This window comes from Halobacteriovorax sp. RZ-2 (genome assembly GCF_043196685.1).
In the GTDB taxonomy this organism is placed as follows: domain Bacteria; phylum Bdellovibrionota; class Bacteriovoracia; order Bacteriovoracales; family Bacteriovoracaceae; genus Halobacteriovorax_A.
On sequence record NZ_JBEBMR010000004.1, the window covers coordinates 172554 to 230224 of the forward strand.

Here is a 57671-nt window from a genome sequence, read left to right on the forward strand (position 1 = left end):
ACGTGGCTGGGACTTATGATCCACCACCGCTCAGCTATTTTTGAATCGTCTTCAATGTTTGGTCGAATCAAAGGTGGAAGTAATTATATAGGAGCCTATATTCAACAGGATCTATAGAATCCCCGAAGGTTTCAATTAAAAAAATTGAAAAACTCAATGATTTCAATAATCTCTATAGTGGAAAAATCTTCTTTCCTGACCTTTGTCATGAAAATTCCGCTCTAGAAACATGATATTCATCCGATAATGGGTGCATGAAAAATTTAAGCTATATATTCACTCCATTATTTTTATCGACCACTATCACAGGGCTTTGCATCTACTACAGTCAGATAAGTCTTACTCAAGGACTTGCTTTCTTTAGCGCACTAATTCCTGTTACATTTTTTGCTGTAAAGGAGAGAAGAAGCCATCGAGTTAATCTTCAATCTTTTGTACAAAAACTAGATTACCTTCAACGAAATATTGTTGGAACAAACGCTCAGTTTTTTGAATCTTGTGAACAACTCGATGAAAGCACCGAAGAGCAAGCAAGTGCTGTTATTCAAACAAGTGCCACGAGTGATGAAATTAGTGCCATGATTACTAAGACTACTGGATCGATTGACTCATTTGAAGCAAATATTAAAGAGATCAACGGGCTTATTAGTAGAAGTGACCACTCATTAGCAAAACTTGAAAAGAATATCCAATCGAGCTTAACAACAAGTCGTGATATCACTGAATCACTAAGTGATATTGTTGTTAACCTTAATGGTTTCTTATCGACATTTACTGATGTTGAATCCAAAGCAATGCTTATTAACGACATTGTTTTCCAAACGAAGCTTCTTTCTTTCAACGCTTCAGTTGAAGCAGCTCGTGCCGGAGAGCATGGAAAGGGATTCTCAGTTGTCGCTGAAGAAATTGGGAAACTAGCATCAACAAGTGGAGAGAGTGCAGAGGCCATCAATGCCACACTTCATGAAGCACAATTAAAACTAAATACTCTTATATCGAATATTCAAGAAAATAGTAAGAATCTAAACGAGAGACTAGACCACACTGCTGAGTCTTGTGATAGTACTCTTCAAGAATTTAGACATAGCTTTAATCAGACTAATGATGAAACAGTTAAGATGAACGAGCAGATTCAAGAAGTAACAGTTGCTGCCAAGGAACAAGAAAATGGTGTCATTGAGCTACGTGATGCAATTCATGCTATTAACAATTCCACGCAAAGAAGTACCCTAGTTGTTTCTCAAACGCTTAATCTAGCAAATACAATTAGTCAGTACCTAAGTGAGCTTTCTGGATCAATCAATCATACAAAAGAATCTCAGAATATTAGAATTAACGAAAATATTGAATTAATCCCATGGGAAGATAAGTACAATATTGGTATTTCAAAAGTAGATGGTGAACACCAAGAACTACTTCGTAAAATTAATGCTCTTATCAATGCAATGAATGTTGGAAAAGGAATGAAAGAGTCTTTCCAAGCACTAAAAGAATATACAGTGTTTCATTTTGATGAAGAAGAAGAGTATATGTTAAGCATTAACTATCCTTCTTATGAGTCACATAAGAGAGTTCACGAAAAGCTTTTATCTGCAGTTGCACGCTTTGAACAACAACTTCATAACGGAACACTTGAAAAAGATAAGCTAGCGAGCTTTTTAAAGAACTGGTTATTTACGCATATTATGGGAATTGACACTAAGTATGCAGATCATGCAAAGAAGCAGCGAACAACTAAGTTCGCTGCCTAATTGGAGTTAAAACTCAGGATAAAATACTTTTGCAAATCTTGAGTAATTTTCAAATTGAGGCATATGCCCTAAACCATCTAATTCAATTAGCTTAAGTTTAGGGTTTTTCTTTTTTAAGTCCTTACCTAAATTCTGATATTGACCTAACTTTCTTTTTACACCCTTTTTCTTCCAGCCACGTCCTGGTCCTGTTCGATCCCGAGTCCCTAAAATTAAAACTGTCTTGGCCTTAATCTTTGGGATCTTAACGACAATATTATCGTTAAAAATTGGGCCATAAGTTAAGGCCGCATTCCAAGCAACATCTTCGTAATCTGGGCCATTTAACCAGCCTTTAAAAGGCGTCAGAAGCTCCTCATATGAATCGGCCCATGCGCCATCATAGTAATTCTTTCTTTGATAATTTCTGGCACCATCAACCGTTTTGTTTTTTTCAATATTATAGAAAAACTCCGGATCTTTATATTCAGCATAGTCCAAGTACGCTTCTAGGCCAATTGGATTAACAAGTACGACTTTTTTAATGTCTCGGTACATGGCCCCCATATTAACAGCAAGCATTCCCCCCATTGAGTGACCGACAACAGTATACTTTTTAACGCCAATTGACTTCAAGAGATCGTGGGTATTCTTAGCTAGCTGAGGAAAACTATAACTATAATTTTTTGGCTTAGAACTTTTACCAAAGCCAATTTGGTCAGGAATAATAACTCGGTAACCTTTTTTCACAAGATCATTGGCCACTCGTTCCCAATAAAACCCTGCAAAGTTTTTACCGTGAAGAAGAACAGCTACCTTATGTTTTGATTGACCAATATCCATATAACGCATTTTTAACTTCTGTCTTTGTGAAGAAAGCTCATATGTTTTTACAGGAAAGGGATATTTAAATTGGGATAATTCAGCATCAAAGCTTAATTTACTTTCAGTACTTGTTGCACATGAAACGAGAAAGAGCGCTAGAAGTAGCGTTGTGATAATTTTCATTTTACATCCTTTGTTAGCATGTAAAATTTTAAAAATGACTAGTGCGGATGTAAACCCATCTAACAAAGAGTTAACAAATCAAATGTTTAAGTCGGATACTTAGATGCGAATTCCAAAGCCTAAAGATGACTGATACTCATGTTCATCATCAGTGAAGATAACATTCATTCCAGCATTTAACGTGAATACATTCATAAGATTAATTGCAAGACCTGTTCCCGCATATGGATTGACGTATGTAGCGGGCTCAACTGTAGTTGTTACCCCTGCTTCAGTTCTTTCATACTTACTATCACGTGCATGTGCTCCGGCCCTTAAATACCAATTTAGAGCTCGGCCAAGGTTAAATGAACTTCTAAGCCCAAGCATATAATTTGTTGAATCATCGCTAATATCAACACCAGTATCAAATGACTCGTCTTCCTTTGCCTGTGTCACCTCTGCCTCAAGTGATAAGTACTTTGGGCCATAGTTTGCTCTTAGGCCGTAAAAGAGACGACTAGACGTATGTGGAGTTGGAAGTATCTTTTGTACACGCTCATACCCTACGACAGGCTCAATTTCTAAATTACCGCTCTTAAAGCCACCAAAACTTCGGCCTTGAGCAAAAGTTGAAAGAGAAATAATAATTGTAAGTGCAGCTAGTAGTAGTTGAGTTTTCATAAAACTATTATCGCATGTCTATAGGGGCAATGTATTTGAGGGGTAAATATGGCCTAAGGTGAAATTTAGTTACAAAAAAAGACCGCATTTGCGATCTGACATTTAATTGGGAATTTTAAAATGGCGGAGACTGACCTGCGGCACGTGCGTGAGCACAGTGACGTTGAGTCTGCTTAATATGCATAAGAAAAAAACAAGCGTTAGCGCCAGTTTTTTTGTGATCAATTTGATGTTGGATTTAATAAAAGAATTATTTGATTCAAAATGGCGGAGAAGGCGAGATTTGAACTCGCGGTACCCGGAGGTACGACACCTTAGCAAGGTGCTGGATTCGGCCACTCTCCCACTTCTCCATTAAGAAAAAAAGTGGCGGAGGACACAGGATTCGAACCTGCGGAGCTCGCGCTCAACGGTTTTCAAAACCGCCGCTTTCGACCACTCAGCCAATCCTCCGCAAAATACAAATATTTTGCATTCGTGAGATATATTATTAAGATTCTTACACACATTTGTCAACGCTTTAATGCATTTATTAATGCAAGAATATTTTGACGGTCTCTTGCGGCTGGGCTGAGCGTCAAATATCTTTGAAATTTATCAATGGCAAGGTTAGGTTGACCAAGCTCTTTATACAGAAATCCCATCATCTTATTTAAGTCTGGATCGTTCGGATTAAGCCTGTTAGCGCGCTGAAAGAACTGTAGTGATGGTACAAACTCTCTTGTTTGAAACGTTAGTTTTCCCATTGAGAAAATAGCATCAAAATAGTTTTTATTAATCTGTATTGCCTTAGATAAATTCTTTTTGGCCTCTTGGACTTTTTTGCCTATTAAATAAATTTCCCCTAGCATATAGTATCCAAACTCTGAATTTGGATGCTTTTCAATTTCAACGAGGGCCGCTTTTTCAGCATCTCTGAATTTTCTTTGGCTAAAAAGAATCTTAGAACGATAGTAATTAATCCTAGGGTAAGTAGGTAATCTCTTTTCTAAGATGTCTATATGCTGATTAGCAAGGCCGTAGTTATTCATATGAATATAAGTGATGATTAGCTTTTCTCTTACGAGAAGGTTTCCTGGCTCGTATACAAGAAGTTTAATCGCGTTCTCTATTAACTCTTTATAATTTCTTTCAATCTCAGAAACTTCAACTAAGTAAGAGTATAGTGCACCGTCCTTTTTATTCAGACGATCCAGAACCTCTTTCATCTCACGATAGGCTTCGTAGTTCTGATCACGATAGTAGAAGACTGCAATTTGCCCATAAAGCTTAGGGTTATCTCTGTGCTCTAGGAGTTCTTGTCGAAGGTAACCAATAGCAGTTGTCACACCATCTGTTTCGTAAAGGACCTTACTGTTTAAGATTTTATAATCAATATTAGAAGGGTTTAATCCCATCGCCTCATTTAGAAAAATCTTTGTTTGTTTAAACTTTTTATTTTTAAAAGCAATCTTGGCCATTTCAAATTGAGCAATATCACTAAGAGGATTTACTCTTGCAGCGGCCTTAAATTTATCGAAGGCCATCTTATCATTTGCAATTAAATTATAATAAAGCCCTAAAAGCATATGAAATTCAAAAGTCTCTCTAAACTTCTCACTTGTCGATAAAGCCGATAGTAAACGCTTGGCCTCATCTTTCTTGTAAGACATAATATTAGCTTTAATAAGAGCATAATTAATTCGTGGATTAACTGGGTGAAGTGCTCGAAGCTTAGTTAGCGTTGTTATCGCAAAATCAAAATACCCTCTTTTGACTTGTAGCTCTGCTAAGTAAAGTTTTGCATCAATACTCGTCTCATCCAACGAAACAGCTCTTAAGGCCAATTCAAAGGCCCTATCCCAATTTAAAAGCGCAACTTCGTCTTTTGATTGCCTAATAAGAACTTTAATCTTACTTGTTGAAATAACTTTTTGAGTGAGATCACTTCCCGCTACATCTAAAGTTGCAAGAGTATCTCTTAGAGATTCATCATCATAGATCTTAAGTGATTGTTGGAATAACTTTGTCGCACCTTGAATGTCCTTATTATAGGCTTTAACAAAACCCATAAATTTTAAACCTTGGGCAAAGTTGTATGGTGATCCACCACCGTATTTTGCAATTAAGATCGAGGCAATCTTATTTAGTTCGCCCATTTTTTCTAATTCTAAGAGGAGGTCTCCATATATAATTAAGAATCGGTAATCACTTTGAAATTTTGTCTTATTCTCAGTTATAAGCTTAAGGGCCTCTGTACTATTCTCATTTAAGAGTAAGTAGTTAACCATTGCATCAATCGATTCAACTGTTCTTAGCTTTGCTTTAAATAGCTTGTCATAAACAATCTTGGCCTTATCGAGCTCACCTGCTTTTAAAAGATAATTCAAGTAAATTGAAAACATCTTAATGGAAGGCTTATTCGATTTTAAATAATTATATCTCTCGATAGCAAAAATCGCCGTTTCATACTTTTGAAAATAGGCATAGAATTGAGCGGCACCAATAACGACATCAATATCTGAGAGAAGCTTAGACTCTTCAATTCTAATAAGCTTAGACAGAACCTGACCTGCTTCAAATTTATTTTGTGTATCAATTAGTAAATCACTATAAGCGTGGATTAATTTGCTAATTGCAGGGTTTCCTGAAAACTTATAGCGAAGCGAGAGATTAAATTTGTTGGCCGCACTAATACGATTTACAAAGCCTTCTTGTTTAAACAAGGCCATACCTTCTTTATAGGCCAATTGTGCTTTTTGAGGTTGAGCAACTTCAGTTGCAACAGGAAATGAAATCTTTGGAACAACGACTGTTTCAATATCTTTCTTCTCTTCTGGCAATAGGAAGATGATTGTCACCACAAGAAATAATACAACAACGAGGTTTCTTTTCTTATTACTAGTAACTTCTTTCTTTTCGACTTTCTTTTGAACAATTTTTTTCTTCGGCTTCTTTTTAAGTCTACGCTCTTCCTGCATAATCTGAAGTTCAATATCACTATAATCTTCAGTCTTTGTTGGAAGCTCTTCTTTCTTTAATTCTGCAAGATTAAACATCTGAGTTGCAGCATCAGCATCCACAACTTCCTCAGGTTCCGGTTCTGGCTCCTTATCTTTCCCCTCACCTTCTTCACCTTCTTCACCTTCAGAATCTTCGTCATCGCTATCAAGATCAAACTCTTCTCTAAAATTATTTACAACGACAGTTTTAGCTACATCCTCGTCATCTTCTTGATTAGGACTTTGCTTTTTCAAACTAGAAACATTAACGAGAACTGTTTTATCAATTGGAGGAGGGCCTTCTTCTTCGACCTCATCCTTTGCTTCATCTTCTAATTCTTTCTTGGCCTTAAACTTCTCTTCGATCTCCTGATAGTCAATATCGATATCTTTGTCCTTAGAGAACTTAAATTCATTAAAGGCCGTCTTATCTTCACCAATTAGCGTGTGATGCTTTTGCTCACTATCTGTTTGAGCATATTTTACTTCTTTTTCTGTTTGTTCTTTAACAGGCGCTGGTTCTTCTATTTTAGAAAAGAGCTCACTTAGTTCTGGAATTGCATTTACAGGGGCCCAATCCCCAGTTGGAAACTTTTGAAATAGACATGAGTCATCGATTGCATCTTTATGACCCAACTCGATTAATTCTGAAAATACAAAGGGGCCCAAAACCTTATTCGATTTGGTTTTGACACGAAACTTTATCATGTCTTCATTATCCTAAGTATTTGAATTTAAATCAAATCTAGGCTGTGCGTGGATTATTTTTCACAATACCGAATATATTCTGTCTGTATGCTAGTGAAATAATCAAGAATATCGTCGAAAGTAATTGTAAATTCGTTAGATAATCCATGTGTAAATAAACAATATGTCCTATTAAAAATAAGTAGGCCACATGTACAATCCCCATTAGTTTTGAAACAAGCGGAGAATAATCAACCTTAATAGCAAATATTAATAAGTAGATGACTAAGAATAATTGATAAAAACTATCAATACCAAATGTTGGAAGATAGATAACTGCACTAGTCAAACATATCGACATAAGTTGAATGGCCTGATAACGAGTATCCACTTTTATAAACGAGAATATCACCTGCACACATAGGAATAGAAGGTAGAAATAAGGACTTAACTCTATATTCAAACTGATAAATCTTTCTAAGACAGATAAGCAGAAAATATATTGTAGGATTGATAGATATGGGCGCTTCTTTTCCTTAGGCATTAATAATGCTGTCGTAACAACAATTAAGATCTCATAAAAGAAATTCCCTAACTCAACACCTTGGAACTCTTTCACAAAGAAATAAACTACTGCGATGACAATCCAAGCGAGGATATAAAATAGGCTATGCTCACTCTTTTTGTCCGTATCAAAAAAACATAGTGCCCCTAAAAGCAGTACAATATCCGTAACACCAGTAAAATTCCAAATATTAAAAAGTGAAAACCATAAAAGTGTAAAACCTTTAAATAAAGATCTTAAGTCACCCTTACTATTAAAAAAGAAAAATGAAAAAGTAACTGCTGTTACAGCAAAATAACTTCTCTCTGTTGAAGAGAAAACAAAATCTTTAAATAGAAAATAAAACACACCTAAGAAAATAACTGAAAGAATCGATGTGCGTTGCTTTTCATTAATCCCAGAATATTTCTCTAAAATAGAGTTTAAAAAATATGTAACAGGATAGAATAATAATAGTGAATAAAAACTAGCTTGCATGGTTTAACTCCATACTCTTGTTACAGAAATCGACAAATATTGTAAGTAGAACCATCAAAGGTATCAGCTTTGCTAGACCTGAAACAAATGAAATCGATAAGATTATCGTCAGCATTGAAATATTAGCTGTCATAATAAATTGCATACGCTCCTTAGAACCTTTAATGAACTCAGATAATCCAAGTAAACTAAGGGACGTAAGTAATAGTGGTAATGTATGAACTTGAGTAAGTAGCAATAGAGATAGAGCAAGAATATTAATCGAATTAGTAACTCTTGATCTAAAATGAAGTCCTATTAAAAGAAGAACAATAAAAGGAACTATGATAATTGCGGAACTTGAAACATATTCTGCGTAATTGATAAGTGTTAGATATTTCAAAATGATAAGAGATAGTAAGACACTATCTTCTTTAGAAAAGAAAATGAATAATAAAGATGAAACGACTAGTGAATAGAAAAGATAGTAGAATTGATCTTTGAAGATTAATAGTCCTATTAAATTCACAAATAAATAAGCTAGAAATTTAAAATTATGTAATTTTGCAATCGAAAGTAGTGACATCGCTGCAAGGACAAAAGTTGCTAAGTTTGTAGCACCAAAGATAGCAAAAGCAAGAGGTGCCATTAATGACAAGCTTAGTGAATCAGACTTTCTTAAAAGATATAAGGTAAATAAGGCACCAACTGCTGGTAAGAAGCCAAATTCTATTCCCAAAGTTAATCCTGAGAATCCTGTTGCATACATAGTGCCACTAAATACAAAGCATAAAATAGCTGAAATAAGTATAGAAGCTATAAGAATAAGATGCTCTTTATTATAACTCATTTCATTACCACCTGGATAATTAGTACGAGAAAATACGATGCCATAAGAATCATACTTAATGCTCGTACACTTCGATAAGATAGAGCAAATACGCCAATATGTGATCGACTCATACTTATCTGAGAACTTGCTGTATCTTTAGATGCAAAAATTTCATCAAGAAATGCAAATCGTTTCATATTTCCTAAGTTAACTTTAGTCCCAATCATTGTTGTAAGTTCGGTTAACTTGATAGCAAGCCCAAAAACTAAAAGATTTAAAGTAAAATAAGAACCTACTGCATAGTAAATAGGGCCTCTGTTGATATCACCAATAAAGCCTTGGAAATAAATTAGCCCAAAAGAAATTAAGCTAATTGTGATTAAACAATAGAGAAATTCGAACCACTGAAGCTCTTGGCGATTCTTTAGTGTAGATTCAGTATTTAGTAGAAATACTATCGTCGCAACAAAGAAGGTTAAGACGAGAATCCCCGTATTTTCAATTGTAAAGGCCAAAGTAAATAGGCCCAATAACCAAACCTGATCAAATAATTCATATGAAAAGTACTTTTTTAGTACTTGTATCTCTTGCGCTAAAATATTCTTTGTAGCGATCAAGGACTTCCCTACATAAAAGAAAACTAGAATCGACATCAATAGCGACTCTAAATTCAATAAGACTGCAATAATTGAAGTTAGTAAGAATACGGCCTTAAAGATACTGGCCTTACTAATGACAGCTAAGAAAAGTAGAATCGATAAAGAGATAAGGAATATATTAAGAGTCGGTGAAATATGCTGGATATTTGATAATAACAAAAATGACATTATCACGCCGTCCGTAATAGCAAAGTTATCATCATTTGAATGTAAAAAGCTTAAAAATAAATATGCCGAAAATAGGTACTTGAATGAAGCGGACTTATCAACAAGTGTAAGAAAACAAATTATAGCTATTTTTAAGATTGCTAAAGATCGAAACTTAAAGTCCACCCTTGAGAAATTAAACAAGCTACATGTACTAAAACCTATAATCTTTAAATTAATATCAATTGGTAGAAGTAAGATACCAAATGGTAAAACTTCAAAAACCTTACGCTTAGACTGATCAATTACTAAGTAAGAAAAAACAAAAGGTATAATGGTATTAAAGAAATCAAATTCAACACCAGCAAAGTAATAAGTAAAATTTAAAAGTATAGGAAAAATGCTAATAAAGGCCTTAGCATAATTATTTAATCGACTACTAAAATGAAGGCCAATTAATGCTAGGATGAATAATGAGATATTAATATAAATCATTTTAAACCCTGCCTTACTTTAAACTCTTTGAAGATAGCATTGATAATAAGAAAGATAGGAGCTGAATAAATGAAAATCATGACTCCATCACCTAAACTAATAGACTCTTGTACCCTTAGATCAATTAACAGAAGAAAAATTGCTATGATTGTAAAAAGAGAGAAAAGTTTTTTTGTAAATCTCTTAGTGAAGAGATAAACACCAATATTAATAACAAATAGAGTTGATAATAGTGTAAATGGATCGATATTATGCATTCTTATCTCCATCTAAATTCACAATTGATAAAAATGCTATAAATACTAGCAGTACACTAAATTTTAATAATATTGTCCAATCAACATGTGTATCAACATTAAAGTTGTTAATTGAACCAATTAATCCACCGCTACTCTTAAGGTGATAGATATTAACTGAGAATACACCCAGTACGATTGTCGTAAATAGGAAGTAAGGCAGATACTCAAAACGCTTAAACCTAACTTCAGAAGTTGGAAAACAATATTCAACAACACTTAGAATTAGAATAAGCAGAGATAAGAAAATAAATAAGAAGTACAGTAGCACAGTTGATGATACACCTAGAAAATTTAAGAGAAGCATCGTTAGTGATACTGGATATAGAATCATCGTATATCTCTTCTTAGAAAATGCTGCCAACAAGAAGAATATAATGATTAAGATATTAAAATACATTGAATACCTTTGTAATACATAAAATCATAATAACGACTAAACTAAAGACGGCCCTACTGCGAGCGCTACTAAGTATAGTCGAATAGTCTTTGAGTGGTTGAAACTTTAAGTAAGTGTTACTCAAGATAATTAAAATGGTTTGATAAATTAAAACAAAAAGCGTTATGACAAAATAGTATAAAGCTACCGATTCAAACTTACTTTTAAACAGCAGTGACCAATCAGTATTAGTAAAAGTTAAATTAATAAAGAAGAGAGCAATAAAACTTTGGTATAAAAGCCTTACATATGAGCACTGTATACTAATATATTTCTTATCAGAGTAAATAGAACCAGCCTTTATAACTTCAATCTCAGTCGTATAAAAAAGAGCTAAGATCGGAAAAGCGAAAAATAATTTTATTAGGAAGCTATTAGACTGAATCAATGAGTAAATAATTAAAAGAGTACTCAGGACAATAAGCTGGCATATAACAATTTGAGTCTTTTCAATAATCTCAGAACGAATAAGAGATAGTCTAAATCTAAAAATACCAACGAATACAGTGACCGCAACCATTAGAGCATAGAATGGTAAGATATATCTAATCTCATTTGTGAGTAAGAAAAACGCAGATAATGTCTGTCCAAAAATGGCCAAAAACAAGATCACGATAAAAGAGTTAAAACTTAAAGCATCAATACTTTCAACACTGTGAGAAGCTGCTAAATATTTCTTCAGGCTCAAAGTTGGTAAGATTTCTTTTGAGTTAAGAAGAGAACCCATTAATTGAATAACGATTAGCCAAAGCGGCAAAGCAATAATTAGTTCCAAGAACTATCCTCTTTAATTTTAGATAATTACAAAATAAGTAGTATTAAAATTGTAGCAAGACCAATCAATATTGAATACGCTTCTTTGTAAAAATCTAGTGTTTGGGCACCAAGAATGACAACAGTAATCATGGCAATAACCTGAAATACAATAAGAAGCTTAAATGTCGTCTTAAATGAAGTTAAGTTTGATTTGGCCAGATGAGACTCACGATTAAGTTTCTTGAAAGGAGCCTGGGCCATTTTAGGTTTGAAAAACAAGGGGTAGCCTAAGACTACCCCAAGAATAATAAAGAAAATTAAAGATGTTAGTAGTACTAATTCCATACTACTTAATTAGGAGCAAGGCTCCGTTAGCAAGAGCGATAAGCTTTTGCCAGAAAATACCAAGAAGTACAACTGGAAGCGTATAAGCACCAATTACTAGTTGGTTGATAAATCCGAAACCACCGATTTGCTCATCAGACTCTGCATCTTTAAGAATCATTACACGAACAACTTTCATGTAGTAATAAAGAGAGATTACAGAGTTAAGAGCAGTAATAACCGCTAGTACATAGAATTTCTTATCAATAATTGCAGCAAGAATGTTGAACTTAGCTACGAATCCCGATAATGGAGGAAGACCAGCTAAAGAGAACATTGTAATCGCCATAGCAATTGCCATAACTGGATGCTTCTTAATAAGACCTGAGAAACGATCGATATGATCATTACCGTAGTGATCTTGAATGAATGAAGCAACATAGAATGCTACAAGAGTCATAAATAAGTAAGTTACAGAATAGAAAAGAATTGCTGTCCATCCTGATTTACCAAGTACAATCGCACCAAGCATCATTACACCAGCGTGTGAAATTGAAGAGAAAGCAAGCATTCTCTTAATTGAGCGCTGACCGATAGCTGAAACGTTACCAACTGTCATTGTAAGAGCTGCTACGATACTTAGAAGAACTAGCCAAGAGTCCTTAAGAACACCAACATCTCCACCAAAGAATACCTGAGTTAGACGAGCAAATGCTACGATCCCTGCAAACTTAGGAACTAATGAGAAGAATGCTGTAACTGGCAGAGGTGAACCTTCGTAAACATCTGGAGACCACATGTGGAAAGGCACACAAGAAATCTTATAACCAATACCTACAAAGAAAAGTAGGAATGAAGGAATAAGAATTGCTGTTTGCTCAGTTGATAGAGTTGATAGCATTGGCATAAGTTCAGAGAAGTTAATTGTCCCTAGAACACCAAAGATGTGACTCATACCAAATAACATCATACCAGCAGTTACACCACCGTATAGAACATACTTAAGACCAGCTTCAGTTGAACGTTCATCGTTCTTCTTAAGCGCGGCCATTGCATATGATAGTAGTGAAAGTGTTTCGATCCCTAAATAGAATAGAAGCATATTGTTTGCAGAAGCTAGAAGCATCCCACCAACTAAAACACCCATTGCTAAAATTGTGTATTCAGCTTTTGTTCCTTCGTAAAGATCCTTAGAGATCTTAGAAAGGTAAATAACACCAGCTGTACTTAGGATCATTACGATCTTTGCAAAACCTGAGAAGTGATCAATAACTAAAGACTTAGTAAAGATATGTGTCGGCTCAATACCAAGACCTTTAACTTGATAGATAAGCGCACATAGTAGTCCAAGCATTGAACCCCAGTAAAACATGTTTTTTGAGCTACCTTTTTCATCATTTCCGTAAGTAGCTTCGATGAGGATTAAGGCCCCCATCGTGAAGCACACTAAAAGCTCCGGAATATAATGTGAGATACTCGCTAAATAATTTAAAGCCATCACTTCACCTATTGACTATTAAAAAGTCGCTAATAATGAAACTAGTTTACCTACAGAAGCCTTCATCATATCTAGTAATGGAGATGGCCAAATACCAAATAGGATTACTGCAATACATAGTGGAACCATGTAGAAGATTTCTCTAGCATTCATATCTGTATAAGATTTGTTTTCTTCAATAACCTCACCAAAGAACATTCTCTTGAACATCCATAGTAGGTAAGCAGCACCAAGAAGAAGACCAACAACTGCAAGAACAGTGATTGTTGTAAATCTATTGTAGATCCCTAGGAAAATTAGAGCTTCAGAGATGAAACCTGAAAGTCCTGGAAGACCCATTGATGCGAACATCGCGATGATGAAAACAATTGAGAACTTTGGAAGTTGTGTATAAAGACCACCAAAACCTTTTGTTCCATCTGGTCTAACGATCCATCTGTGGTGTGATCTTTCATAAAGAATACCGATAAGAAGGAACATCATAGCTGTTGAAGTACCGTGGTTGAACATCTGAAGAACAGCACCGTTCATACCTTGAACTGTCATAGCAGCAAGACCTAGCATTACGAATCCCATGTGAGAAACTGAAGAGTATGCAACAAGTTTCTTAACATCTGTTTGTGCCATGGCACAGAATGCACCGTAAATAACGTTAATTAAACCTAGCCATGCAATTGCGTCTGCAAAGTAAACAGAAGCTGATGGGAAGATTGGGAATGCAATTCTTAGGAAACCATAAGTACCCATCTTAAGTAGTACACCGGCAAGGATAACTGAGATCGCTGTTGGTGCCTGAACGTGTGCGTGTGGTAGCCACGTGTGGAATGGGAAAACTGGAACTTTGATCGCGAAACCAATGAAAAGTGCTACAAAGAATACTTTTGCAAATGGAAGTGCCATACCAAAGATATTTACAGTTTCGTTTACAAATTTACCGCCTGAAAGCGCTAGAATATTGAATGAATCAACACCTTGTCCTGTTACGAAGTATAGAGCAACCATACCAACAAGCATTAGGATTGAACCAAAGAATGTATATAAGAAGAATTTAACAGCTGCGTACTCTCTATTCTCACCACCCCAAATTCCGATTAGGAAGAACATTGGGATTAGCATTACTTCCCAGTAAACATAAAACAGGAAGAAATCCATTGATAAGAATACACCGTAAACAGTTGATTGAAGCATTAGTAGTAATGCAAAGTAACCTTTAACTTGCTTTTTAACTGTCCATGAAGAAAGGATACAGATCGCAAAAAGAAGCGAAGTTAAAAGAACCATTGGTAATGAAATACCATCAATTCCTAGGTGATAAAAAATGTTAAACTGCGAAATCCAAGAATGTTTAATTGTAAACATCTCTTGCATACCTGGCACAGTATTGTCGAATTTCATGTATAGACAACCTGATAAAACAAGTGTGATCACAGTATTAATCAAAGACCATACTCTAATTGCCGTCTCTTTCGTCTTAGGTAATAAAAGTACCCCAAGAACACCGATCATAGGCATCCACAGAATCCAACTTAATAGATTAGAATGTGCGTTCACTGTAACTCCTTAATTCTCTTATAAAGCTAAAATATAACCAAATAGTACTAAAATAATCATTGCGATGTAGAACTGGATCTTTCCGTTTTGGATCGTTCTTAAGATAACGTTGAATAAACGTACACTTGCCCCAGTACCATCTACCATCATTGTGTCGACAAATAAGTTATCGAACCACGCTGAAACTCTCATTACAAAACGTGTAACCGTTGCCCAACCGTCAACTGCGTATCTGTCATAGACCCCCATGTCAAACTTAGCTAATAGGTTGTTAAACGGAAGAAGTCCCTTCTTGATGAAGCCACCAATATAAAGATCATCCATAAAATATTTGTTTTGTAGTGTTCTGTAATAACGGTTAAATGAGTTAACCCAGAAACCTGGATTCCATTTACCCCATAGGTACATCATCATCGCGATGAATACACCAGAGAAAGCAATCACAATCGACATACCAGCACCAATATAGTGAACCTGGTGGATGTGGTGTGCTTCTTCTTCAGATAGTCCGTAAGTTGAATCATACTTAGAAGTTGTAAATGTACCTTTTTCACGTACATCAATTGATCCAAGTTGCTCACGCTTATAGTTTTCGAACTGACCTTTCTTAGGCTTTTGAATTAAAGTTTGGAACCACTCATACTTACCGTTTGCTTTATCTGCAACTTTAACAAAACCTTGTCCTGTTAATGAACCAGAGAACCAAACACCTAGAGTAAATACAGCTAGGATAAGTAGAGGTACGTTTCTGTTCCAAGTAAGCTTTTCTTCATGACAGTGATCGTATACTTCTTTGTCTCTTGGCTTACCGTGGAAAGCTAGGAACATCATACGACACATATAGAAAGCTGTTAGTAGAGCACCCATGAAACCAAGAACTGCCGGAGCAACCATTACTGGTGAGTGAAGTGCTTCAATTAAAGCATCCCCTAGGATTCTATCTTTCGATACGAAACCAGAGAAGAATGGAATACCTGCGATTGCAAGAGTACAACACCACATTGCAAACCAAGTAAATTTCATTTTATGTCTTAGACCACCCATTCGTGGCATCTCTTGTACGTGAGCATGCGTGTGGTGATCGTGTAGAGAGTGAATAACAGAACCAGCAGCTAGGAATAGACATGCCTTGAAAACAGCGTGTGTAATCAGGTGCATGAATGCAGCATTATATGACCCAACACCAATACCTAGAACCATATATCCTAGTTGAGAGATTGTTGAGAAAGCTAGTACCGCTTTGAAGTCTGTTTGAACAAGAGCAATTGTTGCAGCACCGAAAGCAGTAATACCACCGATATAAGCAACAAAAGTTAAAAGTCCACCAGCATCAAGTAGCGGGTAAATTCTTAGTGATAGATAAACACCAGCAGCAACCATTGTCGCAGCGTGGATTAGCGCTGAACATGGAGTTGGACCGTTCATCGCATCTGGTAGCCAAACGTTTAAAGGGAATTGCGCTGACTTACCAATTGTTCCCATAAAGATACAGAAACCAGCAAATGTTGCTAGAGGGATACCAAGTACCGCCTGACCAGCTAATCCACCAGCATCGATCGCTTTATATAGGTCTACAAAACTTACTGAACCAACAACAGTCCAAAGAGCAACAATACCTAGTAGGAAGAAAACATCCCCTACTCTTGTTGTCATGAAGGCCTTAACGTTAGCAGCACCAGCAACTTCTTTCTCGTAGTAGTGACCGATTAGAGAGTATGAACAGAATCCCATAAGCTCCCAAAAGATAAATACTGAAAATAGGTTATCTGAAAGTGCAAGACCAAGCATTGCAGAAGTGAAGAGTGACATATAAGTGAAGAAACGTCCGTTTCTACCGTAGTTCATGTCATCTTTCATATACCAAGTTGAGAAAACGTGGATAAGTGTAGCAACGGCCGTAACCATCATAAGAAGAACAGCAGTCATGTTATCAATATAGATACCCATGTTTACTACGAACTCTTGCCCACCACCAGTTAGGTCAAACCAAGTGAATACTTTGTGGATATGATAATCAGCAGAGTACGTTCCGAAAACGAAGTCGCTAAAAATTCTCCACGCATAAATTGTCGAACCTGCGATTGCTGCACAACTGATCGCTACAGCAGTTCTCGTAAAGCGTGATGCAATAAATGCATTAATCACGAAAGCAAAGAACGGTAGTAGAACAATTGGAGCAATACTTGAAATCGTATAATCCATTTTTTTCCCTTATATCTCTAATTAACTTTTTAGTTCAGTTGCATCATCAATATGAATCGAATCTTTAACTTGGAAGAAACGAATCACGATTGCTAAACCAACGGCCGCTTCAGCAGCAGCAACAATAATAATGAATAGTGACATAATATTTCCGTCAATATTCTGGTTTGCGTATCTTGTGTAAGCTGCAAAGTTAAGAGCAGCCGCATTTAAAATTAACTCAACACCAAGAAGGATCGCGATAATATTCTTTCTCGCTACCATTACTGCAATACCTGCAAGGAATAAGAAGAAAGAAATTAGTAAGTAAGAAGATAAAGTCATCATTTTTTTAATCTCCTTGGTCTAGAAATTACTGCTGCACCAACAAGAGCTCCAAGAAGCAGGATTGAAGAAATTTCGAAAGCTAGTACGTGATCCGTAATTAGCTTAGTTCCGATCTCTTCAACTGTTGATTGCATATCTTCCAGTTGCACATGTTTTTGAATCTTTAAAACAGGTGCTAGGATTTTCATTAATACAAAACTGATTACAAGCATCATGATTGCTGCAATAGTGTACGTTTTAGTCGTCCCCATTGCTGCTACTTTCTTGATCCCTAGCTTATTGTAAGCTTGTTCAACCCCACCAGTTAACATGATGGCAAATAGCATGAGAATAACAACACCACCAGCATATACAACTAACTGAGTAGCAGCTAAGAAGTCAGCGCCTAGAGTTGCATAAAGACCAGCTACTCCAAAAAGAGTAAGTAGAAGGTAGATACATGCATGCATTAAATTTTTTGAAACGGCGACAAGGAATGCTCCTATAACTGTAGCCGCTGCTGAAATTAAAAACATTGTGTTAATAAACATTTCAAATATCCTTAAATATTAGTGTCCGCCCGCACCAGCAGATGCAGATGCGATTACTTTTCCAAGAATTGCCCACATAGACTTACCATTAAATAGGTAAAGCCATACAGCACAACCAATCATATTAAATAGTGCAATTGGAGTTAGATATTTCCAACAAAGTACCATTAGAGAGTCAACTCTCATTCTTGGTAGTGTCCATCTGATCCAAATTACAACGTAATAAAGAGCAAGTGTCTTAGTTACGAAAGATCCAAGTTGTAAAAAGTTTCCAATTTGCTTACCGATCATTGGGTGAGCTGAAGGAATTAATTTATTTACGAATTCACCTGAACCAAGGCCAAAAGGAACTTGATAACCACCTAGGAATAAAGCAGCACAAACACCACAAACAACGAAAACTTCGATGTATTCTGCAAGTGCAAAGAATGCAAACTTCATACCTGTAAATTCAGTGTGGTAACCAGAAACTAGTTCTGATTCCGCTTCAGGTAAGTCAAAAGGAGCTCTGTTTGTTTCTGCAAGTGCACCGATAAAAAGTACGAAGAACCCAATGAAAGTAAATGGGTTATGAAGAACAAACCATTGGTGAGGTAAACCACCTTGAGCTTCTGTAATTGTTTTAAATGATAGTGAACCAGTCATGATGACAATTGCTAGAATTGAAAGAGTTACTGGAACTTCGTAAGAGATGATTTGAGAAGCACCCCTCATACCACCAAGCATTGACCACTTTGAGTTAGATGCGTAACCACCAAGGAAGATACCAACACCAACCAGTGAAGAAACACCTAGTAAGTAGAAAACACCAACATTAAGGTGTGTAAGAGTAAATCCGCTTGAGAATGGTACAACAGCAAGTGACATGAATACACCAACTAAAGCTAGAAGTGGTGCAATGTTAAATAAGAACTTGTCCGCATCACGTGGAACAACGTCCTCTTTAAGAATCATCTTCACACCATCAGCTAAAAACTGAAGAATACCAAAAGGACCAACACGGTTAGGACCTTGTCTCATTTGAAGGTCGGCAGAAATCTTTCTTTCAGCGTAAGTACCAAGACCACCAATTGTTGCAAGTGCACCAACGATGATTAATGAGAAAACTAAGAATAGTAAAAAAGTTACGATTCCAGTTGCATCAGTTCCTAAAAGTTTTGATAGTGCATCCACGGCCATTGAATAGCCTGGTGCTTGTGATAAATACGATACAATCGTTGAATTCATTATTTATCCTTTCCATTAATATTTGCTTGGAATGACTTAACCCAATCAAGGTCACCTTTCTTCCAGCAATAAACTAAACCTAAACTTAAAATAACAATGAATAGAAGTAGTGATCCAAGAACTGCACCACCCTGCCCGATGTCGACAAAGTTTTTATAAACTGTTGCAACAGGGAACATTAAAGCACCTTCAACATCAAAGATTAAGAATACTAGAGCGATAACATAGAAACGAACGTTAAAGTTAGACCAAGCAGTACCAGTTGGTTCCTCACCACATTCGTATGGCGTAAGTTTCAATTCTGTTGGATTATTTGGCCTTACAAGACGACCGACAAGTAATGTTCCAAAGAAAGCGACTACTGCTACAGCGGCTAAAATTAACACCGGCATATAGACGTCAAAGTTTTGCGACATCGATTTATCTCCATGTATAAGTAAAGTAAGTTCCCAAATATTACACGATTACTAGCACTTTGGAAATAAATTGGCCCCTCTTTTTTTGAGTAATATCTTCTATTTAGTAACGCATGGGCCAATGCATAAATTCTTTGTTCTCACTATATTTTATGTTAAAAAACGACATGGATTTATTTTCACCACTACGCACAAAACTAGAAACATGGTTAGACACTAGGCAACACGACCTTACCATCGACGGTATTAATAGGGAGCACTGGGCATTTGCTAAGTTCTTATTACAAGAAAAAAATGGTAAAATTAATCCATCGAATTTATTTATTTTTGAAAATTATGATGACGCAGAACAGTTCTACGAGCTTGTAAAAACGAGCTTTTCTAAAACAAAACTTGTTTTCTACCCAGGACTAGACGCGTCACCTTATTCGGGAATGTTTGCCTCTGAAAGTGCACAACTTGCCCGACACTCAGCATTAGAAAAAATTATTCGTGCTGAAAATAAAGAATTAATAGTTATCACTTCAATAGAATCTCTTGGATTAAAAGTTCCACCGGCCAACTTTTTCAATGAAACTAAAATTGAAATTAATGAATCAGATATTATTTCTCCAGATGAGTTAGCTGGAAAATTAGTTCAGCTTGGATACAGCTCTTCATTTACAGTGGAAGAACAAGGAACATTTTCTAAGAAAGGTGAGATTTTTGACATCTACCCTGTTGGTCATCATCCAATTCGTATTCATTATTTTGATGAAATGATTGAAGAAATTTATGAAATTGATAAAGAAACTTTAAAGACTATTAAAGATAAGAAACTTGAATCAATTATCATTGCACCTGGGCCAACAATTTTTTGTGAGTCACAATACTCAAATAACTTACGAAATAATATTCCTCGCCCAAGGGCCAATCAAAGAGACTTATTAGAAAAACGTAATGATATTTTTAGCAAGCTTTCCAGTGGAATGCTTTTTGAAAATCATCCAATCTATACGCCTTTATTTTTTAATGAAAATGAAACAGTAACACTTCTCGACTACATTAACGAAAATTGGATTATTTCAATCTTTGATCGTGACAATGTTGAAGACTATTTTTCAAATTACTGTGATGACCTCGCTAGAGATTTCGAAGACTGTGAAGAGTTGCTTCCAGAACCAAAATATTTTTACGACTTATCAACAATTGATCGTTTAAAAGATATCGCTTGTTTAAATCTCAATCATTTAAATATTACTGTTAACCTTGATAATGACAGTAATATCGTTGATCTTGGGTTTAGACCTTTCAAGTCTTATATCTCTTATCACGACATTAACTACTTAGTTAAAAAAGAGTTTTTAACAGGACTCTTTAAGCATATTAAAAGTGAATTCAAATACTCCGGGAAAATTATTTTCACAATTCAAAATGAAAATTCTCGAAAAGAAATTGAACACTTAATTGAAACATTTGAAGTAGATGGTGAAATTAAGAAACGTATCGAGTTTGTTCCTTTCAAATTAAGTGAAGGATTCTTCTACCCTAGTGATAAATTACTTACAATTTCAGATAGTGATTTATTTTCAATTAGAAGAGACAAGGCCAAGGTTTCAAAGATTCACGACTATGATCTCTTTGCAGAACAGCTGGCTTCTCTTAAAGAAGGTGACTTCGTAATTCACTCTAAACACGGTATCGGAAAGTACTTAGGCTTAGAAGCAATGGATATTGGTGGCTCTAAAACGGACTACCTCGTTCTTCTTTATAAAGGTAATGATAAAGTATTCGTACCAATTTATAAGATGAATCTTATTCAAAAGCATGCCGGCGGAGAACTAAATGTTAATGTCGACAGCTTAAGAACAAATAAATTCTCGGCGCTAACTTCTAGAGCTCGTGAATCTATTAAGAAGCTAGCTTTTGACCTCTTAAAGCTTCAGGCCGAAAGAGCATCGGCCAAGGCCTTTCAATTTTCTCCACCAGATCATGACTTTAAAGAGTTTGAGCTTTCATTTCCTTTTAATGAAACACCAGACCAAAAGAACGCTATTGATTCTGTTATTGATAAGATGCAAGCAAGTACAGCGATGGACTTTCTAGTTTGTGGAGATGTTGGTTTTGGAAAAACAGAAGTCGCCATGCGTGCAGCTTTTAAAGCTGTTCTTGATGGTAAGCAGGTTGCGGTCTTAGTTCCGACAACAGTTCTTGCGCTTCAACATTATAATTCATTTGTTAAACGCTTTGAAAAGTTCCCAGTTCGTATCGATTACCTTTCTCGTTTTAAAACAGGAAAGGATGAAAAAGAAACAAAGGAAAAATTAGAAAAAGGCGAAATTGATATTATCGTTGGTACTCATAAACTTCTAGGTAAAACCATTCGTTATAAAGACCTAGGACTTGTTATTGTTGATGAAGAACAACGCTTTGGTGTTGGCCATAAAAACCAACTTAAACTTCTAAAGTCATCAGTCGATTTCTTAACATTAACAGCAACGCCAATTCCTAGGACACTACAACTATCTTTCTTAGGACTTAAAGATCTTGCTCTTATCAAGACGGCTCCTCCTAGAAGACAGTCGATTAAGACTTATGTGATTAAAGAAGATGATCACACAATCCAATCGGCAATTAATCGTGAACTAAAGCGTGGTGGCCAGGTCTTTATTGTCCACAATCGCGTTCAAGATATTGAAAATTACACGGCCTATATTAGAGAACTCGTTCCTGAAGCAAAGATTGTTTTTGCTCACGGACAGATGGCAGAAAAAGAACTTGAGTCTCGTATCTCCGCTTTCTACAACGGTGCATACCAGATTCTTATTTCGACTACTATTATTGAATCAGGAATTGATATTCCAAATGCCAACACAATGATTGTTGATCGTGCTGATCGCTACGGCCTTGCACAACTTCACCAGTTGCGTGGGCGAATTGGCCGATCTGATAAGAAGGCCTACTGTTACTTTGTTGTTCCAAATAATCGCAATATTACAGAAGTTGCGGCCAAGCGACTTAAGGCCCTACAGACATATGCAGATATGGGAAGTGGTTTCCAAATTGCCAATTGTGACCTTGAAATTCGAGGTGCCGGAGATATTCTCGGCGCACACCAATCTGGTCATATTGAGGCCATTGGTCTTGAACTTTATATGGAGCTTCTAACAGAGGCGATTCAAGAACTTCGTGGTGAAAAGAAAGTCATCACAAAAGATATTGAAATTAACACACCATTTGCGGCCTTCATTCCTGCCCACTTTATTAGTGAATCAAGTGAGCGTTTAAAATATTACAAGCAATTATCAAATTCAAAATCAATTGATGAAATCACTGCTTTAAAAGAAACAATCTTTGATATCTACGGCCCAGGCCCTGAAGAATTTAATCAACTGATTGCCATTCTCGAAGCTCGCTCGTACCTGATGCCTTGTGGCGTAAAATCAGCGCAGCTAATTGATAACACGATCGTTTTTCAATTTGATCAAAATGTCGTTGAGGCCAATGAACAGCTTCGAAATAATATTTTAAATAATTTCTTAGGAATGCCACGAAAATATCGTTTCACGCCAGACTTCAAACTGATTTTCACTAATAAAAGCACAATATCTCCGAGTGGATTAGTCGAGTTCTGTCAGGAAATTGCGGAAAAAATAGTTCCATCTTAGTGAAATTTATAAGTTTTTAAGAATTTTTGGTACAATTAGATATAGTTTAAGAATTTGATTTCTATAATTTGAAAAGGATATCTATATGTACGGTAAAATCATCTTAGTTTTACTACTTGCACTAGGACTTGAAGCTGCACCAAAGAAAGTTGTAGCTGAAGTTAATGGTCAAAAAATCACGAAGGAAGAATTAGACCAAGCATACCTACTAAATAAGTATGTTGTTTCTGATGATCCTGTAACGATGAAGAGAGTTCTTACAGACCTAATCAACAAAAAGCTAGGTGTTGAAAAGGCCAAGAAAGCAAAGCTTGATAAAGACCCTATCGTTGTTAGAAAGCTAGAAGAAGTCATCTTCAATGCTCAAGTTTCAAAAGATCTAGAAGGTGAATTCCAAAAGATTAAAGTAACAGATGCAGATGTAAAGAAATTCTATAGTGAATATCCAGAGTATCGTACAGCACATATCTTACTAAGAGTAAGAGTTGCTCCATCAGAAAATGAAATTAATGCTGCTCAAAAGAAGATTTTCGAAATTCATCAGCAAGTAACTCAAGAGCCAGCTAAATTTGCTGAATTAGCTAATAAGTATTCACAATCACCAAACGCTCATACTGGTGGTGACGTAGGATATCAACCAGCTTTCTTTATGGCACCAGAGTATTTTGCGGCCATTAAGGGGAAGAAAGATGGATTTATTACACGTCCGGTTCGTACTCAACTTGGTTACCATGTAATTAAGGTTCTTGGTGTGAAAAAGTACGAAGAGATCAATATGGGCGCTTACAAGAAGTTTGTTTATGACAGGAAGCGCGATAGAATTATTGAAGATTATTTCGCAGGCTTACGTAAAAAAGCCAATATTAAAATTTTAGACAAAAATCTAAAGTAATTCAGATTAAATAATTTGCACAAGCCTCATGGGCACGATAAATTATTGTTCTATACTTCATCGATGAAAGAACAGTAATAAGAGGTGTTCATGAGGCTTTTTCTTTTTTTGGCCCTACTTTTTTCAACATTAAACTTACAAGCAAAGAATACAAAACTATTAGATAAGATTACGGCAGTAGTTGATGAACACGTCATCACAAAATCAATGATCGAGCGTGTGAAGAAATCACTTCCTATTCGCCAAAATATTTCACCATTTATCTACAAGAAAGATATGAAATATACAGATAAGGCAGTCGCAGATCTTATTATTAGAAAATACATCATTCGCTCAACTCTTGCTGAGCAGGGATATGTAATTTCAGACTCAACTGTAGAGAAAGAGATTAAGAGAAAAGAGCAAAGACTTGGGCTTAGCCGAAATGACCTTATCGCCTTCTTAAAGAAATCAAATACAAACTTTGAAGAGTTCTTTGAACTAAATAAAGAGGCCATTGAGTTTAACCACTTCAACTCAGTTGTAATCATCCCTCTTATCTCTGTCAGTGAACAAGAAATTAAGAACGAGTTCTTCAAGGAAAACGTAAATAATAAGACTGTTTCTTATCGCTATACTCTTGTGGACTTCTCAATCGATGAGTCAATTGTCACAAAGAAAGACTACTCTAAATTTAAAAAGACTATGGAGTCTTTCCAAAAAGGTGGACCCCTACCAAGTAAGTACGGCTCAATTGAAACTTCAACTCTTGGTGATATCACGGCCGATGGCCTAACTGCAGAGTTACAAAAGCTTCTCAATAAAACACAAGAAGGACAATTCACTCAACCAATTAATATGATGGGTGAAACACATATCTTCTATGTAAAAACTCGTGATGTTGTTGAATCTTCTCTATTTCAAAATGCTAAGAATCGAATTAGAGCTCAACTATATGAAGCAAAAGCAAAAGAAGTTACAAGAATGTGGTTTGAACGTGAAAAAGCAAATCACTATGTAAAAACATTATAGAAGAAATGATCTATGTTACTGCTGGCCATGAAAGAGGAATAGGACTTGAAGTTTTTTTAAAAGCTTGGAGCCTTCTATCATCAAGTCAGCAGTCTAAATTCCACCTCTTTGTTGGTGAAGAATTTAAAAATCAATTACCTACCGAATTAAATCATACACTAGTTCAAAGCCCCTATTCACATAATGCCCTTGAGCAAGCTTGTGATCTTTGTGGGCCTAATGACATTTTAGTAACCATGCCTACGACAAAGAATGAATTATTCTTTGAAGGCAAGCCTGTGTCAGGACACACTGAATACTTTCGCAAGAGATATCAAAATGAAAATCTTGTGATGTTCTTTAAGTCGTATGATGCCAATGTACTTTTAATTACCGATCACATTCCTCTTAAGGATGTGGCCACAAAAATAAATCATGATCTTATTCACAACAAAATTAAGATTTGTGTTGATAATTACAAAAAATATTTTGGCCATTTAAATGATGTCATTATTTCTGGTATTAATCCTCATGCCGGAGAAGGTGGTATTCTTGGTAGCGAAGAAAAAGAGATTATTAGAGCAATTAAAGAACTCGATATCGATGAGAGAATTATTGGCCCTCTACCTGCAGACGGTCTCTTTCTAAATGATAGTTTTGCAAGCGATAAGCTCTACGTCTATATGTACCACGATCAAGGCCTTGCACCATTTAAGACGATGTTTAAATCTAAGGGCGCCAATATCACCTTAGGTATGCCCTATCTTCGTCTAAGTGTTGATCACGGTACGGCCTTTGATCTCTATGGAAAAGATTGTGCCAATTATATGGGCTGCTACTATGTTTTAAAGTTAGCTTTAAAGGTTATAAAAAATGAACAATGAAATTAAAGTCGTAAAAGCACGTGTTCACAATTTAAAAGACGTCACGATTGATATTCCCAAGAATCAATTGACTGTTATTACCGGTCCTTCTGGTTCGGGAAAGAGCTCCCTCGCCTTTGATACAATCTATGCCGAAGGACAAAGACGCTATATTGAATCTCTCTCATCTTATGCAAGGCAATTTCTTGGCCAGCAGCAAGCACCAGATGTTGAATCAATCACTGGACTTTCACCGGCCATTGCCATTGACCAGAAGACAACAAGCAAGAACCCAAGATCAACAGTAGGTACTATTACTGAGGTCTATGATTATATGAGAGTACTCTTTGCTAGAGTCGGTGATCTCTATGATCCAAACAATGGTGAAAAAGTTATTAGCTACACACCAGGACAGATCACACGTGATCTTATGGATCTACCGGAAAAAACAAAACTTCATATTACAGTAGAAATAACTGATGAAACGAAGAAGGCACTTGAACAGCAGATGGCAAAGTACCTATCGATGGGGTTTTCTCGTTTTATCGTAAATGATGAAATCATGCTTCTTGATAGTAGCGAGATAAAATCTCTTAAAGCATCTGATGAAATCCTAGTCGTTATCGATCGTATCCTTGTTAAGGCCGATATTGAAAAGCGCTTAACTGACTCAGTTGAACTAGGACTTAAACTTGGAAATGGAATTATTCACGTCATGATTGATGATGAATACCATACATATTCAGAGATCAATATGTCTCATGTTACAGGAGAAGTTTTCCCTGATCTTGAACCAAGACTCTTCTCTTTCAACTCACCTGTTGGTGCTTGTGGAAAGTGTAACGGACTTGGTGAATCAAAAGAATTTGTACTTAGCGAGATTATCTTTGATGACTCTCTACCTGTTCTTAAGGGAGCAATTCCACTTTTAACTAAGAAGAATAACTTCCTTCACAAGATGGTTGAGTGCATGCTTAAAGAAGAAGGTTTTGATTTAAAACTTCCTCTTTCAAAGATGCCAAAGAAAATATTTAAAATCCTAACGGAAGGTACTGATAAGGTTTATACCTATAAGTTCAAATCAGAAAATTCTGTCTTTGAATTCTCAAAACCATTCCCTGGTCTAATCAACTGGCTAGATAAGAAGTATCAAGAATCGACTTCTGAAAGAGTGCGCTCTGAACTTGAAAAGAGTATGCGTGTTCAAAAATGTTCTGAGTGTAATGGCCGTCGTCTTAATACAATTGCCTTAAGCACTAAAGTTGGTGAGAAAAATATTATTGAACTTTGTGAAGTACCACTTAGTGAAACTTATGAATACTTTAAGGATTTAAAGCTAGAAGGTATCAAAGAAAAGATCGGTGCCAAGCTACTGATTGAAATTACTTCACGTCTTAAATTTTTAAATGATGTAGGCCTTGATTATTTAACACTTAATCGTTCAGCTGGAACTTTAAGTGGTGGTGAGTCACAACGTATTCGCCTTGCCACTCAAATTGGTTCTGCTCTTTCAGGTGTACTCTATGTCTTAGATGAGCCTAGTATCGGACTTCATCAAAGAGATAACGTCAGACTGATTCATACATTAAAAGAGCTGCGTGATCTTGGAAATACTGTCCTCGTTGTTGAACACGATGAAGATACAATGAAGGCCAGTGACTATATCATTGATATGGGACCAGGGGCCGGTGTTCACGGTGGAGAGATTGTTGCTCATGCGACAACTAAGAACTTCTTAAAGAAGAAGTCTCTTACTGCCGACTACCTAAACCACAAAGTCAAAATCGAAGTTCCTAGCGAGAGGCGCAAGCTTAATGAGTTCATCAAACTTAGAGGCGCTCAACATAATAACCTAAAGAAAGTCGACGTGGACTTTCCGCTTGGAGGACTCGTTTGTATCAGTGGTGTATCTGGTTCGGGAAAATCAACTCTAGTACACGAAGTTCTCATTCCTGCAGTAAAGAGTAAATTAACTCGCATTAACCGCTCAATATATGAAAAGGCCAATTACAAATCAATTACTGGCCTAGAAAAAATCAAAACTGTTATTGAATTAGACCAATCACCTATTGGCCGTACACCTCATTCAAACCCTGCAACTTATTCAGGTTTATTTGATGATGTAAGAAAGCTATTTGCCGCAACAAGTGAATCACAAATTCGCGGCTATAAGCCAGGACGCTTTAGCTTCAATGTTAAAGGTGGGCGCTGTGAAGAGTGTGAAGGAAACGGAACTCAAAAAATTGAGATGCACTTTCTACCAGATGTTTATGTAACTTGTAATGAGTGTAATGGACGTCGTTATAATAATGAAACTCTTTCTGTTCTCTACAAAGGAAAGTCAGTCGCTGACATTCTTGAGATGACAATTGAAGAAGGATACGAATTCTTCAAGAACCACCGAAGACTTGGTAAAATTCTAAAGACCATGAATGATGTCGGTCTGGGGTATATGACTCTTGGTCAACCAGCTACAACACTTTCTGGTGGAGAGGCGCAAAGACTAAAGCTGGCAAGAGAGCTTGCAAAGTCAACGAAAGGTCATACTCTCTATGTTCTTGATGAGCCTACAACAGGTCTTCATTTTGAAGATATTAAGGTTCTTATGAAAGCAATCAATGAACTTGTTGAAAGCGATAACTCTGTTCTTATTATTGAACACAATCTAGATGTACTTAAAGTCGCTGACCAAATAATTGATCTCGGCCCTGAAGGTGGACACCGAGGTGGAACAATTGTGGGTACAGGAACACCGGAAGAGATTGCGAAAATTAAGACGTCACATACTGGTAAATTTTTAAAGGAAATTCTGAAGTGATAAATGGTTTTGAAGAATTTTATAATTTAAAGGATAAGAATCTTATTAAAGATGATTACTGTATCGCTGAAACAGAAAAGGTTGTTTGCAAAGCACTTCGTTCTAATCACGAAGTTGAAAAGATCATTGCGACTCAAGAATTCTATGATGCCAACAAAGAATTAATCGATCAAAACTGTAAGCATGTTTTAATAAAAGATAAGAAAGAGCTAGAAGAAATCACTGGCTTTAAACTCCATCATGGAATACTTGCTAAGGTTAGAACTAATGGCCTTAAAAAGATTGATGAGCTTGGCGATAAGATTCTTATCTTTAACGGTGTTACGTCACCTGAAAATGTTGGAACGATGACGAGAGCAGCAATGGCCTTTGGATTTGATAATATTATTTATGATGCGAAGAGTGCTTCTCCCTATCTAAGACGTTGTATTAGAGTATCAATGGGAAATGCATTTGAAGCGAATATATGTAAGTCACTTAACATTATTGAAGACATTTCTTTACTTCAACAACTTGGTTATTCAGTTTGCGCTACGGCCAACGAAGAGGGTGCTTTACCGATTACAGACTTTAAGTATCCGCAAAAAGTTGCCTTAATTATTGGAAATGAGGGTAATGGTATGGATCGTGAAGTTATTGACGCTTGCGATAAAAAACTCTTTATTCCTATTACAAATTATGTGGCGCACTTAAATGCTGCGAGTGCAGCTTCAATTTTTCTTTATCATTCGATCTTTTAATTAGATTTTTATTTATCTTTATTAACCTGACATTGGTGATGATAGTCTATAACTTAGGCCCATAAGCTCATCACCACACACCGATAGAGTTTGTATCTTTTTCGTTTTTTTCCAATAAAAAAGGCCATTGTCGTAGTGGCCTTTTCTTTTACTATATTTTCAAAATTAATTAGTCGATTGATTTAAGAAGCGTCGCCATTTCAATTGCAGACATCGCAGCTTCCCAACCTTTGTTTCCAGCTTTTGTTCCTGCTCTTTCAATCGCTTGCTCAATTGTATCAACTGTAAGAACACCAAAAGTTACAGGAACTCCTGTCTCAAGTGATACTTTTGAAATCCCTTTAGCAACTTCATTTGAAACAAAGTCAAAGTGTGGAGTTGATCCACGAATAACAGCACCAAGAGTAATGACAGCATCATATTTTTTAGAAGCTGCAAGTCTTTGAGCAATTAGAGGAATTTCGAAGGCACCTGGTACCCAAGCAATATCCATTTCATCAACGTTTCCGTCGTGTCTTTTAATGCAATCAATTGCACCACCTAATAGTTTGCTTGTAATTAGTTCGTTAAAACGTCCAGCTACAACAGCAAATTTCTTTCCAGATGCATTTAAGTTACCTTCTAGATTTCTAGGCATGTGTTTCTCCTAAATTTTCAGCACTTTCACCAAGTGCTTCTTTTCTATATTTAATTAAGTCTTTAATCGTTACAAATTTTAAACCGTGCTCTTGGGCAATCTTAGCAAGCTCAGGAGCTTTGGCCATTGTTCCATCTGCACTCATGATTTCACAGATAACACCTGCCGGATAACAACCAGCAATGCGGGCCATATCAACAGCGGCTTCAGTGTGGCCATCTCTTTCAAGAACTCCACCGTCTTTTGCAATCAGTGGAAAAATATGACCTGGCCTCATAAAGCTATCGGCCGTTGAATTCTTATTAGCAAGAAGTGAAATCGTAAGGGCGCGATCTTGGCACGAGATTCCTGTTCCACCATTTGCAGCATCAATAGAAACAGTGAATGCTGTGTGATGTACTGAATCGTTTTCTTTCACCATAAGTGGAAGATCTAATTCATTGGCACGCTCTTTCGTGATTGGTGCGCAAATTAACCCGCGTCCAATCGTGGCCATAAAGTTGATTGCTTCAGGTGTGATACGGTCTGCCGCCATAACAAAGTCACCTTCGTTTTCACGATCTTCATCATCAATTACAATGACCATCTTCCCAAGACGAATATCTTCAATGGCCTCTTCAATTTTATCAAATTTAATCATTTAGAAATGACTCCAAATTTTGTGTGCTTGCTCCATTACTACGTCTAGCACCGTTAAAAAGCAAGTTTTCTATATATTTTCCCAGGATATCCACTTCAATATTCACCAAACTCTGAACACTGCGATTTCTTAAAACTGTGTTCTCCCAAGTATGTGGAATAATAGATAGCTGGAATGACGAATCGGCCTTAAAGACGTCCGCCACAGTTAGTGAAATCCCATCAATTGTTATTGATCCTTCTTTCACAATATATTTCATTTGCTTTGAATTAACTTTAATCGTCACAAGGTAGTTGTTCCCGCGACTTTGAATTTGAACAATTTGTCCAACATCATTGACGTGACCTTGAACGATGTGACCACCTAGTCGATCACTTGCACGAAGAGCAAGCTCTAGATTCACCTCTTCACCAGACCTAAGACTTCCAAGAGTCGTCTTCTCCAAACTCGTATGTACTGTTTGCACAACAAAAGTAGAGTCCGTAATTTTCACGGCCGTCTGGCATGCACCATTGATAGCAACTGAATCATCAATGGCAATTTCAGGGAGAAGCTCTTTACAGCTTACTTCAATAAGTTTCCCCTCAGCATTAGAGCGTACACTCACAACTTTTCCAATTTCTTTAACTAGTCCAGTAAACACTATGACCTCGTATCAATCTCAAACATTGCTTGAGATCCTATATTTTTAACTTCTACATTTTTAAAATTTAAAGCATCGGCCATGGAATCAAGTTGTTCATCATAGTAACCAATACCATTCCCTAAAATTTTCGGGGCCACAAAGATTGTCATCTTATCAGCAAGTTGCTTTTTCAATATTGTCGAGGCAAGCATACCGCCACCTTCAACCAGAATTGATTGAACACCAATGGCCTTTAGTTGTGCCATGGCATCTTCGATAACAATTTCATTATTCTCACACTTAGCAAATACAATGCGAATCTGCTTTTCAGTAAAAAACTTCACGACATCATCTGGCGCAGATTGATAGTCTACTCCCGTTGTCACGATAATCGTTTTCTTCGTGTGCTGGTCATTAAAGACTTTTGAAAGTGGGTCCATCTTTGAAATCGAACCCATTACAATTCGATATGGAATTTTGCCACTATCATCAAGGCCAAAACGAATATTTAAACTTGGATCGTCATTATTAAGAGTCTTGCGACCAACCATGACACCGTCATATCTCTTTCTAAAAGCGTGAACCATCTTACGAGCGCTTTCGTCTGTAATCCACTTTGAGTCACCTGTCATCGTCGAAAGCTTACCATCAAGAGTTTGCGCAAGTTTAAGATGAACAAACGGAAGATTGCTTTGCATCGATTTAAAAAAGATGCGGTTAAGCTCTTTCGATTCTTCTTCAAGGACGCCAACTTTGCACTCTATCCCCGCCGCTTCTAAAATCTTAATTCCATTTCCAGCAACTTGTGGATTTGGATCAAGACAAGCAACAACAACACGAGCAAAACCGTGCTTTAAAAGTTCGTGCGCACATGGAGGAGTTCTTTTATTCGTGTGACAACAAGGCTCAAGCGTTACATAAATAGTTGCACCCTTAAGTTCGCCCTTTTGTTCTTTGGCAACATCAGTAATTGCTTCAGGTTCTGCATGTGGAAGCCCGGCCTTTTTATGCCAACCTTTTCCAAGTACAATTCCATCCTTTACAATAACAGCACCAACCATCGGATTGGGAGAAGTTGTTCCCTCACCCAATTTCGCTAGATTAAGCGCCATTTGCATATAAGCAATATCTCTAGAAGCCTGATTTTCCATGCCTTTTCATAACATATCTAATCATATGGTTCCAGCAGACTTTTACGTAAGCGCTGCATCGAGAATTTTTTGTAGGGTACGGCGATACTTTTCGAACAATCAATAACTTAAAGGCTTAATTCTTAATTAACGAAATAGCCTCTTTTAAGTATTTACTATTAACTTTATAGACAAACTTTTTTCCCTGTTTATGTTCAAAAACATAACCCTTGACCTTAAGATCTTTCAACTCTCTACGGGAAATCTCACGAGATTTATTTATATCTAAAGCATATTCTTCAATTGAAATGGCCTTATACTTATTTAACGCCATTTTCTGTAAGAGAGAAACTTGAGTTTCACTAAGGCCATCTCTTGAAATGAGTTCAGAAATAGTGATTAGGAAGTTCACTTTTTCTTGAACTTTTTTAAGTGACAAAAGTAGTGAATCAAGACAGAAATCAATGAAGTAAGTCAGGTCTAATTGGTGTTCTTTAACGAGGTCAAATGACTTTTCATAACGTTTACCATGTTGCTTTAAATTTGCAGAAATTGAGAGCAGCTCAACAAATTTTAAATTATTCTTCATGGACTTAAAGTAGAATAGTGTTCTTGCTGTACGCCCATTTCCATCAAAGAAAGGGTGAATATATGCAGTAAAGTAATGAAGGAGAATTCCTTTAATCAACCCATGAAGATAACGTGGATTATTTGTTGTGAGCTCAATCACTTCATCAATAGTATCTTCAATTTTTGTATAATCGATACCTTCGTGTGTTCCGACATATACTTTGTTGTTTCTAAACTTTCCACTAAAGTTCGCATCGTCGCCCTCTAATGTATTTTGTGAAACAATTTCATGTACTTTTAAAATGAGATCTTTTGAAACCTGTTTTGAAACGTTCTCCTTAATCCACTTCATCGCTAAGTAGTTATTAATCAGCATATACTCATCTTTGTCCTTTGGTTTTTCTCCAGACGAGATGAGTGCTTTAGCTTTTGAACGTGTACTATTTGCACCTTCATAGATGGCAGATGTAATGGCCTCTTCAACTGCAGCATTTATTAAAAACTCTTGCTTAAAATTTTGATGACGCTGGATTAAATCAAATAAAGATCCACCCAAGCTTTCAATTTGATGGAGTTTTTTATTGATGCAATCTGCTGGATAAAACCAAAATTTCTTATCAATTTCTTCCACATATAGTGGTATTGAACTCGCTCTTCGCAAGCGCTGAATTATCCCCTTGACCTCTGGCCAATCCCTTAGAGACACACCCAAACTATCAAGCCTATACTTAATATCATCAAGAGGAGTGTACCTTTCATGAGTGTATTTTAGCCAAAGTGGTGTATTTAAAAATTCGTAGTCTTTTGAATTGTCCATTAGCTGTATTGTATCTCTTTTTCTACAATTTTCTAGTGTAAAAGTTGTAGAAAGAAAGGATTACCGGTAATAATTACAAGATATCAAAAGGTTACAGCTACAACAACTGTTGTACTTGGCCAAAAAATCCTTACATTTACTACAACTTTATGTGTTCATATTTGTAGAAAAATTACAAAACAACACCAACCTATTTAATTTCAATAACTTACAAATACAACCAAACTAGTAATAGCAATAAGAGTACGTCGATACTTTTAACACCCTCTAAATAAAATTCACTAAACAACACTTGTATTGAATATTTCGCTAAATTAAATTCATGAACAAGTTAATCGCACCACTTATTTTAATCTTAGCCTTCTCAGTGACTTCATGCTCAAAGGATGCCCAGAAGCTCTTAAGCACCAACACGCCAAGTACGACTCAGTTCGAACCAACAGATGGTCATTCAGACAAGGTCATTCTTAATGCCAAGGTTGGAAATTTCTGCGAAGGCCATGACTGCCCAGATGGGATTGTTGCGGTTAAAACAAACGACAAATCAGTAACTTGTGCCGGAATTGTTCAATCAGCAACAGAAGTTCTGATCTCACAAAACTGCGCCGAAGCTAACAATACATTTCACATCCAAACAACGGCCGGTGAGATCATCAAGGTCGAGTCTGTTGAAGAGACTCTATCCAACGAATTTAATGACAAAGTACTAAAGCTCACAACTTCTAAAGAAATTGAGACTCAAGCATCAATCTCAATTCCAGACGCTGAAAATCAATCTGTAGAACTACTAAGCTTTGATAAATTTGGAGTCCTTACAAAACAAAGCTGTGAACTTACATACGCTTCACTTGCCTACGCCAACTCATTCGACAACGAGTCCCAACTTCTTAACATCAAAAATTGTGATGGTGTAAAAGACGGCTCACTCATTTCTCAAGACGGAAATGTTATTGGTTTTCTAACTAAGAAGCATGAAGAGATTGCGTTGTATGAGGGTGTTAGTCTTGAGGGTGATAAAGTTGAAATTGATATAATATCTAAGATTGATAATATAACTATAAATCTTGATTCTACAGACGCTTTCGCTATTGGAATGTTTGCTATGGAATATCCACTAATGGAACTTGAAGACTCATTACTTGATATTAACTTTATTAAACCAAATAGATTCGTAACTAAAACGAAATGTTTTACAAAAGCACCTCAAAGTACAAGTATTGATTCTAACTATTACATCATTTTTGATAATAATATTTTTGAAATAAATGAGAAGACAACTTTATCTTCTATTAGTCATAAAGCCTATATCGTACGCTCAGATATTTTTATTTTAAATGATGCTGATTTTAAAGATCATGATTACTACCTTTACGATGGTGATATTGAAGATGTTAAATTAGATTTTTCAAAAACTGAAATTGATGGTCCTACTCTTAGAGGCTTTAATATCAACACTACAAGACAAGAAATAATCAAATATCTATACGATCCTAAAACTTTTAAAAAATATAACTTAGAATTCTGTAAATAAAAAAGGAGAGGTAAAACCTCTCCTACTTTTAATATTTAAAATCATCAAATTTATAATCCTTAAACTTAACTTTCATTTTCAATCTTTTTTCTAAAAGCTTTGCTGGAACTTTGTTTTTATACTTACTTTTAAAATCATTTGAAACGTTTAGTACTTCTGTTTGCTTATCTGTGTACATATCAACCATTTCAATACTGTCTACGCTAAGTACTCTTGTCTTTGTCTTCAATATCCATCTATTTAAATAAGAATCATAACTATAATCTCCAATATTCCACTTATCTTTATCAAAGTCATATATTTCTTTTATTCTTTCAATTGGTAAAGTATTTGAATTTCCACCTGTTTCGCCTACTAAGCTTAAACTCAATGCATTAACATTAATAAATTGAAATACAGCGATAAAACTTAAAACTATCTTTTTCATATTATTTTCCTATTTAACATGTCTTATTAAATTATTTATTAAAACGACGTCACTACCTTTATACTCTTCTTTGTTCATTATTCTTCGAATCTGATAAATATACTCATCCGTTAACTGCGTAAATTCTGAACTAACCTTCTTTAAGTCAACAGAAGCATACCAAGTATTCCTAAGGGTACTAACAGGGGAGCCGAGCTCATTTATTTCATTACACATATCTGTATGAACAAAAGTTAATAACTTATTCAACGTATAATCTGATAATAATCCGCTATCTTTTGAAGCATAAAAATTGCCATTTTTATTTGTAAGAATCCCTTTTGCAGCAAGCTTCATAAACTTTGCATGCCCTTTACGTCCATATTCTTGCAAAACATAATTCTCAGATAAACCTGCCTTTGTTGTCGCAAGAATCATCATTCTATACGTTGAATCATCATGAAAATATCTTTCTTCAGACTCATCAAAAGCTTCAAGTGTTTGTGACTCCTGAAAATGCCCATACAAACTCTCATGCACCTCAGGGAAGTATTCCCTCACGAACTCCGCAGTCTCTTTTTTTGAGCACAGGCCATTGAGGACTGTGACACAAATGTCGAGGCCAGGGTTTTTAACATCGCCCATTTCTAGGCGGTGAAATGTTGAAGGTGGAAGTCCAAGCCTTCTAGCAATTTGATTGCTACTTAAGCGGGAATGCTCTTTTTTGTACTTTCTGATCTTGTCCCGCAAAACTTCGTTTACCGAAGGTCTTTCTAGAAAAACCTTATCCATTTTGCTCTCCTCTCTCTATATTTTCCCAAAGTTGTTTAGTAGTTCTTCATACACCAGAATCCAATAGAATTTATGAACACTGTAAAAACTATTAATAAAACTTATTGTTAAGTATTTGATGAGACATAAATAAAATTTCATAAGTGAAATTTCTCGATTTTTTCAAAAATGAAATGAATCATTTCAATGTGGAATAAGAAAGCGCTAAATCTTTGTAAATACGAAGCACTCACTATAAAATAAATACATAGATTTTAATAAACTACTGAAATCACGAAAAGGACCCGCGTACCTTATGCTTGCATTGGCCACTATTTTCTTCGTTAATTACTATATTTTGGCCATGAAGAAGGGCCAAAGATTCGAGACCTCTCTACCAATTATCTTGATCAACACATTCTTTATCGCTGGCTACTATGTAGCAAATAGCTTAACTGGTGCAGGTGTAAATGAAGTCGTAAAGTTTCAACTACTAACAAGTTGGGAAGGTACAGGTTACGGAGAATTCATACCGCAATTACTACTGAGCCTACTCTATATCCTTATAACAATGGTTCTCGTATTTATTGCAAGTAAGAAGTCGACAACTAAGAATAATTATTTTGTAACAATAGTTGGACTTATCGCTATTTTGATCAACCCAACAACAAGTGACTTCTATGAGTGGTTTAGGCCATATACTCATTTTGCTGAAATTGATTCAATCACTATTTCAAAGTTAAAGAATAATTCAAAAGTCGTCCTCTCTGAAAAACCAAAGAGCTTCATCTATATTTACGCAGAAAGTTTTGAGAGAACATTTTTTAATGAAGAGATATTTCCTGGCCTAGTAACAGAACTAAAAAAGAAAGACTCTACTTATATCGACTTCACAAATGTAGAACAAGTCTACGGTACAGGCTCAACAATGATGGGAATGGTTGCCTCACAATGTGGTGTCTTTTCCGTTCCATCAATTACTGGCGAATTCATGGGAGGTATTAGCTGCCTTGGAAATAAGTTACAAGATGCAGGATATGATCTTCACTATATACAAGGTGGAGCCTTAGACTTTGCAGGTACACGAGAGTTCTATACTAATCATGGCTTCAAAAACCTTACGGGAATAAGTTACTTTCGAAAAAAGTACAAAGAAGATAAGTACTTTAGTCAGTGGGGTGTTTATGATGAGTACTTACTTAAAGAAAGCTTTCAAAGATATCGAAAACTAAAAAGTGAAAACAAACCATTTGGCCTATTCTTAGTTACACTTGATACGCATTATCCAAAGGGACACAAATCACCTTTATGTGATTTAAAATATGAAGATGGTAAGAACCCATACTTAAATGCAATTAAGTGTTCTGATAGCAATATTGCTAGTTTCATCAAACAGGTACTTGAAGAAGATAATGGTGAAACACTAATCATATTAGCTTCTGACCACTTGGCCCTAAAAACAACTGCGAGTCATCTACTTAAAAGTATCCCACGCAGAAATTTGTTACGTTTCTATAATTTAGAAAAACAGAATGTGAATAATCTCAAGCCTGCTTCTACCCTCGATATAGGAACAACTCTTTTACATGCTCTTGGAATCAGGGATCAATTAGGCGTGGGAGTGAATCTTTTTACAAATGAAAAAACACTACTAGAACGCTACGAAAGAAAGACAAATAACTTTCTAAGAAGTCTTACTCCTAAAATAGAGGAAGCATCACTCACTAGCAGAAAGTAGTTTTCTCTTTGTTGAATTTAAATTCAAAAAACGATTTTCACTAAAGATAATGTAATCCATTTTATCCCAAAGTTTCGCTGTAATATCTGGCTTATCAGAAATAGGATTCTCTTCTTTTGGGTCCATCATTAGATTAAAAAGAAGCTTTCTATCAGACTTCTTCTGCCATACTAATTTGTAAGGCCACTCAACAGCTGCAAGTGTAACACCATTATATGGTTGAACGAGTAAAGCAGTTGATCCCTGCTCATTAAGCATTGATACACCGGCCGTTTCGATTTTTTCTGAAATCCCCATTAAGTCTAAAACTGTTGGTAGGATATCAACTTGTGAAAAGGTTTTTTCTTTAATAACTTGAGGAGCAATTTCGCCTTTCCATATAGCTAGAAAAGGGATCTTAAAAAACTCTTGAAAGTAAGATGTTTGTGCATCATAGAATCCATGTTCACCATTAGGATAACTATGATCGGCCGTAATTATGATTAGCGAGTTATCATATAATCCATTTGCTTTTAATTCCTTAATTAAAGTACCTAGATACTTATCTGATACATTTAAAGAATTAAGAAATGCTTCTTCTTTCGATCTTTGCTCAGGGAATAGTTCACGCTGTTCTTTTGGAACATTACCAAATTTCATATGATGAGATACCGTATGAATTGTAGCAAAAATCGGTTTATTACTCTTTGATGTAATATTCTTAATGTTTTTTACAAATTGCTTATAAGAAATATCATCTTGCACACCCCAACCCCAAACATTGTGTGTTTTTTCATAATCCGTCATTTGTGACATATCTGTTTTAAGGACGTGATCAAAGCCAATATCCAGCATGAAGTTATGAGTATTATCAAAACTTAAATCTTGAAAACATTTGTGAAAGTACGATTGATATCCAATTTCAGAAAATACTTTTGGTAGGCATTTTATCAAAGTATTATCGAGTTGATATGAAGCCTTACCTCTAATAAGTGGTACTTGAGAACAATATGTTGCAAATTGTCCTTTCACTGTTTGAACTGAGTTTCCATAAAAATCATCAATTGATAGACCTTCTTTTAACAATGAATTAAATACTGGAGTAATCTCTTTTCCGCTCTTCGTTTTCTTATTGATATAGAGGCCATTAAAGGATTCCATTGAAACTAAAATAATATTTGGTTTTCTCACTTCTTGAAAATGAGATGATATCTCTCTTTCTACCTTATAAGTATGTTTTGCTTCTAGTGGCCTAAATGATTCCACGACAGACTTTACTGAATATGAAATTTCTCCAAATGGATATGGTAGTGCAAAAATCAACGCAAGATATGAAGTAAGTAGCCCTAGTCCTTTCAAAGGCTTTATTTGGTTTTTAAGATTAAAAATCTTGAATTTAAATTGTGCAAAAAGAAGTAATGGAATAAGTGCTAAAGTCTCGTAAAAATCTTTAAGCTTCATTGTATTTAGAATTACATCTCCACTGGCAGCATTAAATGTTTCTCTGAAATTTGAAATGAAAACCACTAAATCAAAGCTTGTCTTTACTCGAAAATGATACTTACCTGCAATATAGTATAAGCAAATTAGAAAAATACTTAGTAGTACACGAAGAAATGCTGGCTTCACAAGCTTATTAATTGCTTCACTGTAGAGGTATATTAAACCAAAACCTACAGCTATAACTAAATAGTCCGTTAGATGCAGCGAGTTATATAAGCGCCACTTTAAAATTAGCCATGTATTAAAGTAAAAATATAGAAACCAAAGTGCTTTTGTAGTGAAGAACATAGTTAACTATCTTAACACTTTCTTAACATAGAAAAAAGAGTGCAATAAAATCAAAAGTTTAACGTTTTTTATTGCGAATAGTTAAAATACTTATCTACAACGAGAAGAGAAATTAATAACTCTCTGCGTTCATCTTTAAATTGTTCAACCCACTCGTGTGCATTCTTGATAATGGCCTTCGCTTCTTCTGGATTTTCAATATAATATTGAATTTTCTCAGCAAGATCTGAGTAGTCGTCTTTTACTTCAACGTAGTGTTTGCCCGCAACGAGCCTTCCTTCCATGAACCAAGTCTCATATTTTGGTTTAGAAAGAATACAAAGTGAGTTTGATGACATCGCCCATTTTAAGTTAGTGGCAACATCATTACCTTCTAAGCAAATAATGAACTTATATGTAAGTTGATCTTCAATCGATAGAAACTCTTTCTCCCAAGGGTTTCCCTCAATAGGAGAGACTTGTCCGATATTACAAAGAGGATGGTTATAGAATTTTTCCACGACCTGCTTTCTTTGAGGAACTAGAGCTGCACCTCTCCAAACGGCCATGTCTTTCTTTTCATCAAAAGAAAGGGTGTCATTAATAAAATTAAAATGCCTAACTTTGTTCAGTTTTAAAACGATAGAGTTATCGTTATTTGATACAGGTCTACTTTTAATAAAAGTTGGAAGTTCTGGAACATAAGTCACATCTCCTGCTTCATATCGAAACCTTAACTCTTGTGGAAAATGTCTAATTATATCCAAGATATCAAAGAAGTAAGTTGTTCCTTCATACTTCTTAAAATTCTTAATCTTTAAAGTACGAGGAATATTTTTTTCTTTTTTAAATTCGTTTTCTGATTCAGGAAGCGTAAACGAGCTCGTTAATTTATTATAATAATTTAGGCGATCTTCAATATAAGTGTCTTTTGAACTTTCGTAAGCCTTAAGTATATTACTGGCCTTGTTTCTGTACCAACAATTTGGCACGAAAAACTTTAAAGCATTCTTTAGATAATATACTTGCTTCATATGATCTCTATAGCATTCCAAAGATTTTTCTAAGCCTTAAATTAATAACGTTAAAGAAGGCTTCAAAAATAATTCCACCACCCATTTTTGATTGCCCATCACGACGCTCATAAAAGATAATTGGAACTTCCTTAACAGATAGGCCCTTGGCCCACACTTTATAATTAAGCTCTAGTTGAAAGATATAACCATTAGAGATGATTCCATCTAGGTTTAAAGCTTGAAGTGCTTTTCTAGAAAAACATTTAAATCCACCAGTTGTGTCCTGAACAGGAATTCCTGTCATAAAACGCGTATAAATTGAAGCGCAGTAAGAAAGAAGTAATCTTCTAAATGGCCAATTGATAATTCTGATCCCATCAATGTAGCGAGAGCCAATTACAAGATCATTTTCTTGGGCTGCCGCCAATAAATCTTTTACAGAATCAGGATCGTGAGAAAAGTCACAGTCCATTTCAAAGACAAAATCAAATTCTCTTTCTAGGGCCCATTTAAATCCTGTGATATAGGCCGTCCCTAAACCAAGCTTTCCTTTTCTCTCGATGATGTGAAGATTTGAATTTGTTTCCATTTTCTTTTTCACAACATCTGCCGTTCCATCAGGAGATCCATCTTCAATAATTAAGAGAGATACTTCTGGGTATTTCTCAAAAATTGTATCGATCATGCGTTCGATATTCATGATCTCATTGTATGTTGGAATGATAATTAACGACTTGTTCCAAGGAAGTTGATTCACTGATTTCTCCATAATTTCTTAGGGATTCAAGATAGCGTCTATTGCACCAATTTTCCAGAGTTTTTCGCAGTCAGACTAACTCCACGCCTTGTGGCCAAGAGAAGGATCAAATACTACTTTATCTTTGTGGGTAATAGGTTTCATCGTTAGTATTGAATAAAGGATATTGGAATCAATTTCAGTATCAGAATACTCAATAATATTAAATTCACTATTAAGTTGTAGATCTGTTAGGTCAACATCATTAAAGTATAATGCTAAATCGATAACACCTTTTTCACCGCTCTCATATCTAAGTTCGACTTTAGTATTTGAAATTTTGTTAGCTTCTAATAACTTCGGTGCTAATTCCATTATTCTAATCCTGGTATTTTGCTTACTTTCTCAGCTAAGCAAAGCTTATCCCATACTTTCATAATTTCGTCTTGATAAAGAATTCTCCATTCTTCAGTTAAAGACCTAGCTTTTGGAGGTAATTGACCTGCCAAAACTTCACCAGTATGTATTGCAATTATAGCATTATATTTATTGTATTTTACATGAAAGTGCGGTGGATTATGATCCATCGGTGGCATGAAAATTTTAATTCCATAAAACATTGAAATTGTAGGCATATTAGCTCCTTTAAAATGAACTAATATGCAAACCTCTCATTTATCAAAGATTGAATAACTTCATGAAATTATTAGCTACAACAAATCACATAAGAATGTTTTTGTTACTTTTAGGGTGAAACACGATCTCCATCTCTAGCCCGCAAGCCTTCGCGTACTTATTCAAAGTGGATAGCTTCAGATCAAGACGATTCTCAATTTTAGATACATCTGGTTGGTCAATTCCAACAAGATCCGTTTGCTTCAAGCCAAGTGATTTTCTTAAAGCCTTTAGGTCAATGTCATAGTAGTCGTTTTGTTTGATTGCCGTCTTGGCATACTCAAAAAACTCGAGGTCTAAGTTGTCATAACTCATTAAGTTTCTCCCTGTTTCATCCGTAAAACAGATATTGATTTATTTAAATTATAACATGAATCGATTTTGGTGCGACTATTCCTTCTAATGAATATTAAGAAAGTCTGGTATTCACTATATTGAATATTCCTCTAGCCTCTTAGACTAATATGCATTTGAATGCATATATCTTTATCTTATTCACAATGAATTCACTGAAGTGCATATTTACTTCATTTAAGAAAAATTCTATTTCATTTTCGAAAATTTTGTCCCTTCTTTCACAATCTCTTTATAAAGCCACAAAGCTTAACAAGGAGACCAATATGAAAAAGCTAATCATTATACTTCCACTACTACTTTCAATCGTATCTTGTGCAGCGCACCAAAAACCAAATTCTCAAAAAAATGATGCAAAAGTCACATCTTATGACTCTTTCACTGTAAAAAAACACTTAGTAAAAGGTGTTACTACACAAGCAGATGTACTTAAGACTTTTGGTGGACCGACTAACTCTACAATGAGTGCTAATAATACAGAAGTTTGGGCCTACTCATCATCTAAACTCTCAATTCAGAATGAAAGCAGTGGAGGTGGAGCTCTTTTGGGACTAATCCCTGGTCCTCTAGGTGTTATTGGTGGAGCATTTTCAGAATCGGAAAGCACTGACTTTTCAGGAACATCTAAATCCCTAATTATCAGTTTTAAAGATAATATTGTTACTGATTATGAATTAACACAAAATATGTAATTAAAATAATGCTCTCAGAAATGGGAGCATTGTTTTTATGATTTCTTCTTTAGCCAGAGCTCGCGAAGCTTAGCATATTTTAGAAAAGCATAAAGTCCGTTGATATAACAAACTATAAAGCCACGAGCACCATCTAAGAATCCGGCCTTAAGAATAAAATCTCTAAGAAACACAAGAGCGGGGCGCGTTATAACTTGAAGCATTGTCGATTTCTTACCCATGTCAAAATAGGCTTTTGCAGCAATCGTTGAGAATTTATCCTGCTGAGCAATATGTTCTTCAATTGAAAAGTAAGTATAGTGCAAAAGATCTCCATCAAGAAATTTAGTCCTGGAGTTTGGAGACGTCTCAATAATGTCGTGTGGGTTCACTCCCCCCCACTTGGCCTTGTCTTTATGAAAAATTCTAAGCTTACGATCTGGATACCAACCACAGTGATAGATCCAGCGATCGATATACCAATTTCGACGATTAAAATTATAACCATCAAACTTATCAAGCTTATCTTTAATTGCCAAAATAGAATCACGAAGCTCGCTTGAGATGGCCTCATCAGCATCGAGAGAAAGGATATAATCGTGACTTGTTTGAGAAATGGCGAAATTCTTTTGCTGGATATGACCTTCAAATGTATTCTTGATAAATCGAACACCTTCAAATGACTCACAAATCTCTTGTGTGCGGTCAGTCGAAAATGAATCGACCACGACAATTTCATCAACCAGTCCACCAAGTGACTTTAGGCATCGCTCGATATTTCTTTCTTCGTTGAATGTGATAATTGTTGCGGATAGATTCATATTAATTCTCTTCTTCAATTAAATTTTCTGTTGGAACGACATCATTTATAAATTTCTTAAGAAATTTCTTCATAAGCCATACCGACCTAACTTCCCCAAGCCCTCTTTTTCTTACTGCTCGATGTGCATAGCTTAAGGCCTTAATATATTGTCTTCGATATTTTTTTTGATCGTCATAATTAAAAACTTTAAAATATTGGGCCAATAAAATATCAACAAAGATACGTGCTGTTCTACCGTTACCATCTTGAAAAGGGTGAATTCTAAAAAAGCGGGGAAAGAATAAGGAAACCTTTTCTAAATAGTTCTCACTAGAAAGTTTTTCTAAAATATTATCCCAGCAGTTCCTAAGTTCAAAATCAATATCACTAGCATCAACGGCCTTAATTTGATTTTCCTCACGCATATTATTGTGGTTTGTGCCAAAGTAAACATCGTCTGTTCGAAAAGTTCCTTCCGTCTCAATTCCAGTTCCCGAAAATAATTCAGTATGAATAATTTGAATTAGAGAGATGAACTCATCAGCATTATTGGGGAATGTAAATTCACCGTTTCGTACTTTTCTCTTAACATAGCCAGCATTTAGGTGAAGTTGTGATGATAAACTTATTATCTCATCGTTTGAAAAACTACGGCCAGTCTCAATAAGTTGCTCTAAATGGCCTGAGTCAAACCTATATTGACAAGGCTTAAGCCTACCTCTTGATTCGTAAGAACACATAGCACTTAACCAGTCAGGGGCATTCTTATCTAATTTAGAACAAACAGAGCAGCGTTTAAACGTTCCCACTAGCCTGTACAAATGTAGCGACTTCAAAGATATCATTGAAGCGCTTTACCGGAATATTATCAATCGTAAAAAAACCATCATTTGAAATAATAGATGGGACTCTTGAATTGCCTAACTGATAATGATCTTTAAAGTATTTCTTAATTAAGGCATTCGGAATAAACTCTTCTTCACTATTCCAAGTTTTTCGCCATGGCTCTTCAGAATGAGTTTGTTCAACTAACTCAAAAGGAGTCAGTCCTACATAAATGGACATAATTGCATTTAAAATATTTTCAGTATTTTCAGAATAGTTAACATTAGCAGAGCTAAAATTAATAGCATTTGCACCAAAAGATTTAAACTCCTGATAGCATTCACTGTTCACAGGGCCATATTTCCATGCAGAAAACTCAACAGGCTCTATCTCATCTAACTCCAGGGCACTAGCAATTCCTGAACAATAATAGAGAAGTTTTTGCATCTTAATATTAGATAAATCACTAATATTATTAGCTTCGCAATAATTATAGATCCAATGTGCTAGCCTGATTGCCGGTGTCATTTCCATGTATGCCTTATCGAGTATTTCTTTATATATCTTAACATATTGATATCTAGCTTGAAATGTAAATAAAACTTAAAACATTTTTCATCTCATTTCAAAGAAAGATTAAATTAATCAGTTACTTAATATTAAAATTTCTTTAATTCTATGCCATACTCTAGCCCTATGAATTTAAAAGATTTTATTACTAATCCGATCGAGCTCGAATATTTTGAGGGTTTGCTTTCTCAGTTAAATGAAAAAGCTGAACACTTAACAATTGCGACCCCAGAAAATGACACAGGAGTCTACCCTACTGCGATAGCTCCAAGAAAACTCCTTCGCGATGAACTTCCTTTTCATTCATATGAAGATATCAAACAACGCTATTCTACAAAGGAAGTCGTTGACTGCACCCTTTGGCTAAGAAAGATGCATGGAGGGCTTGGCTCAAGCCTTGATCGTTCGGACTACTTAAAAAAATATGGCCGTTCAACACCTGGTTCAAAATCCACTGACCTCTATATTGAGACAGAGGAATTCGGTGCAATTAGCTTAGCGGAAGCTCAAATTATTCAAGCATCAAAGAAAACAAGCTCATTTAAGAAGGTGGTCCTACAGGACCTAGTTAATAATGATGTGAAACCAATCCTCGATGAAATGTGGAAAAAGTATGAACATCTTCTAAATGATAACTTCTCTCGTCTCGACTCTGTCATTCAACAAAAGCTTCCAACTATTAAGAATGGTGAGCTTTCACTAGAACGACTTGCCCCTGCTGGACACGGTGTCTTTGGTTATGAAGTTTTTAAAGGACCAAGGCCTGAAGGTGAAAATGTCATTGCCTGTATTGGAAATGGCGAAGATTTAAGCTCAACTCCAGATCGTGCCATCGTTAATTGGATGCTCACAGAGAATATACCAGTTGTTATGGTTACAACGACTAAAACAGAAAGAGATATGAAGGGTGGTCAAATTGCGCTTAAGACAGAGGGCGATAAAACCTATCTTACAATTATTGAAAAAGCCCAAGCTGAACAAGCTGGCCAATTAGAGTATTTTGAAAAGCTTGGATTACGCGAAGAAGACGATGATGCTTTTTTTAATACGAATTTAGTACTCGTTAATTTTAATGCGGTTAAAGATTATAAAATAGCACTTCCTGATTTGATCAAAAATCAAAAAGGTGAGTTTTTACAACTTGAAGGTGCGATGGGTTCGGTGCTCTTGAACTCGGATCGGTTGGCCAGAAAGAATGGTCAACAGTTTGTTCATATACTTAATGTGAATAAAGAGAATAGATCTAAGTTTTTTAATCCTATCAAAAGTATGCAAGACTTTGAATATATAATGAAACGTCAAAAATTTAATGAATCAATTTTTCACTTTTCTAATTAGACCTTAAAGCCTCTATTGATAAAACTGTTTCGCGTACAGCATCTTCACCATTATATACTTCTACAGTATAAGTTTTATCCTTAAAGTTAGATTTATACTTTTTCAGTATATCAAATGTCATTGAATCTCTACTTAATGCAAGGTTCTGATCAGCAGTACCATCATTATCACTCACATGAATATAGTCTGTTACCTCTAAGAATTTTGCTAATTCCTTATCAAAGTCTAAACCTAATGTTGTACAAGATACTTTTAGATGACCAATATCTAGTAAAACATTTAAATCAACTTCTTTAGAGAGTCTTTCATAATCAGAAAACTGACATAATAAAAATGGGTTTTCGCCGCCATATGATTGAAAGTTAGCAGCAGAATAAACATTATTTTCTACATATAACTTAATACCTTCGCTTTCTTTATTTAGTAATTGCAACGAGTTTATCATTCTACTTTCGGCTTCATCTAAAGAGATTAGACCTATAGACTTAAATTTTTGACCTAGCTCGCTTACTTTTGGATCAACTCTAAAACCAGCATGTATACCGTATCTACAACTATTATGTTTTTTTGAAAAAGCAAGAGCTTCCCTAATTAAACCAAGGGAGTTTTTATAAACTTCATCTCTCCCCGATAGGTTCAGTACAAAATGTTTTGATGGAGGAGGAAAATAATTATGACATTGAAGATTCAAATTTGAGTAAATATTAAAATCAAAATTTTTAATATCCTCTCTATTGAATCCACCAGTCAGTTCAATATTTTCATATCCCCAAGAAATCAACTCTCTTAGATTCTCATCAATGTTTTTAAATTTAGAACAACCAGTAGAAATGTAAATCAAAACTGTTACCCTTTACTTGCAGTGATATAAATTGTGTCAGTTATTTTATTATTTTCTAAATATTTATTATAACATTCAACTAATTCTACAGATGAACTCATGTCATTATATACCTTATGTCCACCTGGCTTCCCTTCAGATAACCAATACATATGATTAGCAATATTATATCTTTGAATATAGTCCACTTTATCAATTTTATAACCAGCATATTCTAATACTTTTACAAGACTATCTTCAGTATGCAATACAAGATGTTCACTCCACAAAGTAAAATTTTTAAATGCTTCACATCTATACTTACTTAAAAGAGCATCATTAGCATGTGGAACTTCAATAATTAAAGTCCCATCGTCATCAAGAACACTCTTAATATCTTTTAAAAAATTCAATTGTTCTGAAATATGTTCAAATACATGAAATAATGAAATCGTTTTAAACTTTATTTCAATATCATTTAATGAGCCAAAGATATTAAAGCCTAATTGACATAAACCTTCTCTGGCCTGCCTTTGAATTTCTAATCCATAAATATTACTCTGATTATCTTTTTTTGCTAGTTCGAGAATTCCACCTAAACCAGTTCCTATATCAAGCCATGGCCCTTGTTTGATATTTTCCTTAATACTATTATATCTTCTATTATCATCTTCAAATGTATTTAAAAGAGCTTGTTCTCTAGAGTCCTTTCCCCAATATGAGAATCCTGCATTGTCTTCATATTGACCTTCACCAGTATGAGTTAATGTTTCTAGGAAAATTACTCCACTTTTTTTATCTTTAATAACTCTGATGTCAGCATCTCTTGTTTTGTTAGAGAATAACTCATAGTCACCATTTTCGATTGCATTACACTTTATTAAATCATCAAGTACAGTATTCTTCTCTAAATCAAACATAAAAACCTCATTTAATAAATATATCTTTTGCTCTTAAAAAGTAGTTTGATGGAACACTAGTATGGTGAACAACAACAGACCCACTTCCAATAAAAGAATTTTCACCAACTTTTGAGTCACCATTTACAATGGCTCCAGTAGAGATATGACAAAAATCTCCTATCCTAACCCCATGTTCAATTAGTGCCTTAGTATTCACAATAGAATTTTCGCCAATTTCTGCATCACTATTTACTAGCGCATGATGCATAATTATTGAACCTTTCCCAATTCTTGCTGTTTTACTAACGTAAGACAGAGGAGAAATAATTGTAGCAAGTTTACCACCCGCTTTAATAACTCTTTCAGTAAGTTTCTTTCTTAAATCAACTGATTTAATTTGACCAAGCGAAATCAAAAAGTAACAATCAATTTTCGCCAACTCTTCTATATCCTCATCTGTGTACGAAATTTCATACCCTCGACAATATTCACCAAGATTCTCTTTAGTATCAACTAAGCCTATAATCTCATATTGATTTTCAAGTTCAATAACATCAATACAAGAGTTACAATGCCCTCCCGCACCAACAAGGATTAATTTTTTTAATCCCACTTTACATCTCCGAAACTTACTTGATCATCGAGAGAGATATCACGAGTAACAACTTTACCAACAAATTGATCGATAAGATTTGGATGAATGCCTGTTGCTGGTCTTTTAACACCAATGTCTTCCTGCTTCAAAGTCTCACCTTCTTTAATATCCCTATTAAAAACTAAACTTCTACGCATTCCTTGAGTGTTTTTAATTTCACTCTCACAAGGAGTTTTAACCCCTGTACCTAAAGCTGATTCTAAAAGTCTAATTTTACTAATTAGTTCGGCCATCTCTTCTGGGTCTGCAGAACATGAGTGATCAGGTCCTTCCATATTTTTATCAAGTGTAAAATGCTTTTCAATAATTTTAGCGCCAAGAGCAACGGACCCTAAAATAGCGACATCAGTAACAGTATGATCTGAATAGCCAACCAAGCAGTTAAAAGCATCTCTCATCGATATCATAGCTTTTAAGTTTGAATCTGATTCTAGGGACGGATAATTTGTAGTACATTGTAAAATAACAAAATCTTCATTTCCGTTATCTCTAAATACTCTTACTGCTTCATCAATTTCCGATAGATATGCCATACCAGTTGATGCAATTATTGGTTTACCCTGCTTTGCTAAATATTCGAGAAATGGCTTTTCAACAATTTGCCCAGAAGCAACTTTAAAAGCAGAAACGCCTAAACTATTTAAGAAATCAATGTCTCCAATATTATAAGGTGTTGAGAGAAATAAGATATTACGCTCTCTACAATAACTAATTAAATCCTTATATTCCTCTAGAGTTAACTCTAACTTCTTAAGCATTTCGAATTGAGATTCCTTCTTATCTGTCACTTTTAGCTGATAGTTTGCCTTAGGTGCTTTCTTAGTTACTAAATTTTCAGTTTTATAAGTTTGAAATTTGATACAATCTGCACCAATGTTTACTGCTTCATCAACTAGTTTTTTAGCGATCTCGATTGAACCATTATGATTAACTCCGGCTTCTACAATGATGAAACACTTCTCGTTATTACTAATAGTAATATTCTCTATTTTAATATCTTTCATTTTCTCTATCCTTCATTAAAAATTCAGCAAATCTAAAATCCTGCTCGGTATCAATGTCTACAGATGTGACATCATCAATTTGAACATAACTACAGTTATCACCATATATTTTGCCTAACTTCAAGTTTTCCACTTTAAAACAATCAACAACACCGTTCAAACGATAACAATTTGGTAAAAGTTGAGATTGATAATATTTTTCAGTTCCACCTTCAGCACAGAAATTAACTAGTTTCTCATCTTCAATTCGATATGCCCAATATGGATGAAACACACCTTCTAACGGAGTGATAGTTCTAATACCGGTGAAGTCTGAGTTTTTAATTTTTAAAATTACTTCATCTATTAGCTCTGAAGTTTTAAATGGTGATGTAGGCCTTAAATAAACCACATAATCGAATGTCTTATTTAATTTTGAAAAGTGTAATAACGCATGTTCAATAACTGGAATGTCACCTACACTATCGCCACTCAATTCTGCAGGCCTAAGAAATGGAACTTTCACTTCATCATATAGTTTTGCACTATCTGCAATTTCTTGTGTATCAGTAGATAGAACAATTTCGTCAATTTGCTTTGAATTTTTAGCCGCAATATAAGTATATTCAATTAATGGCAGACCATTTAATAGTTTTATATTCTTCCCAGGTACTCTTTTAGAGCCCCCTCTAGCAGGAATAATGGCCAAAACTTTTTTATTACTCATTCGTCCAACCCTCAATCAAAACTCTTATTGTATTAAGTTGATCAGGGCTTAAGCTATATGAACTTGGAAGTGAAATACCTCTTTCACTTAGATATTTGGAGTTTTTAATGTCACCAGATATTACATTTCTATAAATATCCATACTACTCATTGGTTTAAACATAGGTCTTGTTTCTATACCATTAGCAGCTAAAAACTCAATTAATGAATCTCTACTTTTCCCTTCTGGAACTAAGGTTGTATATAACCAAGGACATTCGTCCGTACTTTTAACCCTTTTAAACCCAAGAGATTCAATATATGAATCATAAAAATTAAAAATCTGCTTTCTAACTTTAACTAATTCATCCAAGAACTCTAACTGAGAAAGACCAATGGCAGCTTGAATATTGGTCATTCTATAATTATAGCCAATGTAATCATGCTGATACTTAATCGCCGGAGACATTCCGTGGTCTCTCATAACTTTTGATTTTTCTAAGTCGTTCTTATTTTTATATACGATTGCACCACCTTCACCAGTCGTAATCACTTTATTACCAAAGAAGCTAAATGTGGCAGCATCACCATACGTACCAACGTATTCATTATTTACTTTTGCGCCAAGAGCTTCAGCACAGTCTTCAATAATAAGTATGTCTTTACGTGGTAATTTCTCTTTAAGCATTTTTACGTCAAAAGCTTGACCATATAAATGAACAACAATAACTGCCTTAGTTTTATCTGTGATCATGCTTAAAATATCATCAACTGAAATATTCCAAGTTTCTTTCTCAACATCTGCAATCACAGGTGTGGCATGTGCATGAAAGACACAGTTTATAGAAGCTGCAAAAGTTAAGTCAGGAACAATGACTTCATCACCTTCACCGATATTAAAAACCTCGAGAGCGAGATGCAATGCAGTTGTACCATTAGATACACTCATTACATTTTCATATCCAAACTTCTCCCCAAAGTATTCCTCAAACTTTTGAACGTACTTACCCTTAGAAGAAATCCAATTTGTATCTAAACAATCATTCACATATTCTTTAGCTTTATCTGTAAGAAAAGGCTCTAAAACAGGAATCATACTATCTTTCCTCATTTGTAAAAATTTCATTAAAACCGCCACGTTTTAAATGAATATCACGCTTAGCAATTTTTAAATCTGAATCAATCATTTCTTTAACAAGTTCTTTAAACTTAATTTTAGGCTCCCAACCTAATTGATTCTTAGCTTTAGATGCATCACCAATCAAGACGTCAACTTCAGTTGGTCTGAAATAGTACGGATCAATTGCAACAACTTCATCACCTTCTTTTAGAATTACTTCTTCATCAATTAACTTTTTAAGAACACTCAGATCAATTGATTCGACAATTCCTTTTGTATCAACTCCTTCGCCTTCCCAGCGAAGTTTAACACCACAGTTTTCAAATGATTCTTCGATAAACTGTCTTACTGTATACTTTTCTCCAGTAGCAATTACATAATCCTCTGGGTTATTTTGTTGGAGCATTAGCCATTGCATTTCCACATAATCTTTTGCGTGTCCCCAATCTCGTTCGGCATCAATATTCCCCATGAAAAGTTTCTTTTGAAGGCCTAGAACAATTCTAGATGTTGCTGAAGTTACCTTACGTGTAACAAAAGTTTCACCTCTTAATGGAGACTCATGATTAAAAAGGATTCCATTACAAGCATACATTCCATATGCTTCTCTATAATTTACAGTAATCCAATATGCGTAGAGCTTTGCAACCGCATATGGTGATCTAGGATAAAATGGCGTAGTTTCCGATTGGATAGGATCTTGAATAAGGCCATAGAGTTCACTTGTCGAAGCTTGATAAAACTTAACTTTTTTCTCCATTTTATTTATTCTAATGGCTTCTAATAATCTTAATGTACCTAATGCGTCTACGTCAGCAGTATACTCAGGAGAATCAAAAGAAACACGAACATGACTCTGGGCACCAAGATTATAGACCTCATCAGGCTGAATTTCCTCAATTAACCTAATAAGGTTTGAGCTATCTGAAAGATCTCCATAATGCAGATGGAAGTTATCTTCATATTGTGGTTCTGTCACAATGTGACTAATTCGTGAAATATTTGAGCTTGATGATCTTCTTCGAACACCATGAACGTCATAGCCTTTAGCTAATAAGAATTCCGCTAAGTATGCCCCATCCTGTCCAGTTACACCTGTAATCAATGCTACTTTTTTATCCATTATAAAACCTTATTCAGAGAGTTATTAATTAATTTTTAAAAATATAACATATCAGAAATTATAACTAAATTTTTAATGCATGACTGTGCGCGAAAAAAACAAAATAACACACTACTACTTTTATTTTTTGAGACTTTCTAAATATTTATGTTAAATTACATAAAACCAAAACATTATAAGTAGTTATATTCTATGCTTCGTGACTTACCTATTAATAATTTCAATAAAATTGTTAATAATCTAATTCTTGTATTATATATTATTATCCCGTGGTCATATATTGATACGGCTACATCAACTTATAATTTCACACCAAAATATATAGCACTTACCCTATTAATACTCACGTTCATTCCAATTACAGTTAGTAGTACCAATTTAGTAGTAAAGTTTAAAAAGGCGTTTTGCGCTCTAATGTTTTTGGTACTTTCCTATCTAATAAATGAACGTATAGAACTTAATTATATTACTCAAATTATATACTTAGAACTAGCTTGCTTGATTATTTCTAAGGAGGCTAGCTCAACCCAGTTACTATCAAAAATATTAAGATACGCAACCCCTCTCCTGATACTAAAATGCTATATTTTTAGAAATGGACTTTTTATTCATGGCGGATTCGCGTCAAGCAATTTTTTATCTTTAATAATTTTATTAAGCTTAATGATTGAAATACACAATAAAAGTTTTATTACAACTATATTATATATTCTAATTTTAATCCCCCTTGGATCAAAGACTGCTTACATAAGTTTAATCTTATTAATACTATATAATTTTTCAAAAAGTTCTATCTTTTTAAAAAGGAATTTCTATGATCGATTTAGTAATTTTTATTACACTATCGCTTTTTCAATAGTAATAACTATTTTTTCGACTTCCTTTATTGCAAGTACTAATTTTTACAAAAACTGGATCAATCACTTTTCTATAAAACGCCAAGAAATAACTTTTAAGAACATGGTTAGAAGTGGCCTATTAAAAGACCAAGAGTTCCTTACTAAAGATTTTAAAAACAAACAGAATGAGCTAAAAACAGAGTTTCCGATATCACCTACATACTACACTTTAAATTTAAGAATATTACAAAACTTAAACATTATGAAAGATTTTAATCACTATTTTATTTCTGGTGCATTGATAAAATCAGCTACGAAATCTTTTGGCTTTAATCCTCATAATGCAATTTTAGGCTTTATTGCCCAATTAGGCTTTCTATATTTATTATATCTTTTTTTCGTATTCAGTGATTTATTTTTAAAACTTGATAACCCAGTTTTAAACCTATTACTTTTCCCCTATTTACTATTTCAACCCTACGGCTACACACTAGGTCATGGATTAATCATAATATCGATCTATTATGTTATTATAAAAAAAACATCCGTTTTCCAAAAATGGAAACTAATTAATATATAAATTTAAGAGAGTATTCAATGATATCAGTGTTAATGACTATTTATAAAAATGATAATTTGGAACATTTAAAAGAAGCTATTGATAGTATTTTAAATCAAACTAGAAGACCTGATGAGTTTCTAATTGTAAAGGATGGTCCTCTTCTAAAAGATACTGAAAATATGCTATCAAATATTAGTGATCCAATTATCAAGTATCTAACAATTGAAAAAAATATCGGCCAATCTATGGCATTAAATTACGGTATAAAAGAATGTAAGTATGAACTTGTTGCCAGAATGGATTCAGATGACATTTGTGATTTAACTAGGCTAGAGAAGCAATTTGAAATTTTTTCTAATAATCCACAAATAGATGTAGTTGGAACTGGCATTATAGAATTTTCTACTTCTATTGAGGATGCTTCAAAAATCAGAATTCTTCCTAGTACAAGTGATGAGATTCATAATTTCTCTAAATTTAGATGTCCAGTTAATCATGCTACTGTGATGTATAAAAGGTCCAAAGTTATTGAAGCTGGTAATTACACAGATATTTACTCAGTGGCTGACTACTTACTTTGGGTAAGAATGATGAAAATTGGATGTAACTTTATAAATATTCCAGAAACATTACTTTTTGTAAGGGGCGGATCTGATATGTACAAACGTAGAAGTGGTTTCTATTATGCAAAACAAGAAATAAAACTACAAAACATATTTTACAAAATGGGTCATATTAATTTATTTGAATACATTCGTAATACCATCATTAGAATAGGTTCAAGTTTATCTCCTAATTTTTTTAGAGGATTTTTTTATTCAAACTTCTTAAGAACAAGTAAGAAACTAGATGCTAAAAAATAAATTTATTAGGAATTCTTCGGGGTATTTAGTAGTTAATGTTATTAGATTGTTAACCACACTGATTGGTACCTTATTGATTTCCAAAAAAATAGGACCTGCAACTTTTGGCGATTACAGTTATATAATATCTATATATCTGATTTCATTCACATTTGATAATTTATGTAATCCTAACATTATTAAAGCGTATATACTGAAAGATAATTATACAGAAAATGAGGTTTTGGGAAGTTCGTTCTCACTAAATCTAATAATATTCTTACTAAACTTTTGTATTTTTTCTCTAGTTGGCTACTATCTTATAAAAGATAGGAGTTTGTATATTTTTCTTTTATTTCTTTTATCAACAAATTTAATAAGACCTTTTTTTATATTAAATGCATATTATGAAGCAAAATTTATGGCCACATATGCCAGTTTGTTTCAATTAATAGGTGCCCTCGGTTCAATTTTCTATCGTATCTATTACGCTATAGTAAGCCCTGAGCTTAAATATCAAGTTTATGGATTTAGTATTCAATTAATTGTTCCAATTCTACTTTTCGTTCTTACTTACAAAAACTCAATTTTTAGATGGAAATACAATAATAGTTTAACCTGGGTGGTTTTTTCAAAAAGTATCCCCATATTTATTGGGTCAATCTTCACAACAATTCTTATGAAAATTGATATCATAATGCTTAAAAGTTATGTCGGCTCCAATATTATTGGTCAGTACTCAGTAATGCTTAAGCTCTGTGAGCCTGTAACTATATTTTGTACAGCTATCTGTACCTCAATGTTTCCAATTTTAATAAATCATAAAAAAAGTGATCGAATTGAAAATTACGAAAGCTTAATTGTAGCAACAAATTCAATACTAGTATTTTCTAGTCTTACATTCGGATTTATAGGTATCTTAATCGCTCCTCTGTTTATCGATAAATTTCTTGGGATGGATTATAGTAAAGTTCCAGTTATCTTTAATATATATTATTGGACAATACCATTTCTATTTCTAAGTAACTTTCAACATAATATTGAGGTAATTGATTCTAATTCAAAAACGTACTTAACAAGAACTTTACTAGCGACACTAACAAATATTATACTTAATTACCTCATGATTCCTATCTGGGGTGAGGTAGCTGCCGCCTACACAACAGTGTTCTCTTTTTTTATTTTAACTATAGGTTCAAATATTATATATTTTAAAAAGTATCACTATCTTAATTATCAATTAAAATCTCTAAATCCAAAGAGACTCCTATTTATTAAAGATATTATAAAGGCGAATAGATGAGAATACTAATTTTAGGATCGAGCGGGTTACTTGGAACAAACTTAAACAAAGAGTTAACTAAGAATTTTACTGTTTTTAACCATACTAATACTAAAGAATCTCCTTACCAGGCAAATTTAGTAGATTACATAAGTGCCTCAAAGCTAATAAATAGTATTAAGCCTAACTATATTATAAATCTAACTGCAATTACTGATGTGAATAAATGTCAAAAAGATTCAGACTTAGCATATAGGGTCCATTGTAAAATACCCGCAAATATTACGAAAGCTATTGCAAATTTAAATGAGGAAATCAAAGTTATACATATCTCCACCGACCAGGTTTATGATAAAAACTATTCTAGAGAGGATGAGGTTATACTTAGAAATACTTATGCATTAACTAAGTACTTTGGTGAAAAAGAATTCGAACTCGATAAAACGATAGTATTAAGAACAAACTTTTTTGGTGGCGATACTGAAACTCGGACTAGT

54 protein-coding genes, 2 tRNA genes and 1 pseudogene (2 of these 57 cut by a window edge) are annotated in these 57671 nt (G+C 34.8%); 15 read left to right on the forward strand and 42 right to left on the reverse strand.

The features are described 5' to 3' along the window. Together ABMA78_RS15175 and ABMA78_RS15180 are read left to right on the forward strand one after the other, a co-directional pair. A protein-coding gene (locus ABMA78_RS15175) for a MipA/OmpV family protein (protein WP_392861279.1) crosses the window boundary here: on the forward strand, nucleotides 1-117 show its 3' portion. 1167 nt of this gene lie to the left of the window's left edge; the window shows 117 of its 1284 coding nt (coding positions 1168-1284); the start codon falls outside the window, past its left edge; its stop codon occupies nucleotides 115-117. Between the two features lie 137 nt (nucleotides 118-254). Continuing rightward, nucleotides 255-1751: a bacteriohemerythrin gene (locus ABMA78_RS15180; protein ID WP_392861281.1), complete on the forward strand. Its 1497-nt coding sequence runs from the start codon at nucleotides 255-257 to the stop codon at nucleotides 1749-1751. 6 nt (nucleotides 1752-1757) lie between these two features. Here the strand turns inward: ABMA78_RS15180 and ABMA78_RS15185 are convergent, their stop codons facing one another. The 19 genes from ABMA78_RS15185 to ABMA78_RS15275 all read right to left on the reverse strand — a co-directional run bounded on the left by ABMA78_RS15185 (nucleotide 1758) and on the right by ABMA78_RS15275 (nucleotide 19789). After that, on the reverse strand, nucleotides 1758-2738 hold the full coding sequence (locus ABMA78_RS15185) for an alpha/beta fold hydrolase (RefSeq protein ID WP_392861283.1): 981 nt from the start codon (nucleotides 2736-2738) through the stop codon (nucleotides 1758-1760). 99 nt (nucleotides 2739-2837) lie between these two features. Further along, the gene (locus ABMA78_RS15190; protein WP_392861285.1) at nucleotides 2838-3401 is read right to left on the reverse strand and encodes an outer membrane beta-barrel protein; all 564 of its coding nucleotides are present in this window, start codon (nucleotides 3399-3401) and stop codon (nucleotides 2838-2840) included. Nucleotides 3402-3666: 265 nt separating this feature from the next. Beyond that, a tRNA-Ser gene (locus ABMA78_RS15195) sits at nucleotides 3667-3754 on the reverse strand. Between the two features lie 14 nt (nucleotides 3755-3768). Next, nucleotides 3769-3854 (reverse strand) — tRNA-Ser (locus tag ABMA78_RS15200). Nucleotides 3855-3913: 59 nt separating this feature from the next. Next, nucleotides 3914-7090, reverse strand: coding sequence for a hypothetical protein (locus ABMA78_RS15205; RefSeq protein ID WP_392861287.1), 3177 nt, complete (start codon nucleotides 7088-7090; stop codon nucleotides 3914-3916). Nucleotides 7091-7127: 37 nt separating this feature from the next. Then, nucleotides 7128-8111: a hypothetical protein gene (locus ABMA78_RS15210; protein ID WP_392861289.1), complete on the reverse strand. Its 984-nt coding sequence runs from the start codon at nucleotides 8109-8111 to the stop codon at nucleotides 7128-7130. Then, nucleotides 8101-8829 (reverse strand): hypothetical protein, encoded by a 729-nt coding sequence (locus ABMA78_RS15215; RefSeq protein ID WP_392861291.1) that lies wholly within the window; start codon nucleotides 8827-8829, stop codon nucleotides 8101-8103. The genes ABMA78_RS15210 and ABMA78_RS15215 overlap by 11 nt, the downstream gene beginning before the upstream one ends. A gap of 107 nt (nucleotides 8830-8936) precedes the next feature. Then, entirely contained in the window at nucleotides 8937-10223 is a 1287-nt protein-coding gene (locus tag ABMA78_RS15220; RefSeq protein WP_392861293.1) for a hypothetical protein, read from the reverse strand. Beyond that, nucleotides 10220-10480, reverse strand: coding sequence for a hypothetical protein (locus ABMA78_RS15225; RefSeq protein ID WP_392861294.1), 261 nt, complete (start codon nucleotides 10478-10480; stop codon nucleotides 10220-10222). The genes ABMA78_RS15220 and ABMA78_RS15225 overlap by 4 nt, the downstream gene beginning before the upstream one ends. Then, entirely contained in the window at nucleotides 10473-10919 is a 447-nt protein-coding gene (locus ABMA78_RS15230; protein WP_392861296.1) for a hypothetical protein, read from the reverse strand. The genes ABMA78_RS15225 and ABMA78_RS15230 overlap by 8 nt, the downstream gene beginning before the upstream one ends. Next, nucleotides 10909-11733 carry a hypothetical protein gene (locus ABMA78_RS15235; RefSeq protein ID WP_392861298.1) on the reverse strand — a complete coding sequence of 275 codons (825 nt, stop codon included), beginning with the start codon at nucleotides 11731-11733 and terminating at the stop codon, nucleotides 10909-10911. The genes ABMA78_RS15230 and ABMA78_RS15235 overlap by 11 nt, the downstream gene beginning before the upstream one ends. Nucleotides 11734-11759: 26 nt before the next feature. Beyond that, entirely contained in the window at nucleotides 11760-12059 is a 300-nt protein-coding gene (locus ABMA78_RS15240; RefSeq protein WP_392861299.1) for a hypothetical protein, read from the reverse strand. Nucleotide 12060: 1 nt separating this feature from the next. Further along, the gene (locus ABMA78_RS15245) at nucleotides 12061-13536 is read right to left on the reverse strand and encodes an NADH-quinone oxidoreductase subunit N (protein ID WP_021267433.1); all 1476 of its coding nucleotides are present in this window, start codon (nucleotides 13534-13536) and stop codon (nucleotides 12061-12063) included. A gap of 18 nt (nucleotides 13537-13554) precedes the next feature. Beyond that, on the reverse strand, nucleotides 13555-15087 hold the full coding sequence (locus ABMA78_RS15250; protein ID WP_392861301.1) for a NuoM family protein: 1533 nt from the start codon (nucleotides 15085-15087) through the stop codon (nucleotides 13555-13557). Nucleotides 15088-15105: 18 nt separating this feature from the next. Next, on the reverse strand, nucleotides 15106-17289 hold the full coding sequence (locus ABMA78_RS15255) for an NADH-quinone oxidoreductase subunit L (RefSeq protein WP_392861302.1): 2184 nt from the start codon (nucleotides 17287-17289) through the stop codon (nucleotides 15106-15108). A gap of 21 nt (nucleotides 17290-17310) precedes the next feature. After that, nucleotides 17311-17616 carry an NADH-quinone oxidoreductase subunit NuoK gene (gene nuoK, locus ABMA78_RS15260; RefSeq protein WP_103218558.1) on the reverse strand — a complete coding sequence of 102 codons (306 nt, stop codon included), beginning with the start codon at nucleotides 17614-17616 and terminating at the stop codon, nucleotides 17311-17313. Beyond that, a complete protein-coding gene (locus ABMA78_RS15265; RefSeq protein WP_392861303.1) occupies nucleotides 17613-18146 on the reverse strand; it encodes an NADH-quinone oxidoreductase subunit J in 534 nt (177 codons plus the stop codon). Before ABMA78_RS15265 ends, nuoK begins: the two co-directional genes overlap by 4 nt. Nucleotides 18147-18164: 18 nt before the next feature. After that, nucleotides 18165-19373, reverse strand: a complete 1209-nt coding sequence (gene nuoH, locus ABMA78_RS15270; RefSeq protein WP_392861304.1) for an NADH-quinone oxidoreductase subunit NuoH — start codon at nucleotides 19371-19373, stop codon at nucleotides 18165-18167. After that, on the reverse strand, nucleotides 19373-19789 hold the full coding sequence (locus ABMA78_RS15275; protein WP_103218560.1) for an NADH-quinone oxidoreductase subunit A: 417 nt from the start codon (nucleotides 19787-19789) through the stop codon (nucleotides 19373-19375). The genes nuoH and ABMA78_RS15275 overlap by 1 nt, the downstream gene beginning before the upstream one ends. Before the next feature lie 167 nt (nucleotides 19790-19956). Here ABMA78_RS15275 and mfd point away from each other — a divergent pair, with 167 nt between their 5' ends. The 6 genes from mfd (at nucleotide 19957) to ABMA78_RS15305 (ending at nucleotide 29739) form a co-directional block, all read left to right on the forward strand. Next, nucleotides 19957-23436 carry a transcription-repair coupling factor gene (gene mfd, locus ABMA78_RS15280; protein WP_392861305.1) on the forward strand — a complete coding sequence of 1160 codons (3480 nt, stop codon included), beginning with the start codon at nucleotides 19957-19959 and terminating at the stop codon, nucleotides 23434-23436. Nucleotides 23437-23521: 85 nt separating this feature from the next. Next, nucleotides 23522-24328 (forward strand): peptidylprolyl isomerase, encoded by an 807-nt coding sequence (locus ABMA78_RS15285; protein WP_392861307.1) that lies wholly within the window; start codon nucleotides 23522-23524, stop codon nucleotides 24326-24328. Between the two features lie 90 nt (nucleotides 24329-24418). Continuing rightward, nucleotides 24419-25339, forward strand: coding sequence for a hypothetical protein (locus tag ABMA78_RS15290; RefSeq protein ID WP_392861308.1), 921 nt, complete (start codon nucleotides 24419-24421; stop codon nucleotides 25337-25339). 5 nt (nucleotides 25340-25344) lie between these two features. Continuing rightward, nucleotides 25345-26202 carry a PdxA family protein gene (locus ABMA78_RS15295; RefSeq protein WP_392861310.1) on the forward strand — a complete coding sequence of 286 codons (858 nt, stop codon included), beginning with the start codon at nucleotides 25345-25347 and terminating at the stop codon, nucleotides 26200-26202. Continuing rightward, entirely contained in the window at nucleotides 26192-28999 is a 2808-nt protein-coding gene (gene uvrA / locus ABMA78_RS15300; RefSeq protein WP_392861312.1) for an excinuclease ABC subunit UvrA, read from the forward strand. The genes ABMA78_RS15295 and uvrA overlap by 11 nt, the downstream gene beginning before the upstream one ends. After that, nucleotides 28996-29739, forward strand: coding sequence for a TrmH family RNA methyltransferase (locus ABMA78_RS15305; protein WP_392861314.1), 744 nt, complete (start codon nucleotides 28996-28998; stop codon nucleotides 29737-29739). Before uvrA ends, ABMA78_RS15305 begins: the two co-directional genes overlap by 4 nt. 169 nt (nucleotides 29740-29908) lie before the next feature. Here the strand turns inward: ABMA78_RS15305 and ribE are convergent, their stop codons facing one another. The 5 genes and pseudogenes from ribE to ABMA78_RS15330 all read right to left on the reverse strand — a co-directional run bounded on the left by ribE (nucleotide 29909) and on the right by ABMA78_RS15330 (nucleotide 34158). Beyond that, the gene (gene ribE / locus ABMA78_RS15310) at nucleotides 29909-30376 is read right to left on the reverse strand and encodes a 6,7-dimethyl-8-ribityllumazine synthase (protein ID WP_392861316.1); all 468 of its coding nucleotides are present in this window, start codon (nucleotides 30374-30376) and stop codon (nucleotides 29909-29911) included. A 40-nt stretch (nucleotides 30377-30416) separates the two neighbouring features. Continuing rightward, nucleotides 30417-31016 (reverse strand): annotated as a pseudogene (gene ribB, locus ABMA78_RS15315) (3,4-dihydroxy-2-butanone-4-phosphate synthase); the annotation flags it as partial. Then, nucleotides 31009-31659 (reverse strand): riboflavin synthase, encoded by a 651-nt coding sequence (locus ABMA78_RS15320; RefSeq protein ID WP_392861318.1) that lies wholly within the window; start codon nucleotides 31657-31659, stop codon nucleotides 31009-31011. The gene ABMA78_RS15320 and the pseudogene ribB, both read right to left, overlap by 8 nt. Next, complete coding sequence (gene ribD / locus ABMA78_RS15325; RefSeq protein WP_392861319.1) at nucleotides 31659-32792, reverse strand: bifunctional diaminohydroxyphosphoribosylaminopyrimidine deaminase/5-amino-6-(5-phosphoribosylamino)uracil reductase RibD; 1134 nt, start codon at nucleotides 32790-32792, stop codon at nucleotides 31659-31661. The genes ABMA78_RS15320 and ribD overlap by 1 nt, the downstream gene beginning before the upstream one ends. A gap of 115 nt (nucleotides 32793-32907) precedes the next feature. Beyond that, nucleotides 32908-34158, reverse strand: a complete 1251-nt coding sequence (locus ABMA78_RS15330) for a Fic family protein (RefSeq protein WP_392861320.1) — start codon at nucleotides 34156-34158, stop codon at nucleotides 32908-32910. 322 nt (nucleotides 34159-34480) lie between these two features. Between ABMA78_RS15330 and ABMA78_RS15335 the strand changes: the two genes are divergently transcribed. Beyond that, on the forward strand, nucleotides 34481-35689 hold the full coding sequence (locus ABMA78_RS15335) for a hypothetical protein (RefSeq protein WP_392861321.1): 1209 nt from the start codon (nucleotides 34481-34483) through the stop codon (nucleotides 35687-35689). 28 nt (nucleotides 35690-35717) lie between these two features. On the opposite strand, the gene ABMA78_RS15340 is transcribed toward ABMA78_RS15335, so the two are convergent. Continuing rightward, the gene (locus ABMA78_RS15340; protein ID WP_392861322.1) at nucleotides 35718-36116 is read right to left on the reverse strand and encodes a hypothetical protein; all 399 of its coding nucleotides are present in this window, start codon (nucleotides 36114-36116) and stop codon (nucleotides 35718-35720) included. Between the two features lie 9 nt (nucleotides 36117-36125). Continuing rightward, complete coding sequence (locus ABMA78_RS15345; RefSeq protein WP_392861323.1) at nucleotides 36126-36887, reverse strand: hypothetical protein; 762 nt, start codon at nucleotides 36885-36887, stop codon at nucleotides 36126-36128. Between the two features lie 295 nt (nucleotides 36888-37182). On the opposite strand from ABMA78_RS15345, the gene ABMA78_RS15350 reads away from it, so the two are divergent. Beyond that, complete coding sequence (locus tag ABMA78_RS15350) at nucleotides 37183-38604, forward strand: sulfatase-like hydrolase/transferase (protein ID WP_392861325.1); 1422 nt, start codon at nucleotides 37183-37185, stop codon at nucleotides 38602-38604. On the opposite strand, the gene ABMA78_RS15355 is transcribed toward ABMA78_RS15350, so the two are convergent. The 6 genes from ABMA78_RS15355 to ABMA78_RS15380 all read right to left on the reverse strand — a co-directional run bounded on the left by ABMA78_RS15355 (nucleotide 38584) and on the right by ABMA78_RS15380 (nucleotide 43095). Beyond that, on the reverse strand, nucleotides 38584-40374 hold the full coding sequence (locus ABMA78_RS15355) for an LTA synthase family protein (RefSeq protein ID WP_392861327.1): 1791 nt from the start codon (nucleotides 40372-40374) through the stop codon (nucleotides 38584-38586). The genes ABMA78_RS15350 and ABMA78_RS15355 overlap by 21 nt on opposite strands. A 68-nt stretch (nucleotides 40375-40442) precedes the next feature. Further along, nucleotides 40443-41387 (reverse strand): glycosyl transferase family 90, encoded by a 945-nt coding sequence (locus ABMA78_RS15360; RefSeq protein WP_392861329.1) that lies wholly within the window; start codon nucleotides 41385-41387, stop codon nucleotides 40443-40445. A gap of 7 nt (nucleotides 41388-41394) precedes the next feature. After that, complete coding sequence (locus ABMA78_RS15365) at nucleotides 41395-42126, reverse strand: polyprenol monophosphomannose synthase (RefSeq protein WP_392861331.1); 732 nt, start codon at nucleotides 42124-42126, stop codon at nucleotides 41395-41397. 75 nt (nucleotides 42127-42201) lie between these two features. Next, entirely contained in the window at nucleotides 42202-42480 is a 279-nt protein-coding gene (locus tag ABMA78_RS15370; RefSeq protein WP_392861333.1) for a hypothetical protein, read from the reverse strand. Then, nucleotides 42480-42740 (reverse strand): DUF4160 domain-containing protein, encoded by a 261-nt coding sequence (locus tag ABMA78_RS15375; protein WP_392861334.1) that lies wholly within the window; start codon nucleotides 42738-42740, stop codon nucleotides 42480-42482. The genes ABMA78_RS15370 and ABMA78_RS15375 overlap by 1 nt, the downstream gene beginning before the upstream one ends. Before the next feature lie 85 nt (nucleotides 42741-42825). Beyond that, the gene (locus tag ABMA78_RS15380; protein WP_392861335.1) at nucleotides 42826-43095 is read right to left on the reverse strand and encodes a helix-turn-helix domain-containing protein; all 270 of its coding nucleotides are present in this window, start codon (nucleotides 43093-43095) and stop codon (nucleotides 42826-42828) included. A 305-nt stretch (nucleotides 43096-43400) separates the two neighbouring features. Between ABMA78_RS15380 and ABMA78_RS15385 the strand changes: the two genes are divergently transcribed. Beyond that, nucleotides 43401-43826 (forward strand): hypothetical protein, encoded by a 426-nt coding sequence (locus ABMA78_RS15385; RefSeq protein WP_392861336.1) that lies wholly within the window; start codon nucleotides 43401-43403, stop codon nucleotides 43824-43826. A gap of 35 nt (nucleotides 43827-43861) precedes the next feature. Here ABMA78_RS15385 and ABMA78_RS15390 read toward each other — a convergent pair whose 3' ends face one another. From ABMA78_RS15390 to ABMA78_RS15400, 3 genes are read right to left on the reverse strand one after another with little or no spacing between them, the layout of a single operon-like run. Beyond that, the gene (locus tag ABMA78_RS15390) at nucleotides 43862-44626 is read right to left on the reverse strand and encodes a glycosyltransferase family 2 protein (RefSeq protein ID WP_392861338.1); all 765 of its coding nucleotides are present in this window, start codon (nucleotides 44624-44626) and stop codon (nucleotides 43862-43864) included. A 1-nt stretch (nucleotide 44627) separates the two neighbouring features. Next, the gene (locus tag ABMA78_RS15395; RefSeq protein ID WP_392861340.1) at nucleotides 44628-45416 is read right to left on the reverse strand and encodes a Fic family protein; all 789 of its coding nucleotides are present in this window, start codon (nucleotides 45414-45416) and stop codon (nucleotides 44628-44630) included. Beyond that, a complete protein-coding gene (locus ABMA78_RS15400) occupies nucleotides 45403-45966 on the reverse strand; it encodes a Panacea domain-containing protein (protein WP_392861342.1) in 564 nt (187 codons plus the stop codon). The genes ABMA78_RS15395 and ABMA78_RS15400 overlap by 14 nt, the downstream gene beginning before the upstream one ends. 162 nt (nucleotides 45967-46128) lie before the next feature. Between ABMA78_RS15400 and ABMA78_RS15405 the strand changes: the two genes are divergently transcribed. Next, the gene (locus ABMA78_RS15405) at nucleotides 46129-47340 is read left to right on the forward strand and encodes a UTP--glucose-1-phosphate uridylyltransferase (RefSeq protein ID WP_392861344.1); all 1212 of its coding nucleotides are present in this window, start codon (nucleotides 46129-46131) and stop codon (nucleotides 47338-47340) included. On the opposite strand, the gene ABMA78_RS15410 is transcribed toward ABMA78_RS15405, so the two are convergent. The 7 genes from ABMA78_RS15410 to gmd are packed head-to-tail and all read right to left on the reverse strand — an operon-like array spanning nucleotide 47333 to nucleotide 53649. After that, nucleotides 47333-48181, reverse strand: a complete 849-nt coding sequence (locus ABMA78_RS15410; RefSeq protein WP_392861346.1) for a sugar phosphate isomerase/epimerase family protein — start codon at nucleotides 48179-48181, stop codon at nucleotides 47333-47335. The genes ABMA78_RS15405 and ABMA78_RS15410 overlap by 8 nt on opposite strands. A 5-nt stretch (nucleotides 48182-48186) precedes the next feature. After that, on the reverse strand, nucleotides 48187-49080 hold the full coding sequence (locus tag ABMA78_RS15415; RefSeq protein WP_392861348.1) for a class I SAM-dependent methyltransferase: 894 nt from the start codon (nucleotides 49078-49080) through the stop codon (nucleotides 48187-48189). 7 nt (nucleotides 49081-49087) lie between these two features. Next, entirely contained in the window at nucleotides 49088-49675 is a 588-nt protein-coding gene (locus tag ABMA78_RS15420; RefSeq protein WP_392861350.1) for a NeuD/PglB/VioB family sugar acetyltransferase, read from the reverse strand. After that, nucleotides 49666-50721, reverse strand: a complete 1056-nt coding sequence (gene neuB, locus ABMA78_RS15425; RefSeq protein WP_392861352.1) for an N-acetylneuraminate synthase — start codon at nucleotides 50719-50721, stop codon at nucleotides 49666-49668. Before neuB ends, ABMA78_RS15420 begins: the two co-directional genes overlap by 10 nt. After that, nucleotides 50708-51427: a cytidylyltransferase domain-containing protein gene (locus ABMA78_RS15430; RefSeq protein WP_392861354.1), complete on the reverse strand. Its 720-nt coding sequence runs from the start codon at nucleotides 51425-51427 to the stop codon at nucleotides 50708-50710. The genes neuB and ABMA78_RS15430 overlap by 14 nt, the downstream gene beginning before the upstream one ends. Next, on the reverse strand, nucleotides 51420-52517 hold the full coding sequence (locus ABMA78_RS15435) for a DegT/DnrJ/EryC1/StrS family aminotransferase (protein ID WP_392861356.1): 1098 nt from the start codon (nucleotides 52515-52517) through the stop codon (nucleotides 51420-51422). Before ABMA78_RS15435 ends, ABMA78_RS15430 begins: the two co-directional genes overlap by 8 nt. Continuing rightward, entirely contained in the window at nucleotides 52504-53649 is a 1146-nt protein-coding gene (gene gmd, locus ABMA78_RS15440) for a GDP-mannose 4,6-dehydratase (RefSeq protein WP_392861358.1), read from the reverse strand. The genes ABMA78_RS15435 and gmd overlap by 14 nt, the downstream gene beginning before the upstream one ends. A gap of 1451 nt (nucleotides 53650-55100) precedes the next feature. Between gmd and ABMA78_RS15445 the strand changes: the two genes are divergently transcribed. The 3 genes in view from ABMA78_RS15445 to ABMA78_RS15455 are tightly spaced (each overlapping or abutting the next) and all read left to right on the forward strand, a layout consistent with a single transcriptional unit that may run on beyond the window. Next, nucleotides 55101-55913, forward strand: coding sequence for a glycosyltransferase (locus ABMA78_RS15445; protein WP_392861360.1), 813 nt, complete (start codon nucleotides 55101-55103; stop codon nucleotides 55911-55913). Further along, nucleotides 55900-57195 carry a polysaccharide biosynthesis C-terminal domain-containing protein gene (locus ABMA78_RS15450; protein WP_392861362.1) on the forward strand — a complete coding sequence of 432 codons (1296 nt, stop codon included), beginning with the start codon at nucleotides 55900-55902 and terminating at the stop codon, nucleotides 57193-57195. Before ABMA78_RS15445 ends, ABMA78_RS15450 begins: the two co-directional genes overlap by 14 nt. After that, nucleotides 57192-57671: the 5' portion of a sugar nucleotide-binding protein gene (locus tag ABMA78_RS15455; RefSeq protein WP_392861364.1), read on the forward strand. 381 nt of this gene lie beyond the right edge of the window; the window shows 480 of its 861 coding nt (coding positions 1-480); it begins with the start codon at nucleotides 57192-57194; its stop codon lies beyond the right edge, outside the window. Before ABMA78_RS15450 ends, ABMA78_RS15455 begins: the two co-directional genes overlap by 4 nt.

Excerpts from the sequence above, each read along its gene's own strand:
- ABMA78_RS15430 (WP_392861354.1), bottom strand. The coding sequence starts at position 51,427 with ATGAGTAATAAAAAAGTTTTGGCCATTATTCCTGCTAGAGGGGGCTCT.
- ribE (WP_392861316.1), bottom strand. The coding sequence starts at position 30,376 with ATGCCTAGAAATCTAGAAGGTAACTTAAATGCATCTGGAAAGAAATTT.
- ABMA78_RS15360 (WP_392861329.1), bottom strand. The coding sequence starts at position 41,387 with ATGAAGCAAGTATATTATCTAAAGAATGCTTTAAAGTTTTTCGTGCCA.
- gmd (WP_392861358.1), bottom strand. The coding sequence starts at position 53,649 with ATGGATAAAAAAGTAGCATTGATTACAGGTGTAACTGGACAGGATGGG.
- ABMA78_RS15350 (WP_392861325.1), top strand. The coding sequence starts at position 37,183 with ATGCTTGCATTGGCCACTATTTTCTTCGTTAATTACTATATTTTGGCC.
- ABMA78_RS15285 (WP_392861307.1), top strand. The coding sequence starts at position 23,522 with ATGTACGGTAAAATCATCTTAGTTTTACTACTTGCACTAGGACTTGAA.
- nuoK (WP_103218558.1), bottom strand. The coding sequence starts at position 17,616 with ATGATGACTTTATCTTCTTACTTACTAATTTCTTTCTTCTTATTCCTT.
- ABMA78_RS15180 (WP_392861281.1), top strand. The coding sequence starts at position 255 with ATGAAAAATTTAAGCTATATATTCACTCCATTATTTTTATCGACCACT.
- ABMA78_RS15370 (WP_392861333.1), bottom strand. The coding sequence starts at position 42,480 with ATGGAATTAGCACCGAAGTTATTAGAAGCTAACAAAATTTCAAATACT.
- ABMA78_RS15290 (WP_392861308.1), top strand. The coding sequence starts at position 24,419 with ATGAGGCTTTTTCTTTTTTTGGCCCTACTTTTTTCAACATTAAACTTA.
- uvrA (WP_392861312.1), top strand. The coding sequence starts at position 26,192 with ATGAACAATGAAATTAAAGTCGTAAAAGCACGTGTTCACAATTTAAAA.
- ABMA78_RS15335 (WP_392861321.1), top strand. The coding sequence starts at position 34,481 with ATGAACAAGTTAATCGCACCACTTATTTTAATCTTAGCCTTCTCAGTG.
- ABMA78_RS15340 (WP_392861322.1), bottom strand. The coding sequence starts at position 36,116 with ATGAAAAAGATAGTTTTAAGTTTTATCGCTGTATTTCAATTTATTAAT.
- mfd (WP_392861305.1), top strand. The coding sequence starts at position 19,957 with ATGGATTTATTTTCACCACTACGCACAAAACTAGAAACATGGTTAGAC.
- ABMA78_RS15415 (WP_392861348.1), bottom strand. The coding sequence starts at position 49,080 with ATGTTTGATTTAGAGAAGAATACTGTACTTGATGATTTAATAAAGTGT.
- ABMA78_RS15355 (WP_392861327.1), bottom strand. The coding sequence starts at position 40,374 with ATGTTCTTCACTACAAAAGCACTTTGGTTTCTATATTTTTACTTTAAT.
- ABMA78_RS15400 (WP_392861342.1), bottom strand. The coding sequence starts at position 45,966 with ATGGAAATGACACCGGCAATCAGGCTAGCACATTGGATCTATAATTAT.
- ABMA78_RS15435 (WP_392861356.1), bottom strand. The coding sequence starts at position 52,517 with ATGAGGAAAGATAGTATGATTCCTGTTTTAGAGCCTTTTCTTACAGAT.
- ABMA78_RS15405 (WP_392861344.1), top strand. The coding sequence starts at position 46,129 with ATGAATTTAAAAGATTTTATTACTAATCCGATCGAGCTCGAATATTTT.
- ABMA78_RS15450 (WP_392861362.1), top strand. The coding sequence starts at position 55,900 with ATGCTAAAAAATAAATTTATTAGGAATTCTTCGGGGTATTTAGTAGTT.
- ABMA78_RS15295 (WP_392861310.1), top strand. The coding sequence starts at position 25,345 with ATGATCTATGTTACTGCTGGCCATGAAAGAGGAATAGGACTTGAAGTT.
- ABMA78_RS15220 (WP_392861293.1), bottom strand. The coding sequence starts at position 10,223 with ATGATTTATATTAATATCTCATTATTCATCCTAGCATTAATTGGCCTT.
- ABMA78_RS15210 (WP_392861289.1), bottom strand. The coding sequence starts at position 8,111 with ATGCAAGCTAGTTTTTATTCACTATTATTATTCTATCCTGTTACATAT.
- ABMA78_RS15230 (WP_392861296.1), bottom strand. The coding sequence starts at position 10,919 with ATGTATTTTAATATCTTAATCATTATATTCTTCTTGTTGGCAGCATTT.
- ABMA78_RS15245 (WP_021267433.1), bottom strand. The coding sequence starts at position 13,536 with ATGGCTTTAAATTATTTAGCGAGTATCTCACATTATATTCCGGAGCTT.
- ABMA78_RS15265 (WP_392861303.1), bottom strand. The coding sequence starts at position 18,146 with ATGTTTATTAACACAATGTTTTTAATTTCAGCAGCGGCTACAGTTATA.
- neuB (WP_392861352.1), bottom strand. The coding sequence starts at position 50,721 with ATGAAAGATATTAAAATAGAGAATATTACTATTAGTAATAACGAGAAG.
- ABMA78_RS15390 (WP_392861338.1), bottom strand. The coding sequence starts at position 44,626 with ATGAATCTATCCGCAACAATTATCACATTCAACGAAGAAAGAAATATC.
- ABMA78_RS15275 (WP_103218560.1), bottom strand. The coding sequence starts at position 19,789 with ATGTCGCAAAACTTTGACGTCTATATGCCGGTGTTAATTTTAGCCGCT.
- ABMA78_RS15185 (WP_392861283.1), bottom strand. The coding sequence starts at position 2,738 with ATGAAAATTATCACAACGCTACTTCTAGCGCTCTTTCTCGTTTCATGT.
- ABMA78_RS15225 (WP_392861294.1), bottom strand. The coding sequence starts at position 10,480 with ATGCATAATATCGATCCATTTACACTATTATCAACTCTATTTGTTATT.
- ABMA78_RS15375 (WP_392861334.1), bottom strand. The coding sequence starts at position 42,740 with ATGCCTACAATTTCAATGTTTTATGGAATTAAAATTTTCATGCCACCG.
- ABMA78_RS15205 (WP_392861287.1), bottom strand. The coding sequence starts at position 7,090 with ATGATAAAGTTTCGTGTCAAAACCAAATCGAATAAGGTTTTGGGCCCC.
- ABMA78_RS15380 (WP_392861335.1), bottom strand. The coding sequence starts at position 43,095 with ATGAGTTATGACAACTTAGACCTCGAGTTTTTTGAGTATGCCAAGACG.
- ABMA78_RS15445 (WP_392861360.1), top strand. The coding sequence starts at position 55,101 with ATGACTATTTATAAAAATGATAATTTGGAACATTTAAAAGAAGCTATT.
- ABMA78_RS15330 (WP_392861320.1), bottom strand. The coding sequence starts at position 34,158 with ATGGACAATTCAAAAGACTACGAATTTTTAAATACACCACTTTGGCTA.
- ABMA78_RS15190 (WP_392861285.1), bottom strand. The coding sequence starts at position 3,401 with ATGAAAACTCAACTACTACTAGCTGCACTTACAATTATTATTTCTCTT.
- ABMA78_RS15385 (WP_392861336.1), top strand. The coding sequence starts at position 43,401 with ATGAAAAAGCTAATCATTATACTTCCACTACTACTTTCAATCGTATCT.
- ABMA78_RS15255 (WP_392861302.1), bottom strand. The coding sequence starts at position 17,289 with ATGGATTATACGATTTCAAGTATTGCTCCAATTGTTCTACTACCGTTC.
- nuoH (WP_392861304.1), bottom strand. The coding sequence starts at position 19,373 with ATGAATTCAACGATTGTATCGTATTTATCACAAGCACCAGGCTATTCA.
- ABMA78_RS15345 (WP_392861323.1), bottom strand. The coding sequence starts at position 36,887 with ATGGATAAGGTTTTTCTAGAAAGACCTTCGGTAAACGAAGTTTTGCGG.
- ABMA78_RS15240 (WP_392861299.1), bottom strand. The coding sequence starts at position 12,059 with ATGGAATTAGTACTACTAACATCTTTAATTTTCTTTATTATTCTTGGG.
- ribD (WP_392861319.1), bottom strand. The coding sequence starts at position 32,792 with ATGGAAAATCAGGCTTCTAGAGATATTGCTTATATGCAAATGGCGCTT.